The 57,671-nt window shown below is 41.5% G+C and carries 49 protein-coding genes, 1 tRNA gene, 1 other RNA gene and 1 pseudogene (1 of these 52 running past the window's edge); 24 read left to right on the top strand and 28 right to left on the bottom strand.

The features are described from left to right. The 4 genes from A9Z07_RS12325 to A9Z07_RS12310 form a co-directional block, all read left to right on the top strand. Positions 1-1,226 carry the 3' portion of a peptide MFS transporter gene (locus A9Z07_RS12325; RefSeq protein ID WP_069578965.1) on the top strand. Its footprint begins 316 nt before the window's first position, so the window shows 1,226 of its 1,542 coding nt (coding positions 317-1,542); its start codon lies off the left edge, out of view; it ends in the stop codon at positions 1,224-1,226. After that, the gene (locus tag A9Z07_RS12320; RefSeq protein ID WP_069578963.1) at positions 1,223-3,025 is read left to right on the top strand and encodes an aminopeptidase P family protein; all 1,803 of its coding nucleotides are present in this window, start codon (positions 1,223-1,225) and stop codon (positions 3,023-3,025) included. The genes A9Z07_RS12325 and A9Z07_RS12320 overlap by 4 nt, the downstream gene beginning before the upstream one ends. A 298-nt stretch (positions 3,026-3,323) precedes the next feature. Then, positions 3,324-3,908: an anthranilate synthase component II gene (locus tag A9Z07_RS12315; RefSeq protein WP_004773708.1), complete on the top strand. Its 585-nt coding sequence runs from the start codon at positions 3,324-3,326 to the stop codon at positions 3,906-3,908. A 356-nt stretch (positions 3,909-4,264) separates the two neighbouring features. After that, the gene (locus tag A9Z07_RS12310) at positions 4,265-5,629 is read left to right on the top strand and encodes an L-cystine transporter (RefSeq protein WP_069578962.1); all 1,365 of its coding nucleotides are present in this window, start codon (positions 4,265-4,267) and stop codon (positions 5,627-5,629) included. 57 nt (positions 5,630-5,686) lie between these two features. Here the strand turns inward: A9Z07_RS12310 and A9Z07_RS12305 are convergent. Both A9Z07_RS12305 and A9Z07_RS12300 read right to left on the bottom strand, forming a co-directional pair. Further along, positions 5,687-8,459, bottom strand: a pseudogene (locus A9Z07_RS12305) (M1 family metallopeptidase). Between the two features lie 7 nt (positions 8,460-8,466). Next, a complete protein-coding gene (locus A9Z07_RS12300) occupies positions 8,467-11,199 on the bottom strand; it encodes a TonB-dependent receptor (RefSeq protein WP_069578960.1) in 2,733 nt (910 codons plus the stop codon). A 355-nt stretch (positions 11,200-11,554) separates the two neighbouring features. Here A9Z07_RS12300 and trpD point away from each other — a divergent pair, with 355 nt between their 5' ends. The 6 genes from trpD to A9Z07_RS12270 all read left to right on the top strand — a co-directional run bounded on the left by trpD (position 11,555) and on the right by A9Z07_RS12270 (position 15,784). Next, positions 11,555-12,604 (top strand): anthranilate phosphoribosyltransferase, encoded by a 1,050-nt coding sequence (gene trpD, locus A9Z07_RS12295; RefSeq protein ID WP_069578973.1) that lies wholly within the window; start codon positions 11,555-11,557, stop codon positions 12,602-12,604. 9 nt (positions 12,605-12,613) lie between these two features. Beyond that, positions 12,614-13,420, top strand: a complete 807-nt coding sequence (gene trpC / locus A9Z07_RS12290) for an indole-3-glycerol phosphate synthase TrpC (RefSeq protein ID WP_069578958.1) — start codon at positions 12,614-12,616, stop codon at positions 13,418-13,420. A gap of 96 nt (positions 13,421-13,516) precedes the next feature. Further along, entirely contained in the window at positions 13,517-13,942 is a 426-nt protein-coding gene (locus A9Z07_RS12285) for a hypothetical protein (RefSeq protein WP_069578957.1), read from the top strand. 138 nt (positions 13,943-14,080) lie between these two features. Continuing rightward, positions 14,081-14,770 (top strand): Smr/MutS family protein, encoded by a 690-nt coding sequence (locus tag A9Z07_RS12280; protein ID WP_005258830.1) that lies wholly within the window; start codon positions 14,081-14,083, stop codon positions 14,768-14,770. A 91-nt stretch (positions 14,771-14,861) separates the two neighbouring features. After that, positions 14,862-15,410, top strand: coding sequence for a GTP cyclohydrolase I FolE (gene folE / locus A9Z07_RS12275; protein ID WP_171062185.1), 549 nt, complete (start codon positions 14,862-14,864; stop codon positions 15,408-15,410). Positions 15,411-15,424: 14 nt separating this feature from the next. Next, positions 15,425-15,784: a cupin domain-containing protein gene (locus A9Z07_RS12270; protein WP_069578955.1), complete on the top strand. Its 360-nt coding sequence runs from the start codon at positions 15,425-15,427 to the stop codon at positions 15,782-15,784. Between the two features lie 36 nt (positions 15,785-15,820). Here the strand turns inward: A9Z07_RS12270 and A9Z07_RS12265 are convergent, their stop codons facing one another. The 4 genes from A9Z07_RS12265 to hemE all read right to left on the bottom strand — a co-directional run bounded on the left by A9Z07_RS12265 (position 15,821) and on the right by hemE (position 20,339). After that, the gene (locus A9Z07_RS12265; RefSeq protein ID WP_069578954.1) at positions 15,821-17,701 is read right to left on the bottom strand and encodes a DUF4105 domain-containing protein; all 1,881 of its coding nucleotides are present in this window, start codon (positions 17,699-17,701) and stop codon (positions 15,821-15,823) included. Positions 17,702-17,783: 82 nt separating this feature from the next. Continuing rightward, positions 17,784-18,254 carry a DUF3015 family protein gene (locus tag A9Z07_RS12260; RefSeq protein WP_004773725.1) on the bottom strand — a complete coding sequence of 157 codons (471 nt, stop codon included), beginning with the start codon at positions 18,252-18,254 and terminating at the stop codon, positions 17,784-17,786. A gap of 172 nt (positions 18,255-18,426) precedes the next feature. Next, positions 18,427-19,221, bottom strand: a complete 795-nt coding sequence (locus A9Z07_RS12255; protein WP_069578952.1) for a DUF817 family protein — start codon at positions 19,219-19,221, stop codon at positions 18,427-18,429. A 44-nt stretch (positions 19,222-19,265) separates the two neighbouring features. Then, positions 19,266-20,339 carry a uroporphyrinogen decarboxylase gene (gene hemE / locus A9Z07_RS12250; protein WP_004773727.1) on the bottom strand — a complete coding sequence of 358 codons (1,074 nt, stop codon included), beginning with the start codon at positions 20,337-20,339 and terminating at the stop codon, positions 19,266-19,268. 199 nt (positions 20,340-20,538) lie between these two features. On the opposite strand from hemE, the gene A9Z07_RS12245 reads away from it, so the two are divergent. Then, positions 20,539-21,768 (top strand): L,D-transpeptidase family protein, encoded by a 1,230-nt coding sequence (locus tag A9Z07_RS12245; RefSeq protein WP_004773728.1) that lies wholly within the window; start codon positions 20,539-20,541, stop codon positions 21,766-21,768. A gap of 60 nt (positions 21,769-21,828) precedes the next feature. Here A9Z07_RS12245 and A9Z07_RS12240 read toward each other — a convergent pair whose 3' ends face one another. Then, positions 21,829-23,100 (bottom strand): GGDEF domain-containing protein, encoded by a 1,272-nt coding sequence (locus A9Z07_RS12240; protein ID WP_069578951.1) that lies wholly within the window; start codon positions 23,098-23,100, stop codon positions 21,829-21,831. Positions 23,101-23,262: 162 nt separating this feature from the next. Here A9Z07_RS12240 and pyrC point away from each other — a divergent pair, with 162 nt between their 5' ends. From pyrC to A9Z07_RS12225, 3 genes are all read left to right on the top strand, one after another. Beyond that, entirely contained in the window at positions 23,263-24,297 is a 1,035-nt protein-coding gene (gene pyrC, locus A9Z07_RS12235) for a dihydroorotase (protein WP_069578949.1), read from the top strand. Beyond that, positions 24,282-24,947: a ribonuclease T gene (gene rnt / locus A9Z07_RS12230; protein ID WP_004773731.1), complete on the top strand. Its 666-nt coding sequence runs from the start codon at positions 24,282-24,284 to the stop codon at positions 24,945-24,947. Before pyrC ends, rnt begins: the two co-directional genes overlap by 16 nt. Positions 24,948-24,966: 19 nt before the next feature. Beyond that, a tRNA-Glu gene (locus tag A9Z07_RS12225) sits at positions 24,967-25,042 on the top strand. An 83-nt stretch (positions 25,043-25,125) separates the two neighbouring features. On the opposite strand, the gene A9Z07_RS12220 is transcribed toward A9Z07_RS12225, so the two are convergent. From A9Z07_RS12220 to A9Z07_RS12195, 6 genes are all read right to left on the bottom strand, one after another. Further along, positions 25,126-26,370 carry an NADH:flavin oxidoreductase/NADH oxidase family protein gene (locus A9Z07_RS12220; RefSeq protein ID WP_069578971.1) on the bottom strand — a complete coding sequence of 415 codons (1,245 nt, stop codon included), beginning with the start codon at positions 26,368-26,370 and terminating at the stop codon, positions 25,126-25,128. Between the two features lie 99 nt (positions 26,371-26,469). Beyond that, the gene (locus A9Z07_RS12215; RefSeq protein WP_069578948.1) at positions 26,470-28,074 is read right to left on the bottom strand and encodes a dipeptide ABC transporter ATP-binding protein; all 1,605 of its coding nucleotides are present in this window, start codon (positions 28,072-28,074) and stop codon (positions 26,470-26,472) included. Then, a complete protein-coding gene (locus A9Z07_RS12210; protein ID WP_069578946.1) occupies positions 28,052-29,062 on the bottom strand; it encodes an ABC transporter permease in 1,011 nt (336 codons plus the stop codon). Before A9Z07_RS12210 ends, A9Z07_RS12215 begins: the two co-directional genes overlap by 23 nt. After that, complete coding sequence (gene yejB, locus A9Z07_RS12205; RefSeq protein WP_069578944.1) at positions 29,062-30,132, bottom strand: microcin C ABC transporter permease YejB; 1,071 nt, start codon at positions 30,130-30,132, stop codon at positions 29,062-29,064. Before yejB ends, A9Z07_RS12210 begins: the two co-directional genes overlap by 1 nt. A gap of 327 nt (positions 30,133-30,459) precedes the next feature. After that, positions 30,460-32,301 carry an extracellular solute-binding protein gene (locus A9Z07_RS12200; RefSeq protein WP_069578943.1) on the bottom strand — a complete coding sequence of 614 codons (1,842 nt, stop codon included), beginning with the start codon at positions 32,299-32,301 and terminating at the stop codon, positions 30,460-30,462. A 6-nt stretch (positions 32,302-32,307) separates the two neighbouring features. Continuing rightward, on the bottom strand, positions 32,308-35,559 hold the full coding sequence (locus tag A9Z07_RS12195; protein WP_069578941.1) for a lytic transglycosylase: 3,252 nt from the start codon (positions 35,557-35,559) through the stop codon (positions 32,308-32,310). 329 nt (positions 35,560-35,888) lie between these two features. On the opposite strand from A9Z07_RS12195, the gene dnaQ reads away from it, so the two are divergent. From dnaQ to nudC, 3 genes are all read left to right on the top strand, one after another. Further along, positions 35,889-37,241 carry a DNA polymerase III subunit epsilon gene (dnaQ, locus tag A9Z07_RS12190; RefSeq protein ID WP_069578939.1) on the top strand — a complete coding sequence of 451 codons (1,353 nt, stop codon included), beginning with the start codon at positions 35,889-35,891 and terminating at the stop codon, positions 37,239-37,241. 126 nt (positions 37,242-37,367) lie between these two features. Next, positions 37,368-39,014 carry a chemotaxis protein gene (locus A9Z07_RS12185; protein ID WP_069578937.1) on the top strand — a complete coding sequence of 549 codons (1,647 nt, stop codon included), beginning with the start codon at positions 37,368-37,370 and terminating at the stop codon, positions 39,012-39,014. Further along, positions 39,014-39,766 (top strand): NAD(+) diphosphatase, encoded by a 753-nt coding sequence (gene nudC / locus A9Z07_RS12180; RefSeq protein WP_062847178.1) that lies wholly within the window; start codon positions 39,014-39,016, stop codon positions 39,764-39,766. Before A9Z07_RS12185 ends, nudC begins: the two co-directional genes overlap by 1 nt. On the opposite strand, the gene A9Z07_RS12175 is transcribed toward nudC, so the two are convergent. Then, the gene (locus tag A9Z07_RS12175) at positions 39,763-40,308 is read right to left on the bottom strand and encodes a hypothetical protein (RefSeq protein WP_069578935.1); all 546 of its coding nucleotides are present in this window, start codon (positions 40,306-40,308) and stop codon (positions 39,763-39,765) included. The two genes, nudC and A9Z07_RS12175, sit on opposite strands and share 4 nt — an antisense overlap. A 211-nt stretch (positions 40,309-40,519) precedes the next feature. On the opposite strand from A9Z07_RS12175, the gene A9Z07_RS12170 reads away from it, so the two are divergent. Further along, positions 40,520-40,768 (top strand): helix-turn-helix domain-containing protein, encoded by a 249-nt coding sequence (locus A9Z07_RS12170; protein ID WP_069578933.1) that lies wholly within the window; start codon positions 40,520-40,522, stop codon positions 40,766-40,768. Positions 40,769-40,840: 72 nt separating this feature from the next. Here the strand turns inward: A9Z07_RS12170 and A9Z07_RS12165 are convergent, their stop codons facing one another. The 4 genes from A9Z07_RS12165 to A9Z07_RS12150 form a co-directional block, all read right to left on the bottom strand. Beyond that, positions 40,841-41,713, bottom strand: coding sequence for an alpha/beta hydrolase (locus A9Z07_RS12165; protein ID WP_004773754.1), 873 nt, complete (start codon positions 41,711-41,713; stop codon positions 40,841-40,843). Between the two features lie 3 nt (positions 41,714-41,716). Next, positions 41,717-42,427: a BON domain-containing protein gene (locus A9Z07_RS12160; RefSeq protein WP_004773756.1), complete on the bottom strand. Its 711-nt coding sequence runs from the start codon at positions 42,425-42,427 to the stop codon at positions 41,717-41,719. A 65-nt stretch (positions 42,428-42,492) separates the two neighbouring features. Next, positions 42,493-42,900 (bottom strand): YraN family protein, encoded by a 408-nt coding sequence (locus A9Z07_RS12155; RefSeq protein WP_005258881.1) that lies wholly within the window; start codon positions 42,898-42,900, stop codon positions 42,493-42,495. Positions 42,901-42,912: 12 nt separating this feature from the next. Beyond that, positions 42,913-43,845 carry a penicillin-binding protein activator gene (locus A9Z07_RS12150; protein WP_069578931.1) on the bottom strand — a complete coding sequence of 311 codons (933 nt, stop codon included), beginning with the start codon at positions 43,843-43,845 and terminating at the stop codon, positions 42,913-42,915. A gap of 16 nt (positions 43,846-43,861) precedes the next feature. Here A9Z07_RS12150 and rsmI point away from each other — a divergent pair, with 16 nt between their 5' ends. After that, the gene (gene rsmI, locus A9Z07_RS12145; protein WP_005258885.1) at positions 43,862-44,704 is read left to right on the top strand and encodes a 16S rRNA (cytidine(1402)-2'-O)-methyltransferase; all 843 of its coding nucleotides are present in this window, start codon (positions 43,862-43,864) and stop codon (positions 44,702-44,704) included. A gap of 62 nt (positions 44,705-44,766) precedes the next feature. On the opposite strand, the gene A9Z07_RS12140 is transcribed toward rsmI, so the two are convergent. Continuing rightward, positions 44,767-45,408 carry a cation transporter gene (locus A9Z07_RS12140; RefSeq protein ID WP_069578930.1) on the bottom strand — a complete coding sequence of 214 codons (642 nt, stop codon included), beginning with the start codon at positions 45,406-45,408 and terminating at the stop codon, positions 44,767-44,769. A 61-nt stretch (positions 45,409-45,469) separates the two neighbouring features. On the opposite strand from A9Z07_RS12140, the gene A9Z07_RS12135 reads away from it, so the two are divergent. Continuing rightward, the gene (locus A9Z07_RS12135) at positions 45,470-45,919 is read left to right on the top strand and encodes a MerR family transcriptional regulator (protein WP_005258889.1); all 450 of its coding nucleotides are present in this window, start codon (positions 45,470-45,472) and stop codon (positions 45,917-45,919) included. A 25-nt stretch (positions 45,920-45,944) separates the two neighbouring features. Here the strand turns inward: A9Z07_RS12135 and A9Z07_RS12130 are convergent, their stop codons facing one another. From A9Z07_RS12130 to A9Z07_RS12110, 5 genes are all read right to left on the bottom strand, one after another. Next, complete coding sequence (locus tag A9Z07_RS12130; protein WP_005258891.1) at positions 45,945-46,193, bottom strand: hypothetical protein; 249 nt, start codon at positions 46,191-46,193, stop codon at positions 45,945-45,947. Between the two features lie 174 nt (positions 46,194-46,367). Continuing rightward, on the bottom strand, positions 46,368-47,600 hold the full coding sequence (locus A9Z07_RS12125; RefSeq protein ID WP_069578928.1) for an FAD-dependent monooxygenase: 1,233 nt from the start codon (positions 47,598-47,600) through the stop codon (positions 46,368-46,370). Next, positions 47,597-48,808 carry a 2-octaprenyl-6-methoxyphenyl hydroxylase gene (gene ubiH, locus A9Z07_RS12120; protein WP_069578926.1) on the bottom strand — a complete coding sequence of 404 codons (1,212 nt, stop codon included), beginning with the start codon at positions 48,806-48,808 and terminating at the stop codon, positions 47,597-47,599. Before ubiH ends, A9Z07_RS12125 begins: the two co-directional genes overlap by 4 nt. A 450-nt stretch (positions 48,809-49,258) precedes the next feature. After that, positions 49,259-50,572 carry an aminopeptidase P N-terminal domain-containing protein gene (locus A9Z07_RS12115; RefSeq protein ID WP_069578924.1) on the bottom strand — a complete coding sequence of 438 codons (1,314 nt, stop codon included), beginning with the start codon at positions 50,570-50,572 and terminating at the stop codon, positions 49,259-49,261. 69 nt (positions 50,573-50,641) lie between these two features. Then, positions 50,642-51,274, bottom strand: a complete 633-nt coding sequence (locus tag A9Z07_RS12110; RefSeq protein ID WP_069578923.1) for a UPF0149 family protein — start codon at positions 51,272-51,274, stop codon at positions 50,642-50,644. A gap of 66 nt (positions 51,275-51,340) precedes the next feature. Between A9Z07_RS12110 and A9Z07_RS12105 the strand changes: the two genes are divergently transcribed. From A9Z07_RS12105 to A9Z07_RS12090, 4 genes are all read left to right on the top strand, one after another. Next, positions 51,341-51,895, top strand: a complete 555-nt coding sequence (locus A9Z07_RS12105) for a hypothetical protein (protein ID WP_004773773.1) — start codon at positions 51,341-51,343, stop codon at positions 51,893-51,895. 2 nt (positions 51,896-51,897) lie between these two features. Further along, on the top strand, positions 51,898-52,185 hold the full coding sequence (locus A9Z07_RS12100) for a cell division protein ZapA (RefSeq protein WP_005258901.1): 288 nt from the start codon (positions 51,898-51,900) through the stop codon (positions 52,183-52,185). Positions 52,186-52,275: 90 nt separating this feature from the next. Next, positions 52,276-52,457: non-coding RNA, 6S RNA (ssrS, locus tag A9Z07_RS12095), on the top strand. Between the two features lie 322 nt (positions 52,458-52,779). Further along, positions 52,780-53,571, top strand: a complete 792-nt coding sequence (locus A9Z07_RS12090) for a GNAT family N-acetyltransferase (protein ID WP_069578920.1) — start codon at positions 52,780-52,782, stop codon at positions 53,569-53,571. Positions 53,572-53,664: 93 nt separating this feature from the next. On the opposite strand, the gene A9Z07_RS12085 is transcribed toward A9Z07_RS12090, so the two are convergent. The 4 genes from A9Z07_RS12085 to A9Z07_RS12070 all read right to left on the bottom strand — a co-directional run. Beyond that, positions 53,665-54,903 (bottom strand): putative solute-binding protein, encoded by a 1,239-nt coding sequence (locus tag A9Z07_RS12085; protein ID WP_004773776.1) that lies wholly within the window; start codon positions 54,901-54,903, stop codon positions 53,665-53,667. Positions 54,904-55,187: 284 nt separating this feature from the next. Next, entirely contained in the window at positions 55,188-55,388 is a 201-nt protein-coding gene (locus A9Z07_RS12080; RefSeq protein WP_004773777.1) for a hypothetical protein, read from the bottom strand. A 354-nt stretch (positions 55,389-55,742) separates the two neighbouring features. Continuing rightward, positions 55,743-56,534: a trimeric autotransporter adhesin/peptidogylcan-associated protein TpgA gene (gene tpgA, locus A9Z07_RS12075; protein WP_069578918.1), complete on the bottom strand. Its 792-nt coding sequence runs from the start codon at positions 56,532-56,534 to the stop codon at positions 55,743-55,745. Positions 56,535-56,591: 57 nt separating this feature from the next. Beyond that, positions 56,592-57,671: YadA-like family protein (locus A9Z07_RS12070; RefSeq protein WP_171258977.1), on the bottom strand; the 1,080-nt coding region annotated here is incomplete at its 5' end.

Here is a 57,671-nt window from a genome sequence, read left to right as displayed (position 1 = left end):
TTGCGCTTACACCTGTTTTTGATCAGTCTTTCTTTTACTTTGGTTTAGTACTTATTGTTTTAGGTTCTGGACTATTTAAAACATGTATTTCGGTGATTGTTGGAACTTTATATAAAGCTCAAGATGCAAGACGTGATGCAGGCTTTTCCATTTTCTATATGGGAATTAATATGGGGTCATTTATTGCCCCGCTTATTACAGGGCTTTTAGTAAGAGATCATGGCTGGCATTTAGGCTTTGGTATTGGTGGCCTTGGGATGCTCATTGCTTTATTAATTTTCCGTTTTATGGCAATTCCCCAACTCGAAAATTTTAACAAGTTACGTCAAGAAACCAACAGCTGTAGCAAACCTGTCGTAGAAAATAAAAATGCACCTAAAATTGTATTTAGCTTCTTATTCGCGGTTACAGTTGTTATTGCATTAACGTTCTTTGGCATCATTCACATCAACCCTGTCGCTGTCGCGACCTACTTAACTGTAGGGATTGGTATAGGAATTATTGCCTATTTTGCGTATTTACTGCTTTTCCTCAATTTAGATCAAAATGACAAATTTAAAATTATCATTTGTTTTGTTCTATTGATCACTTCTGCCCTTTTTTGGTCCGCTTTTGAGCAAAAGCCAACTTCATTTAATTTATTTGCTCAGGATTATACCAACCGCAATGTTTTAGGTTTTGAGATTCCAACCGTATGGTTCCAGTCGATTAATGCCCTCTTTATTATTATTTTTGCTCCAATTGCTGCATGGCTGTGGTCAAGACTAGGCAAATCGAACAAAGACCCTAGTTATATCTCAAAATTTATTATTGCACTTTTACTGGCAGCAAGCGGATTTTTACTGATGTCACTGGCTAGCCATTTTGCCATTAGCGATGGTCTGGTTTCACCATTGTGGTTAGTCGGTGCTTTATTGCTACTCACTTTAGGAGAGCTGTGCCTAAGCCCGATCGGTTTATCGACCATGACCAAACTTGCTCCAGATGTCATTCGTGGACAAATTATGGGACTATGGTTCACGGGTTCAGCTTTAGGCAACCTCATGGCAGGTTTGATTGGTGGACAAGTCGCGGCAGATGCTATCGAAAATTTACCCACCCTATTTATGCGCTGCGTATTGGCCTTAGTTATTGGCGCAATCGTGTTATTTTTATTAAAGAAACCAATGAACAAATTAATGGGCAAAAGCACCAGCAAAGTTCAACCTGATTTGGAAACGATATGAACGACTTAACTGTTCCAGAAAAACTAGTGAAACTTCGTGAACTCATGATCCATCAACACGTTGATGCTCTGGTCGTCATGAGTGCAGATCCACATATGTCAGAGTATTTACCAGACTATTGGAAAGCGAGGCAATGGTTAAGCGGTTTTAGTGGCTCTGTCGGTACCCTAGTTGTAACCCAAAACTTTGCCGGACTCTGGGCTGATGGGCGTTATTGGGTACAAGCCGAACAACAACTCGCTGGAACTGGCTTCCAATTACAAAAATTGACCAGTGATGAATCTTCGACACATCTGGCCTGGATGGAGAAAAATCTAAAATCTGGCTCGGTCATTTCAGTTAATGGACAAACGCTTTCAATCCAGCAGTTTAAGGCATTGGAAAATACGGTAAAACAACACGACTTTAAGCTTGAAACACAGCAAGATTTAATCGGCTTGATCTGGTCTAATCGTCCAGAACTTCCTTCAAAAAATATCCATTTAATGCCTGAAGGCTTAAATGCTCTATCTCGTAAAGAAAAAATTCAGGCAATACGAGAAACTTTAAACAGTAAGGCGATTGAAGGCCATTTCATTTCATCTTTAGATGATATTGCATGGGTGTTAAATGCACGAGGACAAGATGTAGAGTACAACCCTGTATTCCTTTCACACCTATATATCAGTTCTCAACAGACTGTTTTATTTGTTGATCGCAATAAGGTAGACCTCACCACACAAGAAGCGTTCAAAGCTGATGGTATTGAGATTCGTAACTATCAAGATACCGCTAGATTTTTAGCGAATATTTCTGATGCGTCTGTACTGCTAGATCCAGCCAAAGTATCGATTGATCACCAACAAGCTATCGCAAATGATATTCAGGTTGTATACGACATCAACCCAAGTACACTTTTTAAATCACGCAAGCATGAAAGTGAAATTGCACATATCCGTCATGCCATGCTTAAAGATGGAGTTGCCCTTTGTCATTTCTTCCACTGGCTAGAACAAGCACTTCATCATCAAGAGAACATTTCTGAACTAACCATTGATGAGAAAATTACTGCCTTTCGAGCTCAACAAGATGGATTTATAGGCCCAAGTTTTTCAACGATTGCTGGCTTTAATGCCAATGGTGCATTACCCCACTACCGTGCTACTCAAGAACACTATTCATTGATCGAAGGTGATGGTTTATTACTGATTGACTCTGGCGGACAGTACGTAGATGGAACAACGGATATTACTCGTGTTGTTCCCGTTGGGACACCAACACAACAACACAAACGTGACTATACGCTGGTTTTAAAATGTCATATTGCTTTAGCAAAAACCATTTACCCAGAAGGTTTAGCTGCACCTTTACTCGATTCAATTTGTCGTCATACTTTATGGCAACAGGGTTTAGATTACCGTCATGGCACAGGTCACGGCGTAGGTTTTGCGCTTAACGTTCATGAAGGGCCGCAAGTACTTTCTTATTACGCGCCGATACATGCCTATAGCAAATTGCGTGAGGGAATGATTATCTCCAATGAACCGGGGCTATATCATGAAGGTAAATACGGCATTCGCATCGAGAATCTGGTTGCAAACCAGCTGCACGGTGGTTTTGAAAAAACCTACGGTGAATTTCTAGAGTTTGAAACACTCACACTTTGCCCAATTCATTTAGATTGTATCGTTGTTGATATGCTAAGCAATGAAGAGAAAGACTGGTTAAATCACTACCATCAGACCGTTCAAGAAAGGTTGGCTGAATATCTCTCTGGAGAGGTTTTAGACTGGCTGATTTATAACACCCGTAAGATTTAATCTTCTTCCATGACTGAGGCAGAATCGTTTTTTATTTCTAAAGAAAAGCCTATTCTGCCTTGATTGTTTTCATCCCTATTTTCAAAGTACTTGGATACCCATTAAAGCTTTTTCCTGCAAAGTTGTAATGAATGAAATAGTTAAACTGGTCACTTCATTTTTTGTTATATTAGCCGCTTAGATAGCGGCTTTATTTTTGTTCAATAAATTGGGCATTAATTTCAAAATGGGTAACCAAACGGGTATTCAAAACAGCACTATTTAAAAATACATTAAATATCAAGAGGTTTAGCTAAAAATGCTTCTAATGATCGACAATTACGACTCTTTTACCTACAACATCGTCCAGTATTTTGGCGAGTTAAATCAGGAAGTAAAAGTAGTTCGCAATGATCAAGTCTCATTAGAGGATATTGAACGATGGCAGCCAAAATATTTAGTGATTGGACCGGGGCCATGTTCTCCAAGTGAAGCAGGAATTTCTATTCCAGCGATCAATCACTTTGCAGGAAAAATTCCTTTATTGGGCGTGTGCTTAGGTCATCAAGCAATTGGACAGGCATTCGGTGGAAATATTATTCGCGCAAAAACCGTAATGCATGGTCGCTTATCCGATATGCATCACACAGATAAAGGGATTTTTAGCAATCTCCCTTCTCCATTTGCAGCGACACGTTATCATTCACTGGTGATTGAGCAAGAAACATTACCAGAATGTCTAGAACTAACCTGCTGGACCAATCAGGCTGATGGCACGATTGAGGAAATTATGGGTGTTAAACATAAAACCCTTCCAGTTGAAGGTGTTCAGTTTCACCCTGAATCAATTTTGAGTGAGCATGGGCATCAAATTTTTAAAAACTTCCTAGAGCTTTATGCTTAAACCAAAACTGACTTTTTAATTTCAGTATTAATACAGCCTGTTGCCATCCAATAGGCTGTTTTTATTTTGAACATATAAAAACAATATACAACTCATACAAACTGATTATTTTTTAAGCTTTAAAATTAAAAGACGATCTATTACTTTAAAACAAATCATTCTTTTTCAATAATTAATCCACTTTTCACAGAATAGAAAAAGTAAAGGTGCGATAGGATTTCGGATTGAACAGCGTCCTTTTTACTTTTTTAGATTAACTATAGTCATAGGAATGATTAAGTTTCAGGGCTGCTGGATGGTAGAATCTACGCCATTATTTTTAGCACTCCCTGAAATATCAATCAGGACAACCTATAGTGAATATCTTGGTTTTATTGAATATTATTGTTTTTGTCCTGCTCATGGCAGGATTGTTCTTTTCCTACCGAAAAGATTGGAGCCTTTCAAAAAAAGTTCTGATCGGTATGGTGGTGGGTATCATCTACGGTCTGGCACTTAAAACCATATATGGTGATGGTCAGATCATTGAACACTCTGTCGCATGGTTCAACCTTGTAGGTAATGGTTATATCCAGCTATTACAAATGGTGATCATGCCGCTGATTTTCGTTTCAATCGTCAGTGCCGTGGTGAAATTACATCAGACAACATCGCTTGGAAAAATCAGTGTCTTAGTGATTGGTATCCTGTTAGCAACCACGGCGATTGCCGCGCTGGTGGGTGCCACCGTGACTAACCTATTTGGTTTAACCGCCGAAGGTCTGGTACAAGGTACCCAAGAAGCTGCTCGTTTAGCTGCGATTCAAAGTCAATATATTGGGCAAGTCACCGATCTAGATATACCAAAACTTCTGCTTTCTCTACTTCCTCAAAATCCATTTGCTGATTTAACAGGTATTCGTCCTACTGCCATTATCAGTGTGGTGATTTTCGCTGCATTTTTAGGTGTTGCGGCTTTAAAGCTGATGGATAAAGACCCTGTAAATGGCGAAAGAATCAAGCATGGTATTGAAGCATTACAAGCGCTCGTAATTAGTCTGGTTCGTTTGGTAATGCAATTTACACCTTATGGTGTACTGGCCTTAATGGCCAAAATGGTCGCAACAGCCAATCTTGCCGATATCGTAAAATTGGGCGAATTCCTTGTTGCTTCATATCTCGGCCTTGCGATTATGTTCCTGGTCCATGCCTTGATTTTAGTGTTTGTACGCATCAATCCAGTCGACTTTTTCAAGAAAGTCTTCCCAGTCTTGAGCTTTGCTTTTATTAGTCGCTCAAGTGCAGCCAGTATTCCACTGAATATTGAAGCACAAACCAAGCAATTGGGTGTACCTGAAGGAATTGCCAGCTTTTCCGCTTCATTTGGTGCAACGATTGGTCAAAATGGTTGTGCAGGTTTATATCCTGCAATGCTTGCTGTCATGGTTGCCCCAACCGTTGGTATCAACCCGATGGATCCATTATGGATTGCGCAACTGGTTGTCATCGTAACGCTTAGTTCAATCGGTGTTGCTGGTGTAGGTGGTGGTGCGACATTCGCTGCCTTAATCGTGCTCCCTGCGATGGGCTTACCAATTACTTTGGTGGCTTTACTGATTTCAATCGAACCTTTGATTGATATGGGACGTACCGCATTAAATGTAAATGGTTCAATGACCGCTGGCACAGCAACCAGTCAATTATTGGGAGTAAGAGATCCTCAACCCGATAATGATGCTTAAATCGTATTAAAATAAAAAAAGCCAACAACAATGTTGGCTTTTTTTATGACTGGTAAATTACAACTTCAATTGTTGCACGATGGAGCCATTTTGTTTTGCAACTAAAGACTCACACAGTTGGATCCGTTCTTTGGTTTGATTTAAGCCCCGTTCGACCCCGACCAGTTCTTTGGTTCTCGGTGCGAAGAAATTATTCAACTGTGTCGCTTCCTGTTGGGTACATGCAGCGCCACTAAACAATGCAGGGAAACGTCCCGCAGAAGACTTCCCTAAACGATCAAATACTGCATCATGATTTATTTTAAACCATGACCACAATCCACCTTGCTCACCGCTATAGTTATTGATGGCATTGATCACCGTACGTACTTCCCCCACCTTTACACGCGGATCAAGAACGAGCTGGCGAGCCTGCTGACGTGTATCTGCCTGATTGGCTGAGCCTAAAGCCGATAGAATTGCCAGACGTTGTGTCGGTTGAGTAATGCGTTGTAACTCCCCTGCTAAACGATCAAATACAGGCTGTCCTTTTTCTTGAACCCGTACTGCCAGAATCGTAGGTAATAATTCTGGTGTAAGTTGGGCAAAGTTCAGTTGCGTCTGTTCAAATAAAACATCCGATTGCTTTAAGAGTTTTTGACGAACTTCTGGTACCTGAATATCCAGTGCAAGGAACTGCGCCAACTCACTACGCCATAAGCTATCCTCAGCAGATTCACCTGCTTTACTGGTATAGCCCAGCTGATTCAATTTTGGTAAATACAAATTCGCCAAAACCTTTCTCAAGTGTTCACGTTCTGCCTCGGTCTTCAACACATGACGTTGTATGGCGCTAAGCTGCTGAAATAATGCAGTACTGATTTGGCGGCTATTCGAGTGAGCAAACTTCTTCGCAACATCTACCACCGCCAACAAATTAATATCACCATGATTAAATGCTGCCGAAATCGCATAAGCATAGGCCAATTGTTCAGTATTGGAGAGTTTTGCTGTTGCTGCTGTCAGACGAGCAAGTTCCTGTTGGGGTAAACTAAATTGGTAATAGCCTGCTGCATCTGCATTTGGAATATACCAACTCTTGATCGTTGCACCTTTGAGTTCAATTTTGGCTTCGGCTTGATCAATCAGTTCACATTGGACTTTGCTTACCGCATTTGGAACTTCATAGCGTACACATAATGGTACGCCCCAAAGGCTATTGGCATCCCCTTTTGAACCGACTGGTAGATAGCGAGTTTGTTTCACATTTAAAAAGACTTTATTACCTTGTTGCTGCAATGAGGTATTTAGCAAAGGTACGCCCGGTTGATCAATAAAACTTTTTACCGCTTTGCTAAAACGCTCAGCCTGACCAGACTGTTCTGCAAGGGAACTGATTAAATCATTGGCGGTGGCACTACCATATTGATGCTTGTTAATATAATTCCGTACGCCTTGTTTGAATTTTTCCTCACCTAAATAACTTTCAAACATATTTAAAACAGCCGCGCCTTTTTGATAGGTAATACCATCAAAAGCAGTTTGAATATCGGCATTACTTAAAATTGGCTGGCGGATACGGCGTACACTCACCAAGCTATCGCTTTTCATTGCACCTGCTGTATCTACGACTCGCTCTAGATCAGCATTGAATTCAGGGTGCAATTGTTGGGTGATTTTACTTTGCATCCAAGTGGCAAAAGATTCATTCAACCACAAGTCATCCCACCACGGCATCGTTACCACATCGCCAAACCATTGATGCGCCAATTCATGTGCATTGACATTAAAAGAGCCCTGTACAAATGACACAGGTGAATCTTTGTCTAGCAGCATCAAATAATCTCTAAAGGTAATCAATCCGGGATTTTCCATTGCACCCGCAGCAAAGTCTGGTGCAGCAAGTAGGTCTAATTTGTCGAAGGGATAGCCAAAAGCGAAATAATCTTCTAGTGTTTTTAAAATTGCAGGGGTTTCCGATAAAGCATGCTGCATTTTTGCAGCCTTACCATCTGGTGCAATCCCGCGCAGTTGAATGGCATCTTTGCGCCATTGTGTTGCAGCAATATCTGGCCCTTTCTGTAATTGCCAAGGCCCAACTGCCAGCGCAAGCAAATAAGTTGGTAATGGTTTAGTCTGTGCAAAACTTAAAGTCTTCCAACCTGACTGGTCGGTCTGCTCCGATGTCTGATTGGTATTGGCAAAACCTGAATATTTCTCCGGAATGGTCAGACGAATATTAAACGGCGTTTTAAAACGTGGTTCATCGAAAGATGGAAATGATTGACGGGCACTAATGGCTTCCATTTGAGTCATGACATAAGGTTTACCTTCAAACTCAATTTTATAAATACCATCAAGTTGCTGATCATAATCTGCATTAAAATCCAGTACTAAACGATATTGCCCAGCAGCTAAGGTCTTGGCAAATTTAATCACACTCACACCATCAACTTCTGAAGCCTGTTCATATTTGGCTTTGGTTTTCTGTCCATTTACGGAGCTAATACTCGCCTCTTTTACCGACAAGGATTTGCCATGAATCCACAGATGGTCGGTCGCTTGGGTGAGTTTTAAATGAATGGTGGTTTTGCCCGTATACCCTTTTTGAGCAGGATCAATTTTAAAGTCTAAATCATAAGATTCAGGCACAACCCATTCAGGTAATTTTCCAATTGGAATTTGTTCTTTGCTATTTGATGCAAAAATCTGTGTTGCGGATAAAGAAATTAATGTCGTAAGTAGCAATCGTTTTTTTAATGAAGGTTTGACCAACATAGGAGATCTGTCCTCTGTAGTTTTTAAAATAAAAAGACGCAGCAAATGGTGTACCACTTCGCTGCATCCACACATCATTGTTAGAATTTATAATTAAACTCCAGCCAGCCCTGACGGCCGAATGGTGAATATGATCCTACTGGATAATATGGCCATCCGCCTGTGTCATCACGTTTTACTTTGTCAAACAGGTTATTCACAATAATTGATGCAGAGGCTTTTGGCGAAATTTGATAGGTTCCGCTCCAATTGACCAAATAGGTCGGGCTTAAGTAAGCCGTTTGATTCCCGTTTGGAATCTTGCCATAGCGATTCACCAGAACTGTCGATGCCCAATCACCTCGATTCCAACTGAGGCTGGTATTGAAACGGTCTCTCCAATCTGGAATGGTTAAGTCTTTAAGATAATTATCTTTCTCGCCGTCTTTAGATTGTTGATATTCACGTTCAAGCACGCGGCTATAATTCACCGTCCACAGGAAATTACCCAGATTTTCTGTTTTCCAGCGCCATTTGCTGGTGAAATCAATCCCGCGAGTATGATCTGAAGCGGCATTGATCGGCACAATATTAATATTCTTAATCACATTTGGATCAACCACTGCATTTGCAGGATTCCGTTCTACACGCGCTAAAGCATCAATACATTGTGCCGAGTTGATATCTTGTGCACCCAAACGACAAGCAGCTTCTTGACGTAAAATTTTATCTTCACTTAAATTGGTTACCAGATTATCAATTTTGATATCCCAATAATCGACGGAAATATCAAACTTATTACTTGGTGACCAAACAAAACCTGCACCATAAGATTTACCCTCTTCTGGCTTTAAATCCTTGTTGCCCGTTAAGGTGTAGTTTGCCCCTGGTGAATAATCTTTAAAACTACATTTATCTAAAGCTTGTCCAGTCTGACTGCAACGTAAATAATCGGTGGTACTTGGGAAATAACCTTTTTGTTTATTTAAAAACAGATAATTCATATCTGGTGCGCGGAAACTAGTCGCGTAGTTACCTCGAACCAATAAGGTTGGATGTGGCCTAAACTCAAGTCCTGAACCAAACGTGAATTTATCAATACTGTTATCTGACAAAGCATAGCGGTCATAACGTCCAGACAGCGTTAAATTTAATGGCTTTGCTAACGGTAAGAATAATTCCGTACCCAGTGCTTGGCGTGTACGCGCCCCACCATATTCACCACTAGAAGTCGCATTATAGAAGTCACCATTTTCTACCGCCTTATCTGGTTTGATTTTAAAACCTTGACGCCCAATTTCTGCCACAGCAGCCAGCTTGGCCGTTCCTGCTGGGAGTTCAAACACATCACCATTGGTACTTAAAGTTAAGCTCTGTGCCCAAGACTTGTCTTTTTCTTCTGTCGTACCCGAAATAGCTCTAAATTCACTGGCTGTCAGTGGTCGACTTAAACGATCCAGATTCGGTGAATAAATCGGAATACCATCCTGATCTGTCCCCAATTGCTGGCCTAAGAAATATGCATCAACATTCGAGCGTACCAGACCTTGTTTGCGTAATTGACTGGTATAAATCGAGCCATTATAGGCAGCTTCATAACGCCAGCTGCTGTCTCCAATATCACCACGAATACCAAAATTTAAATTTGTAGAGAGCTCTTTCCATTTTTTATTGGCTTGCTCAACATCCCCTAATTCTTCTGGCGCAAAACGTCGTGTCCAGATTTCATAATTTCCTGTGTCTTGATTAAGAAAATAGCCGCTACTTGCACCTAAGGATGTCCATATCGGGCCACGGGTATTATTTTCAATTTGATTGGCACCAATCAAAACATCTGCGAAAAATTGTGTTTTTTCATCCAACTCATAATCCAAACCGAGATAGCCATTTTGGCTGCGATTCTTGGTTTGAACCGTCCAATAGGTCGGTCGTGCTAATCCACTGGCACAGTTATCTGCACCTGTTTTTCCTATATTCTGGACTGATCCTTTAAATAAGCCATCAAATGCATCACAACCACCGATTGAGAGATATTGTCCTGTCTTGGCATTTTTACGCCCAACGATCGTGTCTGGCTTTTCCCCCAAACGTGTTCGGCTCGTCATAAAGTCACGATCCGCTGCCCAAATCGGTTCACGCCCACTCAGCTCAAGTCCATACACCAGATTTAACTTATCCAGTGTTTTACTGCCACTCAGTTGTAAACGTAGGTTCTCCCCACCTTCTTTGGTTCCACCTGCCTTGATATTAAATTGGGTCCCGTCGGTTTTCTTTTTCAGAATAATATTCACTACACCTGCGATCGCATCTGAACCATAAATCGCGGAAGCACCACCGTTTAATATTTCGATTCGATCAATAATTGCGGTTGGGATATTGGCTAAATTGACAAAATTCACAGAACCATCATATGGCACAGGATAATCAGCCACCCGATGTCCATTGATTAAGGTCAGAGTATGATTCGGTCCTAAACCTCGTAAACTAATTGCATTGGCGGCAGGCGTAAAGGTATTGCCATAGTCAGCTCCTTGCACAAAGCCTGTATTTTGGGTCAGGTTATTTAATGCATCGAAGGCATTGCTAAAGCCCTGCTTTTCGATATCCGCTGCGGTAATCACGGTTACACTGGTTGGACCATCTTTTTGAGCTTTGGAAATACGTGAACCTGTGACTGCTACACGCACCACTTTATCCGATGTTGCCTTGCTTTGTGGCTGTTCTACATGGGTCTCAGCATAACTTTCTAATGGATGAAGGCATGCAATAAAGACAAAAACAAAACAACCTTTATTTTTAGCAGCCCCAAGATATTTCAAGTAATTTAGGTACATATTTATGGATGAATAAAATGAAGACCGACCTAATATATCCACTTTTATTTAGTTGATTTATACTCATTTTTTCTAGGGATATGTATGATTAAGATATACCAAAAGGTTAATTCCTTATCATAAAAACTCAGAATAAATTAAAACCTTTTTCCAGAAATAAATCGAGCTATTCAAAAATACCATATCAGAGAAGCAGCAAAATTTTTAAAACTATGACCGAACAACAAAAAACTTTGTTTATTTTCTGATAACATAGCTCGCAGCTAGTGAATCATGGATCACAAAAAGCCAAACCATCTACTCAGACAACTGACCTCACTCAAAATTTTAATCATTGATGCTGTAACTCATGACTATGAATATCCAACAGGCCCTTAATCACATTACCAAGAACATTCATCTTACCCAGCCTCAAATGGAAGATGTGATGCGCAGCATCATGCAAGGCGAAGCAACGGAAGCGCAGATTGGTGCACTGATGATGGGCTTACGCATGAAAGGTGAAAGTATTGATGAGATCACCGCTGCGGCACGCATTATGCGTGAGTTTGCCATCAAGATTGATGTCAGTGATATTCCGCATCTTGTCGATATCGTGGGTACAGGGGGTGACGGCCAAAATCTGTTTAATGTTTCAACCGCTTCTAGCTTTGTGATTGCCGCTGCGGGTGCAACTATTGCCAAACATGGTAACCGCGGTGTATCCAGTAAATCAGGTTCTTCTGATGTACTTGAGCAAATCGGGATTCAGCTTGACCTGGATATGCAACAAACTGAACGCTGCATCCGTGAAATGGGTGTCGGTTTCCTGTTTGCGCCAAATCATCATAAAGCCATGAAATACGCTATTGGCCCACGTCGTGAATTGGGAATCCGCAGTATTTTCAACTTATTGGGACCATTGACCAACCCTGCTGGCGTGAACCGTTTTGTGATTGGCGTATTCTCAGACGAACTTTGCCGTCCGATTGCTGAAGTATTAAAACAGTTGGGTGCCGAGCATGTACTGGTTGTGCATTCTAAAGATGGTCTGGACGAAATCAGTCTGGCTGCACCTACTGCCGTCGCTGAACTCAAAGATGGTGAAATTACCGAATGGACATTGAATCCAGATGATGTCGGCATTCCATCTCAAACCTTGTCAGGTTTAGTGGTGAATAGTTCAGAAGAAAGCCTAAAACTGATTAAAGATGCACTAGGCCGTAATAAATCCGACATTGGCGAAAAAGCAGCAAATATGATTGCACTGAATGCAGCTGCAGGGATTTATGTAGCAGGCATTACCAAAACCTATAAACAAGCTGTTGAGCTGGCGCAGGATATTCTGTACGGCGGACAAGCGCTCGAAAAAATGAGTATCTTGGCTGAATTTACCAAGACATTGAAACAATATCAGGCAGACTAAGGACTTCTCATGATCGATATTCAAAATACCATTTTAGGTAAAATTGTTGACCGCAAACATGAGGAGCTTGCAGCACGTTTAAAACAACGTAGCTTGCATGATGTTGAACAATGGGCAAAAGAGGCTTCACCTGTACGTGGTTTTGCCAATGCTTTGCAACATAAACGTCCAGCTGTGATTGCTGAAATTAAAAAAGCATCTCCGTCTAAAGGCATTATTCGTGCAGATTTCAATCCAGCAGAAATTGCCCAACAGTATGAACAAGCGGGTGCTGCTTGCCTGTCTGTATTAACGGATGTGGATTTCTTCCAAGGCGCGGATGAAAATATTGCTATCGCACGTAATCACTGTTCCCTGCCAGCTTTACGTAAAGACTTCTTGGTTGATCCTTATAATGTCATTGAAGCACGTGCTTTACATGCAGATTGTATTTTACTAATCGTGGCCTGCCTATCCGATCAACAGCTTGAAGAAATGTCGAAAACGGCATTTGAGCAGCAGTTGGATGTGTTAGTTGAAGTGCATGATGAATATGAATTAGAGCGTGCTTTAAAACTTTCTGAACAATGCATTTTGGGTGTCAACAACCGTAATCTTAAAACCTTTGATGTCGATTTAAATACCTCATTGCGTTTAAAGAAATTATTGCCTGCTTCTCGCGTTTTGGTGACAGAAAGTGGTATCGCCACACCTGCTGATGTAGAAATGATGCAAGCCAATGATATTCATACTTTCTTGGTCGGCGAAAGCTTTATGAAGCAACCTCGCCCAGATCAGGCATTTAATGAATTGTTTGGTCAGCCTGAGCAAATCTAAGCCAGTAAGGTTCAAGCTAAGGTTTTATCTTGAACCTTTAAAATGATACTAGAACTAAAATAAGTTCCGAATAAAGAATAAAATTGATGGAACAATATGAATAATTTTTTATTACTCATCGGGTTAATCTTATTAGTGGGTTTCCCTATTTATAGTCATTTGTTTTTTCACGAAAAAATTCAGAGTTTTAAAGACCCAAGAGTTTTTTACTACTTAACGATCATTCCTGGCTGCATTTTGATTGGCATTGCAATGTATTCATCCCCTGCTCAGACTTTAATGACGTCTCAAGCATGTGGTGTAATCGAACAATATAAAAAAATTCAAAAACGAGGAGGACACTTCGAACGGCTAGCAATTGTCATGGACCAATCTGGTTATATTCGCTATTTTGATTTTGATCACACTTTACCGCGTCTCCAAGCAAATCAGCATATTTGTTTTGAACTATACGATCGCTTTAAAAATAAAGGTTTAAATCAATCTCGAATTATAAAAATTATAAGTGAGTCATCATCTTAAAAATAATGCATTTTTAATTTTCAATCCGCTCTAAAAAACTAATCTCCATAGCCTCCTGAACGTAATACAGTTCAAATCATCACAGATTCAGACTATAATTTCACACCTCTCTCGTATCTTGCCTATTTTTCTAACATTATGAGTAAACACGATTCATCGCTTTCTAAAGATCAGTTTAATTTACTGAAAGCCTTTAAAAAGCAAATCTCTAATCCTCAATCCAGCGCGATTGCAAAACAAGCCGAATCGAAAAAGGCTCAAGCTGCTGCTGAAGAATTGGAAGATACAGAACTTTTTAAAAAAGCCCTACTTGGGGTCAAACCAATCGACAATCAAAATATTGCCGATACCAAAGTGACGCGTAGCAAAAAAGTTGATGCCCAAACCTTGGCAAAACGTGCAGCGGCAGAAGGTGGAGCTGAGCAAGAGCTTACAGAGATTTCAGATACCCAAGCGATCTTAAATCCTGTGGCTAGTCAAGCGGCATTAAGCTACCGCATCGCGACCTTACAGCACAAAGTCTTTGAAGACTTAAAAGCCGGTAAAATTCGCTGGTTCGAGGCTGTGGATCTACATGGTTGTACCGTTGAGCAAGCACGTGCAGCGGTTCTGCAAATCATTCAAATGGCAAAAGAAGAAAACCAGAATGTCATCAAGATCGTGCATGGCAAAGGCCCAGAAGCGATTTTAAAAACCTATGTCAATGGCTGGCTGAGACAGCATCGTGATGTACTTGCTTTTGTCAGCGCGCCTGAAAATCAGGGCGGCACAGGCGCTGTTTTAGTCCTGCTTAAACGTGCTGAAAAGAACCCTAAATTCAAACAGTAATCGGCATTTATATCAAAATTAAGATTTTTAATCGTTTTCTGATACAATTGCCGTTTTTGTTCAACCCACCTAAGTGAACATTGTTATGTCTATGCAGCAATCGTACGCAAATATCTTAACTGCCGTTGGCGAAGACCTAAATCGCCCCGGCTTGCAAGATACGCCGATGCGTGCGGCGAAAGCTTTTTCTTTTTTAACTTCTGGTTATAGCAAAACGCTTGAAGAAGTTACGAATAGCGCACTCTTCCCTTCCGATAACCATGAAATGGTATTGGTTAAAAACATCGAGTTTTATTCGCTTTGCGAACACCATTTATTGCCATTTTATGGCCGCGTGCATATCGCTTATTTACCTGAGGGTCAGGTACTAGGCCTATCAAAATTTGCTCGTATTACTGAAATGTTTGCGCGTCGACTTCAAGTTCAAGAGAACCTGACACAGCAGATTGCTGAAGCAGTTGCTCAGGTAACTCAGGCTCGTGGTGTTGCAGTTGTGATTGACTCTGCACATATGTGCATGATGATGCGTGGTGTGGGTAAGCAAGAATCAACCACTCGTACGGTTTCTTTTATCGGTGACTTTAAAACAGATAAAGATACGCGTCGCGAGTTCTTGAGCGCTGTGCCAGAAAGCTATTAATACGAGTACTGCATATGTCATCCATTCAGTTAGCAGGTTTCGGTCATTTAAAAAATGAAGCCAGCGTTGATTACCCTCGACCAGATCGTCTGGTTCAGGGTAATCCTGAACGGCTCACTTATAGCTTGTATGAACATCCGCAGATGGACTGTGGCATCTGGCAGTGTGAAGTCGGTGCATGGAATATTCAATTTGCTGATAACAAGCAAGAATTCTTTCAGATCATTGAAGGCATTGTCCGCATCCATGATGCAAAAACCAATTCCTTTATTGAAGTGACTGCTGGGCAAGCAGGCATTATCCCACCTGCATTTGTGGGAACATTTGAAGTGGTGGAAACCGTCAAAAAATATTACGTGATTATAGAAATCTGATCACTGTGAATTGTACTGATCAAAGCTTTGGCCTCTCTAAAAAAACCGTACATATCCTAAGCCGAATTTATTCCAGTCTTTATGATCTTGCTGTTCGAAATCCCAATTCAAACGCACAGCATCATTTACACTTAAACTATATTGTAGTTGTGTGCCCACTCTTAGATTCCACTGGTTTAAATCTTGCCAATACGGCAATTCTATCTGTACAACGCTGTTGATATTATCTGACCATACATTCATGCACCCCACTGTAGGCCCAGCGCCAACACGCCAACCTTTATCCAAGTCCTTTCCACCTTGAATATGACTTTGTAATTGGGCATAGCACAAATGTCGACGATCATAATCCGCCAGACTATAGCCCACTTGCATATTCAGATTCATCACGCCATGTTGTTGGTCTTCGCTAAACTGGCCTTTCTCAATGGCTTCCTGTTTCCAGCCGAGATTAAAACCCCAAGTTAACGGCGATTTAAAAGGTTGAATCGGGTTATATGAATTGACAGATAAGAGATCTAAATGCTCGAGTTTAAGCTTGTCATCACGATATTGCAGGCTGCCATCCAGAAACAGTAATTGTGTGCCGGTACGATAGCCGCCTTGGGGATCGATCAGATCATGATAAGCCTGACGGTGACCCAACTCAATAAACTTCTGCCCTTGTACTTCACCCACATTTACCGACAAGTTACGCGCATGATGCCCTTCTACAGGCTGCTTTTTCGGTCGGGCTGGTTCCTGACGCTGTTTAGGCACTTCTATCTGGCTACGTTGAGCCAGTAATTGGCGTAATTGTGGCTGAGCAAAATCTGCATCGACCTGATGGCTAATATATTGCAGATATAAATCGTCGTAGGCCATTTCAAGAATTTTGGCCTGCTCAGACGGACTATAATTTTTTAAAACAGGTTCAGCTTGATTAATCTCAGTAAACGCAACTTGATGTGCAACTTTAGCTAAAGGCGTGCCATGCTGCTTGGCTTGAGCAAGTAATTGGGTTTCCAGTGCAGGACGGTAAACCACTTCTTTAACCAGATTTTGTTGGTCAACAGCCTTCAAGGTTTCAATTGGAATGGCAGCATAATTAAACTGCTGTTTTAAGTTTAAATTCGGACGTACCAGATCAATCAGGCCGAGCAAGCGGTAAGCACAGTTATCGCTGACGAAATAATAAGGAAAACTCACATGCTGCATTTCCCAGATATGCTCAACCAGAAAGCGGGTTTCTTCTGGAGTTAAATTCAGCTCATATTCCCATAGATCACGGCTTTCAAAATCGCCATATTCTTTGACCTTACGGTAGTACGGCATCAATGAATATTCACCAGGATACTGTCCAGTTAAGCCTTTCCATGCATAAGACCAGTTATCATCCCCTTTCACCGTTGCAGCGTAATTGACTGCATACGAGACCAAATTAAGCTGTTTCTGATCTTTAGGGTCTAGACGCAATAAAGTATGTCCAAACATGGAACTTGGATTGCCCATAAAGTCAGTGGCATAAATCAGGGTAGCTTTATACGGCTTGATCTGGTTAATCCATTCCTCAAACTCAGTACAATTGACTGGAGGAAGTTGTGTCGACTCAATATTCAACTGCTGCATCAACCAACGGCTTCGTGCAGGAAATTTACACCGTATCGATTGATTATCGGTAGCTTCCAGAAATAAGGCTTTAATATCTGCTTGTAATTCGCTTTTTAAATTCGTTTTGCCATCTTTGGCATAAAAGTAACCTGCATAGCTGACTTCACTATTTTGTTTTTGGTCGGCATACATCAAGCGTTGCCATGTGATTTGCTGGTCTAATTGTTTTTGTTGAGCAAGGTCTAAATATTGCTGTAAATCAGATTCAACCGAGGCATGTGCAAAATGGCACATCAAAGATGCTATCGCAAAAGTAATTAATTTCATTCAGCAGCAAATATTTTTAAGTATAAGGAAAATAGCGATAAGAAAACCCTGCCATTAAGACAGGGTTTTATCATGCAGCAAATTAAACATATGCTTTAAGCACCGCATCTTTTGCCATCACGCCTTGTAAAGCATCTAGAACTTGAAGTGAATTTGTATTTTTGCTTGAGTAAATTTCTGCAAAATTGGCTTTAGATACAGCAAAGAAACGTGCTTTATCATTGGCTTTAATTTGCATTAATTCAGCAAGAACATTTAAGCTTTCGCCTTGACCAACAGCCATATCACGCGCTAAAGCTTCAGCATTTTCATTGGTAAATGTCACCACTTGAGCTGTGACTGTTCCACCCTGACGGCAGCCTAAAGTACCGAAGGTAATACCGAGTAACTGGTTGGTAAAGATACCATTGGTTGTTGCAGCAAGAATTTTAGGTGCAACACCTTTTTTACCCGCCCAAACTTGTGTACCCACACCACACCCCACATCATTATCAGCCATTGCTACAGTTGAACCAGCGGCTAACAATGCAGCTAATGCAATTTTCTTTAACATAGGAACGATCTCCAGTATCAATTATTTTTAACTATTTGTTATCACTATTGTGTTGTGTAATTCTTCTTACACAGGAATTAAAATAACCAGCTTGACTTGTTTTAGCAAATAAATTTTTAAATATATCTGAAATATTTATATCAGGGGCAAAAGCCCCATTCTCTCGACAACTTTAATTTAAGCGCCATATCCCATGTTTATCTCGTGTACCAAGAATCTTTAATACCAAAACCAGACTCAGTAATAATAATAAATACCAAGAGCCTAATTTACCCCAACCCACCATATGCCATGCATCTACCTGACTTGGATAGAGCCAGATTTGATAGAAAGTACTAATGTTTTCAGCAATCCAGATCAGGAAAGCCAACAACAGTAAAATCGGTAACATCGGCACTTTAAAGCGATATTTTTGCAACTGAAAATAAAGTTTGGTCTTCCAGAAAATCACAACACTCCATATAAATAAAGCCACCCGAATATCTGGAATAAAAAACTTAGTCATAAAATTTAAATAAGATAAAACCGCCAGACACAGCATATTGCCAAATTGCGGTAAATATTCAAAAGAGACCTGATAAAGCCGTAATGACCGAGCGAAAAAACTGCCCACGGCTGAATACATAAATCCAGCAAAGAGTGGCACAGTCCATAATTTAAAAATAGCTGGTTGCGGATATTGCCAAGATGCAATCGCAGGATGGGTCAGGAATATCTCCATGCCCATTGCCATGATATGAAATAAGGCAATAACCTTCGCTTCTGCCCATGATTCTAACTTTAAATAAACCAGACAAACCTGAATGATGAGGGCATAAAACAGCAAATAATCATAACGAAAGAAGCCCCAGTACTCATAACTTCCCATGGGTGCAGTGACTGCAAATGCGATCAGCAACAATAACCCAAATAAGGCAGCCGAAGCTGCCTTAGTAATAAAACTGAGTGGTAATACAATAAACTGCACGAAACTGATCCTAGCCTGTTTAACGTTGAAGTGTCTGTTAAATATCAGCCTAAATATTTCGCGCTGTATTCATGTACTGTATCCACAAAAATTTTCGGTTGAGCCGGATCGACCCACTGGGTAATACCATGACCCAAGTTGGCGATATAACCTGTTTTCTCACCATTGGCATAGGCATCATCCAACATGGCTTTGACCGATTTCTCAATCGAAGCAGCTGAACCATAAAGTACGGCTGGATCTAGATTACCCTGTAAGGCAGCACGTCCTGCAATAACATCTCGTGCGGTATAAAGCGGTGTAGTCCAGTCTAAACCAAATGCATCTGCACCCGTAGTCAGCATATTCTCTAACCACTGTCCGCCACCTTTGGTAAAGACAATAATCGGAATACGGCGACCATCTTTTTCTCTTTGCAATCCAGCAATGATTTTGGTCATATAATTCAATGAGAACTCAACATATTCTCTATGCGCCAGCGCACCGCCCCAGCTATCAAAAATCTGGATCGCCTGAGCACCTGCATCAATCTGAGCATTGAGATAGTCAATCACTGAATCTGCAAGATGATCCAATAACGCATGCAACACTTCTGGCTGTGCATACATCATATTTTTGGTGAAACGAAACTCTTTACTTGAGCCACCTTCAATCATATAAGTGGCTAAAGTCCAAGGGCTGCCAGAAAAACCGATTAATGGCACTTGCCCATTTAAAGCTGAACGAATGGTCGATACCGCATTCATCACATAAGCTAAATCTGACTTGGCATTTAATTTCGGCAGATTTGCGACATCTTGTTCGGTACGTACTGTTTTATGAAACTTTGGGCCTTCACCAGTTTCAAAATACAGACCTAAACCTAAAGCATCAGGAACAGTTAAAATATCTGAGAATAAAATTGCTGCATCTAACTCATAACGACGTAGTGGCTGCAAAGTCACTTCACAAGCAAATTCGGTATTTTTGCATAAAGAGAGGAAATCACCTGCTTGTGCACGCGTTTCCCGATATTCTGGTAAATAACGCCCTGCTTGACGCATCATCCATACAGGTGTGGTGTCTACAGGTTCACGTAATAAAGCTCGTAAAAAACGATCATTTTTCAACGTTGTCATTACCAATCTCTAAATTTTTTCATATAAAGCGCATGATAACAAAGTTAGCTGGGAATTTATAAGTCGAATTCCATACAAAATTCATGACTTAAAATAAATTTTCGCTTTGACACAAAACTGCTACTGCAAGCGCGCTCATTTTCTGTAATACTTGCAATATCTTATATCTCAATATGAATAATTCATAAGGTTGAATTACATGTTTGTTCGCTCATTACTCGCTATGAGTTTAAGTTGTATTCTTGCTAATGTTGCTTTCGCTGCTCCAACAACTGAGCAACCATTAAATCCAAAAAAAATCGCTGGTTCAGTACAAGATCCGATTGATCCTCTGGCTATCGAACGTCCAGCTTCAAGTGTTACTGCCCAGCCTGCCTCAAGTGTTGCAGCTCAACCCGCTTCGAGTGTGGTCGCTCAAGCGGCATCTGAGCCTCAAGTGAATACTGGCGCTGCTTCGGTTGTATCGCAAAAATTAGAAAATACATCTGACTCAACGACCTCAAAGACTGCTGCTCCTACAGCTAAAGTTTCATGGACGCTGGACAGCATGAATAATGCTGAATGGCCTGAAGGTTTACCGAAAGGACAACTTCCAGCTTATGCACGTGCACATGTGATGTTAAACAATGCACATGCTTCACCTGGTGCTATTGATGGTTCAAATGGTAAAAATACCTTAAAAGCGATTGCGTCATTCCAGCAAATGAACGGTATTACCCCAACGGGTCAGTTGACTAAAGAAACATGGGATGCCCTCGTTGCCAAGCAAACTAAGCCAGCTTATGTAGAATACACGCTGACTGATGCTGACTTTAAAGGCCCTTATGCGGATTCAATCCCATCAGACTATGCTTTACAAGCAAAAATGAAAGGTTTGTACTACACCCGTGTTACAGAAATGCTGGGTGAAAAATTCCATATGGATGAGGCTTTCTTAAAGAAACTGAATCCTACGGCAACATTCAAAAAACCTGGTGAAAAAATTATTGTAGCCAATGTGCGCAATGATCTACCTGAAGATATTCATTTGATCGTGGCACATAAAGGCGCACGTCAACTGTATTTATTCAACAGCAATAACCAGATGATTGCCTCATTTCCTGCAACAATTGGCAGTACTGATACGCCTTCTCCGACAGGTACCTATAAAGTAGTGGGTGTAGCGAAAAACCCTTGGTATAGCTACTCTCCATCAAACTTTGTGCAAGGTAAAAACCTTAAACCCCTTTCTTTACCACCAGGTCCAAATGCACCAGTAGGTAATATCTGGATCGGTTTAAGCAAAAAATCATTTGGTATTCATGGTACGCCAAATCCGTCTTTAATCTCTAAAACAGCATCACACGGTTGTATCCGTTTGACTAACTGGGATGCTAACGACTTGGGCGCGAAAGTACGTTCAGGCGTGACTGTAAAATTCTTGGAATAATTTAAAATTGTTCTAAACAAAAAACCGAATATCGATTCTGATATTCGGTTTTTTTATTGCTTAAATATTTTCTTCTAAGGTCGGTAATGGCTGATAGTAAATCTGGTTACGTCCCAGTTGCTTAGCACGATATAAAGCTTTATCGGCCGTATGAATCAGCATTTCCTGACTGATTTTTGCATTGCCATTAAACACGGTAATGCCCAGACTAATGGTCACATAATGAGAAACTGTCGATTTGTGATGCGGGATCATTAAGCGGTCAATCGCGCGGTAGATATTGGTTGCCACCGCATAAGCGCCTTGAGCCGACGTTTCAGGAAGTAGAACCACAAATTCTTCCCCCCCATAACGCGCCACAAAATCCATATGTCGAATTGAGCTTTTTATGGTTTTTGCAATTTCAGCAATGACCTGATCCCCCATTTGGTGACCATAGAAATCATTATAGTTTTTAAAATAATCAATATCGATAAACAGCACAGACAAAGGCTTATGTTCTTTACATGCTTGCTGATAATGATAGGTACACATTTCTTCAAAAGTACGGCGGTTTGACACATTGGTCAGTTCATCATGCTGACTTAAATGTAATAGTTCGGAAGCCTGAAGACGGAGAATCTGCTCATCAATTTCCGATATTTTTGACTTGATGAATATTTTTCTTTCTTTGGAGGTCAGCATGACACTAATTGAAAAACCTAATAATAAACTTCCAATCAATGTCCGCCCGATCATGAGAAAATCACAGGGAATATGAAATAGAAATAAAAATCCAAGAATCGATATCGCTGCGAAAGAACCAATCCACAACATATGTACGGGTCGAATGCCACTCAGGATAAAACCCAGCATATATAGAAATGCTACCAGTACCATAGCCTGATTTTGTAAGACGACATTCGACACACTCATCATGAGTAATGAGGTCAATACAATTGTAAAAAACACAATCACACAGACGGCTGGATAAAATAAGGAATTGACTTGTTTAAAACGCGATACTGCCCAAAACAGGAAAAGTGCAGCACCCACCACAATCAGGCTCAGGATGCTATAAATAAAATCCAGAACAAAATTTTCGCTGTTTCGAATCACAATAAAATTAGAAGGTAAAATCAACAGCACAAAAATAGTATAGGTAATGACGCCTTGTCCGAAAAACTGAATCGCATTAATTCGCGTTCGGTCGACATTAAACTTCCAGAATTCATTTTCCAGTGCTTGAGGTAAGGTTTGATGGGCATTTTTGGACTGGATATGCTGGGCAACAAGCTGCTCTAGATCTTCTTTTGACCTCCGTAATTGATCAAGATCATATTGGTTATCCATCCCGAATACTCTTTTTATAATGCACTATTCTTGTGCCGCATAAAAATAACACAATTTCTCATTTTGTCATGTGCTTTGCTTAACCACTTATCCGTAATTGTAGTTACCATTTTCACGGTTTATGCATTATTATTTGTATTATTTTTAAGTTTGAAGTAGACCTTGAATACTCTTACACTCTTGCAACCCGATGATTGGCACGCACACCTGCGTGATGGTTTAGCTTTAAAACGCACTGTCCCTGATTTAGCCAAACAATTTGCCCGCGCAATTTGTATGCCGAATCTTGTTCCACCTGTTAAAACTGTCGAAGAAGCGTTAGCTTATCGCGAGCGTATTCTGGCGCATGTTCCTGAAGGTCTGAATTTTGATCCGCGCATGGTGCTTTATTTTACTGACCATACCTCTCCAGATGAAGTTCGTAAAATTAAAGAATCTGAGTTCGTTAATGCAATTAAGCTTTATCCTGCTGGTGCAACCACCAACTCGGATAATGGCGTAAGTGATATCCGTAAGGTATATGGCGTTATTGAACAACTTGAGGAACATCAGGTTCCTTTATTGCTTCATGGCGAAGTGACTCATAATCACGTCGATATTTTTGATCGTGAAAAAAGATTCCTGGATGAAATCCTGTCACCGCTCCTCAAGCAATTCCCTCAATTAAAAGTCGTGCTAGAACATATTACAACAAGCGACGCGGCTAATTTTGTGCTTGAGCAGGATCGTAATGTTGCTGCAACAATTACCCCTCAACATTTACTGTTTAACCGTAATGACATGTTGGTTGGTGGTGTTAAGCCTCACTTCTACTGTTTGCCGATTTTAAAACGTCAAACCCATCAAACGACGTTATTAGAAGTAGCGACCAGCGGCAATCCAAAATTCTTCCTTGGCACAGACAGCGCACCACATGCGCAAAATGCCAAAGAGAATGCATGTGGATGTGCAGGCTGCTATAGCGCACCAAATGCCATTGAGCTTTATGCACAAGCATTTGACCAAGTCGGTAAGCTAGAACGTCTGGAAGGTTTTGCCAGCATATTTGGTGCTGACTTCTATGGTTTACCACGTAATACTTCAACAATCACCTTAGTGAAAGAAGAAAATACGGTTGCCGAGTCTTTTGATTATCTTGAAGATCAAAAAATTATTCCACTTCATGCAGGCAAAACACTGCAATGGAGAAAAGTGTGACACAAGAAGAAAACAAAGCTCCTGTAATTGGTCAGCGTTTTCGTGGATTTTTACCTGTTGTCGTCGATGTCGAAACAGCAGGTTTTAACTCACAAACCGATGCACTGCTTGAAATCGCGTGTATTCCAATTGTTTATGATGAAAACGGTCAATTTGTACCAGGCCCATCATTCCAAGCGCATATCAATCCATTCGAAGGTGCCAATCTGGATCGACGTTCGCTCGATTTTATTGGTATTGATCCTTCTAACCCAATGCGTATTGCCATGGCTGAAGATGAACGTACTGCTTTACGCCGTATTTTCAAATCTTTAAATGAAGTCCGAAAAGCCCAACAATGTACCCATGCGGTCTTGGTGGGACACAATGCGCACTTTGATTTAGGTTTCCTTCAAGCTGCGATTGCACGCTCTGGAACAAAGAACCAGAACCCGTTCCATAGCTTTTCAGTCTTTGATACGGTGACGTTGAGTGCGGTGATGTTCGGACAAACGGTGTTGGCGCGTGCCTGTATTCAGGCTGGAATCGAGTTTGATGGCAAAGAAGCACACTCTGCGTTGTACGATACACAGAAGACTGCTGAACTGTTTTGCTATATTTTGAACAAACTGTCTCCTCACCTTCTTGACACTTTGGTGACAGACCCCTAATATACACCCACCTCAAGAAGTCCCTATCGTCTAGAGGCCTAGGACATCGCCCTTTCACGGCGGTAACCGGGGTTCGAATCCCCGTAGGGACGCCAAATTCAAAAAAGCCACTGCATTATTTAGACAGTGGCTTTTTTATTGCCCGAATAAAAAGGACTCCGAAGAGTCCTAGAAAATATTACGCTGACTTACGTGAATTGACTCGGCCTTTCACCACAGCCTTGATATTTCCTTTTGCATAATTCAAGAAGACCAATAGCGGCGATAGTTTTGGATTTGGTTTTTTACCTTGCCCAATCGCCTTGAATTGCGCTGCATACCAAATGATTTCCATGATTGCCATTTTATCAACAAATGGAATCCCTGTTTTAATCTGATTTACCGCATAACGGACATCATGCCCTGCAATTAAACGCTCTGGCAAATCTGGTTCTACCGCTAAAGGACGCGCAATTCCAATGAAATCACATGCACCGCTGACCAAAGCTGCATTCATTCCTTCGACTGTACGGAAACCACCTGTTACCATCAATTTACATGACACATGCTGACGAATCTTTTCGGCAAATTCCAAGAAATAAGCTTCACGGGCAATGGTACTGGCTTTACGCTTTTCTGCTTTTGCACCCGCCATCGCAGGTGCTTCATAAGTACCACCTGAAATTTCAATAATATCGATACCTGCTGCATCAATCGCTTTAAATACAGTAATGACATCTTCTTCAGTAATGCCACCACGCTGGAAATCAGCCGAGTTTAATTTAACCGAAATGATGAAATTTTCAGAGGTCGCCGCACGTACTGCTTTATAAATTTCCAGCAAGAAACGCATACGGTTCTCGATTGAACCGCCCCACTGATCAGTACGTTTATTGGTTAATGGTGATAAAAACTGGCTGATTAAATAACCATGTGCACCATGAAATTGTACCCCTTCAAAACCCGCCTTTTCACAAACAGCAGCAGCGGTCGCAAAACGCTGGATAATATCTAGAATTTCCTCATGCGTCAGCTCACGTGGCGTTCCAAACATGGTTGCCAGTACAGGACTAAAAGGTACAGCCGAAGGTGCAACCGTTTCTTTATTTAAACCCTTGGGACATTGGCGACCTGGATGTGACAACTGGATCAATTGCACCATACCGTGTTTTTTACCGACAGCAGCCCATTGCTTTAATTTTTCCAGATCACGCTCAGTTTCAATTGCCACCACACCTGGTTCATTTTTGGCGCCAATATTCACCATTACATTACCTGTAACGGCGCACCCTAAACCACCTTTCGCCCAAGCTTCATATAAACCAATCAGCAAATCATTCGGTTGCCCTGCATCATTGGCAAGTGCTTCACTCATTGCCCCTTTAATGATGCGATTTTTAAATGTGGTATTACGTATCTGAATACTGTCTGCAATCTGACTCATGGCCATCCTCTGCTGCAATTAGAGTGTTTGCTCTAATTTAATCCGATTATTAGTGGTGTCAATAGCTGTTCCGACAAATTGACAATATCACATGTCAGTTTATTTACAATGAGGATATTCACTGGCAGCAATCAGCTGACGGGTATATTCCGTCTGGGGCTGGGCAAATAAAGTCTCGGTTACCTGATATTCCAAGGCTTTCCCTTCATGCATCACCAGCACTTTTTGACACAGGGCTTTAATGACTTGCAAGTCATGACTAATGAACAGATAACTGATTTGTTCTTGCTGTTGCAAACGTCGTAACAATTGAATGATTGCAAGCTGAGTAGATCGATCCAGCGCAGAGGTAGGCTCATCCAGAATAATCAGTTTCGGCTGCACCACCAAAGCTCGTGCGAGTGCAACCCGTTGCCGTTGCCCGCCTGAAAGCTGATGCGGATATTTGTCTTTATCCCCAGGAGATAGCTCAACCTTGAGCAAGGCTTCATCAATTTTTGCAGCGTATTGTTGCGGGGAAATCGCTTGGCGTTTAAGTCCTTCGGCAATACTCTGCTCAACGGTCATTCGTGGATTTAAACTGCTAAAAGGATCCTGAAATACAATTTGAAGTTCGCTACGAATCGGCCGAAGTTGTTTCTGGTTAAGCTGATTTAGATCTCGTGTCTGAAAGCTGATTTCCCCCTCACTCGCAATCAAACGGGCAATTGCCAAGGCAATTGAGGACTTGCCTGAACCACTTTCTCCAACAATCCCCAAAGCCTCACCTTGCATTAGAGTAAAACTAATTGATTCAGCAGCAATCTTATAGGCTTGGATCCGAGGAAATAGACCTCTTTTGACGGGATATTTTACCGTGACATTTTTAAGTTCAAGCAATCGTTCTGAGGGTTGTAGCAGCAAAGCTTGCCCAAAATCGTGATTCAATAAATTTTGCGTATAAACGCTCTGAGGACACCTAAAAAGTTCAGCGCTGCTTGCCTGCTCTTCTAGCCGCCCCTGATTCAGTACCACCACATGATCTGCATATTGCTGAACAAGATTGAGATCATGGCTAATTAAAATCATCGCCATCTGTCGTTGTTGCTGTAGTTTTTTCAGTAGCATCAAGACCTGTGCCTGTAACACCACATCTAACGCTGTCGTCGGCTCATCAGCAATTAAAATATCTGGCTCTAAAGCCAAGGTCATAGCAATCATAACGCGCTGACGTTGACCGCCTGACAATTCATGTGGATAACGCTTTAAAAGATATTCCGCTTCAGGCAAGCCTACATCTTCTAACAAACGCAAGGTGTTTTGTCGTACCACAGCTTTTGCGGAACCTTGTAAAAGCAGGCTTTCCCCAAGCATTCTTTCTACAGTATGCAAAGGATTCAATGCTGTCATGGGTTCCTGAAAAATCATGGCAATTTTCTTACCACGTATTTGCTGCAACTGCGGTTGGCTGAGTCTCAGTACATCCTGATCTTGAAATTGAACTGCACCTGTCACCTTTAATGTCTGAGCTAATAACCCCAACAATGCCAACGCAGTAATGGATTTACCTGAACCACTTTCTCCCACAATGGCAACGGTTTGGGCAGGATAAATCTCAAAACTGACATCCTCAAGCAACTTCTCAGCGCTATTACAAATACTGAGCTGCTGTACTTTGAGTAAAGGTTGATTTAGAGACAACTTATCGTCTTGGGTCAAATGCATCACGTGCCGCCTCCCCAATATAAATCAATAAAGACAAAACGATTGCCAAGCTAAAAAAGCCCGACAACACCAGCCACGGCGCATCCAGATTATTTTTCCCTTGTAATAATAGTTCTCCGAGTGAAGCTGAATCAGGTGGCAAGCCATAGCCCAGAAAATCAAGTGCAGTTAAAGCAATAATATTTGCCGTCAGCATAAAAGGAATCTGCGACAGGCTAGAACTCATCGCATTGGGTAAAATATGCTTAAAGATAATCTTATGCTGACTGACACCCAATGCTTGCGCCGCACGAACATAATCAAAATTACGGGCACGGAGAAATTCAGCACGTACTAGGCCGACCAGCTCTGTCCAGCCAAAAAGCAACATGATCACAAATAACCAATACACGTTTGGGCTAAACATACTGACCAGAATCATCACAATGAAAAGCATCGGTAAGCCACCCCACACTTCCAGAATGCGCTGCCCAATCAAGTCAACCCAGCCACCATAATAGCCTTGTATCGCCCCGACCATAATCCCGACCACAGCAGAACAGAATGTGAGTGCAAATCCAAATAAGAGTGAAATCCGCAGACCGTACAGGATTCGGGCAAATACGTCACGCCCCTGATCATCCGTGCCGAGCCAGTTCTGTGCGCTCGGTGCAGAAGGAACAGGTACAGCCAAAGACAGATTCGGCGATTGATAAGAAAAAGCTACCAGAGGCGAAATCATCCAGCCATGCGTCTGTATCAACTGCTTTACCACTGGATCTTGATAATCCGTTGCCGTTTCAAATTCACCACCAAATGTGGTTTCTGGATAATCTTTCAGAATGGGAAAATAAAAAGACTGCTCATAACGCACCAGCAAGGGTTTATCATTGGCAATCAGTTCCGCCAGCAAAGACAACACGAAAATAATCAAAAATAGGATTAAACAGCGAAAGCCCAGCTTATTTTGCCGAAAACGATCAAATCGCGCTTGCATTAAAGGTGACATCATTGTCCACCTCTTGATTCAAAATCAATCCGCGGATCAATGAGGTGATAAAGCAAATCACCCAGTAAACGTAAAATCATTCCGAACAAGGTAAATAAAAACAAGGTGCCAAAGATAACAGGATAATCACGCTGGGTAATCGCCTCGAAACCCAATAATCCAATCCCATCCAGATTAAAAATGATCTCGATAAATAAATTACCGACAAAGAAAATCCCCACCAACGTTTCTGGCAAAGCAGCAACCACAATCAAAATCGCGTTACGAAAGACATGCCCATATAGCACCTGATTTTCACTTAATCCTTTCGCTCGGGCTGTTAATACATAAGGCTTGTTCAGCTCTTCTACAAATGCATATTTTGTCAGGTAAGTACGTGCGGCAAAGCTACCGAGCAGCATACTCAAAATCGGCAAACACATGTGCCACAGATAATCTTTGATTTTTGCCAAGAAGCTTAACTGGGAGAAATTTTCAGACACTAGCCCTTGCAATGGAAACCATTGCAGATAACTGCCACCCGCAAAAAAGACGATCAATAAAATGGCAAAAACAAACGATGGAATGGCATAACTGACTGCCAATAATAACGATGTGGATTGATCAAACAGCAAGCCATTATTTTTTGCTTTTTTAATGCCGAGAGGAATAGCAATCAGATAGATTAGAAAAGTACTCCACAACCCCAAAGACAAGGTCACAGGCAGTTTTTCATATAAGAGTTGCGTGACAGGCTTATCTTTAAAAAAACTGGTACCAAAATCCAGATGCATATACCCTATCAGCATCAGCCAGAAACGTTCTGTTGCAGGCCGATCAAAACCATACTGAGCTTTGATTTTTTCAATCATTTCGGGGCTTAAACCACGTGCACCCTGATATTGTGCCAGATTCGCCAGATTAGACTGCCCGCTTGCTCCTGCGCCTAAACCTTGTGCATTTTGAATTTGCTGAATCGCCTGTTCAACTGGCCCGCCAGGAGCAATTTGCACAATCAAGAAATTAATCAATAAAATGAAAAATAATGTCGGGATCATCAACAACATTCTTTTTAGAATATAGTGAACCATTGAAATCGAACCCTTATTAATTTATTTACTAAGTTTTTATGAAATCTAACTTGAGAGAAAATACACGGAAACGTCATCCACAACCTGCGTGTTTTAAACAAGATCATGTTTTTGCGAAATAATAAAAGAGGTCCAATAAGTAAACAGGTTTTGAGATGAGCTGCGATATAGCAGCGCAAGAAGCCTTTCTTCCGCAGCGTAGCTTCTTACTAGGCGAAACCAAAGTCACTCCAGCTGAAAAACTTATCCTGAAATTAAGATGGGAACTCGATGACTCCGTAATATTAATCTAACAACTTCATCAAACGCTAGTCAAAACCATTCTAATTAATGCTTTTGTATAGACTGCTCCTGCTTCTTCGCCTTATCTGTATCCACCCACCAATATTCCCATCCCACAGAAAGCTTTGGCTTCACTGCTGGCTGCTGATAAATATCCCAATAGGCAAACCAGCGTTCAGGTTTTCCATAGGTCAGAATCTGGTAATAACCCGCACGTAACAGACGATCAAGCACACGAGTATAGAGCACAACTTCTTCACGTGTTTTAGCCATAACAATGTTTTCGATCATTTGATCAATTACAGGATTTTTAATACCTGAATAATTATAGTTACCCGATTCATCTGCTGCTGCACTTCCCCAAAACTGAGCCTGTTCTTTACCAGGTGTTAAGGTCTGTGGCAATTTCAACACCATCATATCAAAATCCTGACGGCGAATGCGTTCCATGTACTGAGGAACATCGACTTGTCTAAGATTAACCTGAATGCCCAATCTTTTCAGGTTCCGCACAAAAGGCATCAGCTCACGTTGCGGATTTTCCTGCTGCATCAATAATTCAATTTGAATGGCTTTACCTGTACGATCATATAATTTGCCATCACGAATCACATAACCTGCATCTTTTAAAATCTTTTGCGCAATCAATAGATTGTTTCGATTAAAGCCACTGCCGTCGGAAACTGGATAGCGCCAATCAGTCAATACGCCTTGTCGCATCAGCGGATTCAATTGTGCCAAATAAGGTTTGAGTATGTTTAACTCAGCAGCACTCGGGCGACCTTTAGCAGCCAGATCGGTATTATCAAAATAACTTTGTAAGCGCTGATTTTGATTAAAAAATAAAGCTTTATTCTGCCATTCAAAATCATAGGCATAGGTCAATGCCTGACGTAAGCGAATGTCATTTAATGGAGCGCGACGGATATTAAATACCAGACTTTGAATATCAAGCGGTGTGGCTAACCGTGCTTTGTATTTTTTGACCAAGCCTGATTTCACAGCTGGAAAATTATAGGAGGTGACCCAATTCCGAATATTTTTTTCTTCGTATAAATTAAATTGCCGTGATTTAAAACCTTCAAAACTAACATCTAAATTTCGGTAATACACGTATTTCAGCCGATCAAAATTATAACGGCCCTTATTAACAGGCAAATCTTTGGCCCAATAATTCGGACTGCGTTTATAGGTGATACTGCGTCCGGCATCAATACGCTCTACCATATAAGGCCCAGAGCCCACAATCGGTTGCAACGTGACACGGCTAAAATCTTTATTTTTCCAGTCCAGTTTTGAATAGATCGGTAGGCTCGCCACGATCAGGGGCATCTCGACATTATTTTTGTATTTAAAAATGAATTTAACCTGATATCTAGACAGCACTTCCGTTCTTGCCAAATCCGATAAATACATTTGAAAGCCGAGATTGGCTTTGGTTTGATAGGTATCAAAGGTAAATTTGACGTCTTCTGCTGTTAAAGGCTGACCATTATTAAAACGGGCTTTGGGATTTAAATGAAAGGTCACAGTTTGCAAATGGTCAGGATCATAACTGACCTTCTCAGCCAGTAAAGGGTACATCACCCGCGGTTCATCCAGTGAACGATCCATCAGGCTATCAAACAGATAGTTCACCCCCTCAGTCGAACTGCCCTTGCCATTCATGCTATTTAAATTATCGAAGGTCCCCAGACTAGATTGACTCAACATCCCACCTTTGGGTGCATTGGGATTGACATAAGGCATTGCTTTAAGCTGGGCATATTTAGGCTGCACATGCATGGCTAAATAGGGTGTGGTTTGCATGGCTGCAAATGAAAGCGGAGCAAAAAGGCTTAGTCCATACAATAGACTAAGCCTTTTTGTGCAAAGCAATGAGTTCATGCTGAATTACAGGCTAGGAACTTTAATCACATCACCAATGCGTAATTGAGTACTTGGGGTTAAGTCATTCATTTCTGCCAATGCGTTGGTTTCCATGCCATAACGACTTGCTAAACCAATCAGCGTATCGCCACGTTTAACTTTATACTCGGCAATGGTTTTTGGAACCAAGATATTTTGTCCACGTTGCAAACTGGCATTGGCTTTCAGATTATTTAAATCTGCCAACTCACGACCCGACATACCAAAACGATTGGCAATACTATTCAGAGACTCGCCTGCTTTTACGCTATAGCGCTCGGTATTACGGCTTGGTGCTGCGGCCTTAGGCGCTGTATCGACACTTGCTGTTTCAGCTTTAGGTGCATCGCCTGTCAATTTCAAACGCTGACCGATACGCACGTTACTGGTACGGGTTAAGCCATTTAAGCCTGCCACATAATCCAGCTGTAAATTATAGCGGTTTGCAATGTTGCCTAAAGTATCACCTGACTTCACAGTATAGACTTCTGGTGTGCTGTCTTCTCTCGATTTTGTATTGCTGCTGGTCGCCGTTTTTGCAGGAACATCGCCTGTTAATTTCAAACGCTGACCTACACGTACACCCGCAGTTCGTTCCAGACCATTCAGGTCAGCAACATAGCTCAATTGCAGATTGTACTTGGCAGCAATCGCATTCAGGCTATCACCCGACTGAACCACATACTGATCAGGGACTGTTGAACCTGCTGGAATCTTTAAGCTTTGACCTAAACGAACACCGCTATTTGTCTTCAAATTATTGAGTTCAGCCAACTCGCTCAAGCTGATCTTTGACTTGGTCGCAATACTGGATAAAGTATCGCCACGTTGCACAGTATAATTTTCAGTTTTATAACTGGTCGATGCAGTTACATTTTCGTATTTAACGGTATTTTTAGCAGGCTCAGCAGCTTCTTCTGTTTGAGAAACTTCATGCAATGGAACATTGATTTTCTGTCCCACAAATAGACTACTGCCCGCAGTTAAGCCCGCAGTTAAAGAAGCCAGTTCCTGATTCGACAACGCATAGCGATCAGCAATCAGTTTCAAGTATTCGCCACGTTTAACTGTATAAGATTTTGTTGCCACCTTAGATGTTGCGGCCGCTTTTGTCTCATTATTACGGGTACTTTGCTGTGTGGTACGTGAATTATTTTTAGGCTCAATCAGCGTAAGTCGTTGCCCAACAAATAAACCATCGGTCACAGACAGATTATTATAATCAGCGAGCTGCTTCAGGCTTAAATCAAAACGTGAAGCCAGATTGGTTAAGCTATCACCTGATTGCACCACGTAGCTCTCAGGTTTCTCAGCTGCTTTTGGAGCTTCTGCTTGTGGTTTGGCATTGTATAAATACAAACTTGCGCCAACAAATAAAGTTCCATTTGGATCAATCTGGTTCCACTGGGCGATATCGCGCCAGTTCACGCCATTTTTCTGAGCAATAACCGCTAAGGTATCTCCCGGTTGTACCACGTAGGTACTACGTTTGCCCTTCGGCGCGGTCACGACAACATCGGTATCTGTCTTGATATAAGGCTTGCCTTGGTTACGTTTAGCGTCATCACTATTTGCTGTGGCACTATCTTCAACCAGATTTTTTGGATAAGCAAAGCCCTTGCTGACTTCCTGACCTTTCTCATCGGCCACGGACTGGCTGGTTTGAATCGCAGTCAGTTTAATCTTGCCATCAAATGGATCGACAATCTCGGTGCCTTTCGGTGCAATTGCCTTAATTTCTGCAACGACCTGATCACGCTCAGCTTGAGTTGCTTGTGGCTCTAAAGCTTGAGCAACAGTTTCCTTTTTGCCTTCTTCCTTGATTGCAGCCGTGATTTTCTCACGCTCTTGCGCAGAAATAGGTGGCTCTGTTTTCACAGGTTTAATATTGGTAGCAGGTGTAATTGCCACTGGAATACGTGGTGCACTTGGAACGTCTGCCGCTGCTGCAAATGAAGCCAGCGCATCAGATCCTCTAGGCGTATTCACTTTAGTCTTTGGGATCGTTGGTGTCGTGGTACGCGTTGTATTACTTGCTGTTAAATTCGGCGGTGTCTTGGTCGATGGACTCACCGTTTGCGCTGTATTTGTTGTGGTACGAATGGTGGTTGATGTACTCGACGAATTGTTTGCCATTGGCGGTGGCGTTTTGTTGCTTGCCCAGAAACCACCTGAACTTGATTTGCCAGAACGTAATTTAGCATCAATTGATGGACTTAAATCCGCTGGAATTAAAATTCGCATCGGGCTGAGTGGATCAACCATTTCACCACGATAGCCTGGGTTCAATGCATACAGCTCAGCACGGCTCAAACCAGTAATCGAAGCAATCTGATTTAACTCAAGTGGTGTCGATAAACTTACTTCACGGAAGTGAGGACGGTTGGCAATCGGCGGTAAACTCACGCCATAAGCACCCGGATTTTTAATAATTTGGGCAACCGCCAAGAAACGCGGCACATAGTTCATGGTTTCTTGTGGAAGTTTTAATGACCAGTAATCAGTTGGTAGACCTGCAGCACGATTACGGTTAATCGCCTGCTGAATACGACCTGGGCCTGCATTATAGGCAGCAAGCGCGAGTTCCCATGAACCAAACTGATTATACAAGCTTCCAAAAAACTCATAAGCCGCACGCGTTGACTCTACGACATCACGGCGACCATCATACAGGCTGGTTTGTTGCAAACCATAAATACGTCCCGTACTTGGAATAAACTGCCATAAACCTGCTGCTGCTGCACTACTGGTCGCTGCAGGATCGTAAGAACTTTCAATAATCGGAAGTAAAGCCAGCTCAGTCGGCATACCGCGACGTTCTGCTTCTTTTACAGTGTGATATAAATAACGACTGGCACGGGCGCTCAAACGGTCTAAATAAGGTTGACGTGAAATAAACCAGCTACGTTGCGCTTCAATACGGGAATCCCAATGATTCAAGTCCATCTTGAAACCGACCGTCATGCGTTTCCACACATCACCATGTTTGAGCACCAGTAACCGGTCTCCTTCCACAGCACGCATATCGGTAGCAGAAAGTAAGTCTTCCAGTGAGTCTAAACTGCTTGCGTCCAGATAACCCGAACCCGCCTGTTTAGAAGATGATGTTTTTCCTGATTGAGGTGTTGAAGAACAACCCGTGGTAATTCCCAACGCGGCTAGAGCAGAAGTGAGTACAGTGATTTTGAATAATGATGTTGCAGATGTTTGCCACACCAATTTGCCAGATTTATACATAAAAACTTCCAGTCAACTCACGCTAGTTTTACTTTAGATTTGCCATTGTATTAAAGCATGTCACTTAGACAAGGTAATAATTTAACGTGATTTGCATGGAAATGTTACAAGAAATTAAAAAAGATGAGTTTTGTAACGTTCAAAAACAGAATTTGGCTTTACAATACCCCTTGGCGCACGGGGATGCTAACATTCTCAAATGACCTGAACTCAAGCAAAAATCTTGGTTCTGGTTGATTTGCTTAATTCGTAATTGAAGATTAGCCTTCTTTTTCGGATTCTTAATACTCAAATTTTCACGCTGTTTATTTTATTGTTCAGGTTCAGATATGTCACAAACAATCACGCTTTACGTTGATGGCGCATGCAAAGGAAACCCAGGTCTCGGTGGTTGGGGTGCCTATGTCATTACCGAACAAGGTGAGCACAAACTTTGTGGCGGCGAACCTCAAACAACCAATAACCGTATGGAACTGCAAGCAGCAATCGAAGGGGTTTCCTTTTGTCCTATAGATGCCCATCTCATTATCTGGACAGATTCCAACTATGTAAAACAAGGCATCACCGAATGGATTCATGGCTGGAAAAAGAAAAACTGGAAAGATGTTAAAAATCCAGATTTATGGCAAAAACTGGATGCTGTCTGCGCCAACCGAAACATTGAATGGAACTGGATTAAAGGTCATGCTGGTCATGAAGGCAATGAAATGGCTGACCAACTGGCAAATTTAGGTGCAGAACAAACGGCTCAACAATTAAAAAATACAACACAGGCTAACGCTGATACAAAAAAGCCTGAAGCTGATTGGCTCTTAAATGATCCTTTTGGCTTAGATATGGATGCAGATGTGGATGATGTTGAGATGATCGAAGAAACTGAAAATAATGTTGCTGATGAAATCGAGACTACAGAAGAAATGTCTCCAGCACCCGTTGTTTCTAGTCAACATCCGCACATTGTTGTGACTGAAGCAAAATTAAAGCTGCAAGGCCCACGTCAGCTCATTCTGGATACAGAGACCACAGGTTTTTACTTTCAGGATGGCGATCGTATTATTGAGGTCGGTGCGATTGAGATGATCAACCGTAAACTTACGGGCAGCTCGATTCATATTTATATCAATCCAGAAAAACCAGTTGGCGACTCTGAAAATGTCCATGGTATTAGCGATGACTTTTTAAAGGACAAACCGAAATACGCCGAGATTGCCGATACTTTATTTGCCTATTTAAAAGGCGCTGAAATTATCGCGCATAACGCAACCTTCGATATGAACTTCCTTGATACCGAGTTCAAACGGGTTGGCCTACCGCCACTCTCAGACGTGTGTGAAGTGACCGATACGCTAGCACTTGCCAAGAACAAGCACCCGGGACAGAAGAACTCATTGGATGCGCTGGTTCGCCGTTATGAAATTCCGGCACGAGATCGTACCTTCCACGGTGCATTACTCGATGCCGAGATTCTAGCTGATGTCTATCTAGCCATGACGGGTGGGCAAGTGTCTTTTGATATGGATGCCCTCTCTCAAACCGAAAAAAATCAGAATAAAACAACGCGTCAACGTGTGCAGGTTGATTTACCCATCATCGAACCTTCGGAACATGAATTAAATGAACATGAGACTTGGGTCAAACAATACGAGCAAAAACATGGAGAGCCTTGCCTTTTCGCAAAATAAATTTACTGCTCAATGTAATTTTTTGTATTTCAAGTTTTAAAACTTACGTTATATTAACTATTAAAGATTTAGGCCTTCTCAACAGAAGGCCCATGGATATAACAACTCAGGAAAGGTGTAGGTCATATGTCTTACCAAACCTCGATTCACTTCGACCCAACGGCATTATTAATAATAAAAAATGAGATCGATAACTCGATTAAATTGGTAGAAACAGCAGTCAATACCCTTGCCGAAGAACAAGCCTTACCATTCGGGATTGATGATGCGCTCAACCAGTTTGAACAATGTACGCAAGTACTTGCTCTGATTGATATGCCTCACTTATCACAAATTACTCAATACTCTGCTGAGTTGATGCGTAAAATCATGGCTCAACCTCAACAGGTTCAGACCAGTGATGTGGTTGCTCTAAGCGAAGGCACAACCATGCTGAAGCGTTATATTGAGTTTATCTGCTTACGCGAAGTAAAAGTGCCGCAATTCTTGCTAGATACACTTAACCGTTTAGAAAAAGCATTAGGCCGCCCACTAACCAAAGAAGGCCAGACGGTTCAACCATTACTTGAGTTTATTACGCCAAGTTTTAATTTGCCTCAGGCACCGAATCTGGAACAATCGCAATATATTCATCAGCTATATAAGCTTTGTCTAAACAAACTGATTAAACAATCAGAAACAGCGCTTGACCTGCAAGGCATTAAATTAGTAGGTGTTTATCTTGCTGGTTTAGCGGCAGGCCAACCAAGTCAGCAGTACTGGCAACTGGTCAACGTTGGCTTAGGTCACATTGATGAACTTTCGATTACCGAAGCACGTTTACGTACTTTGATTCAAATTGAAACCAATATCGGTAAATTTCTGGCACAGCCAACTATTTTCAAGAATAGCATTGCTGATCTGGCAGACATTTTATGCATCTGTATCAGTCAGGAAGATGAAGTGTCTGAACATATTCGTGAACAGTTAAATATTGGTGATGAATTACTTAGCGACACTCAGCTTCAAGTTCTGAGCCGTCATTTATATGGCCCTGACTATGAAACAGTGCACACCATTAGCCAGTTAATGACCAATGAGATGGTTCAGATTCGTAATGAAATTGAATATAACCATCAAAATATGTCACCTGAAAAGACACAGGAAATTCAGCAAAAACTGACTCAACTTTGCAATGTTTTCAAGGTATTGAATCTCAATCAAGCTGCACGAGAGTTAACTCAGCAAGCTGAAAAACTGAGTTTGCCAAATACCTTAACTGATGCAACTTCGGTGCAGCAGCTCATGAACAGTATTTTGGCGTCAATGAACTCTATTGGCATTCTAGAACGTAATTACACTTCGAGCCGTTTACAGTTACGCGTCAATAATATGCAGATCTCGCTGGATCGTTTAGATGAAGCGCATCAGGCTTTATTGACTGAAACAAAAACGCTGGTGGAAACCTTAACCCAGACTTTAAGTCTTTACGTGCAAGATCCTAGCGCACATAGTCTAGAAGCTTTGCCAGGCTATTTGAAAGAGCTTGCTGGTGCAGCCCTGTTCCTCGGTAGCTCAGCACAACAAAATGCGTTGGTCGGTGCAGCACAATTCGCTCAGCATCGTCTGGCACAAAATCAGGCATTCTCTGCGGAAGAAATTAATTGTGTCTTAAATGTTGTGGCAGGCTTGGATTTACTGGTTGATAACTTGAAGAACAAGCAACCAGTCTTGCAATCTATGTTTGATGTGGCATTATCAAACAGTCAGCAATTACAATCTAAAGCCGCATAATGACTCAACTATCACTTGCTTATATTTTTCAACACCAAAAACTTTTAGTAGACGAAAACTTTCAACTGCCAAAGGTTGAAAAGTTAGCAAGTGACCTCCCCATCCATCAGAATGATCACGTCATCGCACGTGATCTTCTTGAAGATGAAGCCATTCCTGAAGGCTACCAACTCATTCCGATTCGGGAGCTGATTCAAAGCTGGTCAAGCAGTGATTTCTTGCAAGCCAGCCGTGCAGTTCAATTGCTGGAATGGCGACGCAATCACAAATTCTGTAGTCACTGCGGTCATGCAACCGAAGTACACCCTAAAGAATATGCAATGATTTGCCCTGCTTGTGCTTATCATCAATATCCACGTGTTCAACCGTGCATCATTACCATTATCACCAAAGGCAATGATGAAGTCTTGCTGGCCAAGTCAGCGCACAATAAAACCAATATGTATGGACTGATCGCAGGTTTTGTTGAAGTCGGCGAAACCTTGGAAGAAGCCGTGCAACGTGAAGCATTTGAAGAAGTCGGACTGAAACTGAAAAATATCCGCTATATGTCGAGCCAGCCTTGGCCATTTCCAAGTAACTTAATGATTGCCTTTCATGCTGAATATGACTCTGGTGAAATCCAGCTCCAGCTTGAAGAAATCAGTGATGCACAATTCTTTAAATTCGATCAGCTGCCAGAAATTCCTTTTAAAGGCAGTATTGCGCATAACATGATTATGCAAATGATCGAAAACAAAAAGGTGGCCTAAATCCTTTCATTGGATTGATGTTTATCAGTATTGTCTGATCCACGAATGCCTTTGAGCCCTGCAATAATCGCCTGCATCTGTGCTGAATCAATATTCAATGCTTGAGATAATTGGTTCAGTACCTCATATACCTGCTCATCTGACCATTGGCGATAGAACATTACGCTCAATGCTTGTTGAATTAACCACTCATGCGTCTGCTGATCCAGTAGCTGTGAAATACTGACCAGTTGTGAAGCAATAGGTTTTAACATCATTCCAGATCTGGACTGAAGTATACGTTGAACCAGCTTTTGCTGGACATCGGGATAATGGCTAAATAAAGATTGAATGACTGGCGCAAGTGTTGTCTCACACTGTCCATCTTCACTACGGATCAGAAAATGAAATAGATTTGCCAAGGTTGCAGGCACCACTTCTGAAGGAAATATTTCCGGTTCAAGTGGTTGTGGCGGTAAAGACAAGACATTCGGGATCGGATCCTCTCTTATCAATGCTTGTGCCCAATGTTTTATATCGCTGTTGCAATTCATATCCTCCATTCAATTGCACCTGCTTTCACATTCCTATTTAGCGATAAGAAAACTCGCCTTAATTGCGATTTTTTGTACCTGCTGCACAACATTGAATCACCCTCAAAGTATTTAATTTTTTATTGATCTATCACACATATTCAGATTTTTTCATGCATTACCCAACACTAGATTTGTACCTATTTTGGGTAATTAAGTCAATTTACCATAAATAGGTACAATGACAAGTAGCATTCATACCGATGAAATGAACATTTTGTGCCATTGGCTTAAGCAGCAGCGCAAAATGCAACAATTGACTATGCGCGAATTAGCATCGCGCATGGCTAAGCCACACTCGTATGTACAAAAAGTAGAGCAAGGTGAACGGCGACTGGATGTGGTGGAATATGTCTGGTATTGCACAGCTTTGAACATTGATCCGCAAACAGGGATTCATCTCATTGTTGATGCCATGCAATCCAACTAAAAAAGGCAGATTACTGATCTCTCAGCAATCTGCCCTCACGATCCGAACGGATCAATCAGATCAAGATGTGTATTAAGGCTCTAACGCCTCATCCAGAAAATGCAGAATTGTACGTTTGGTTTTGAAATAATGGCTCATTAAACTTGCCAGTGTCGCCACAATCGTAATGTGCCCTGTCTTTGGAATCACGGCAATATGACTATGATTGCCCTTTTCTCTTAATGCTTTATCTAGATCAAAACTATTTTCTTTACCAACCAGCTGATCCTGTTCAGCCATCAATAAATAATGCTTAATCTGGTTCGGCTCAATAAAGTAATAAGGCATGACTTGCTGATACGACACTTTCTGATCAAAGGCATGCTCTGCCAGCGGGTCACCCTTATAATCGAAATGATAAGGGCCAGCCATGCCAACAATTGCACGGATCTTGTCTTTATATTTAAAACTTTGTGAATAAGCTGAATAAACTACAGACATCACATTAAAAGCACCCGCTGAGTGGCCCATCAATATGATGTTATCTGTCGAAATATTGAGTTTGTCCTGATTCTGACTCAGATAATGAATCGCTTGCGCAATATCATCAATAAAGGTGGGAAAGATATGCGCTGGTGCAAGATGATAGTTAATCACCGCAACATCATAGCCTTCTCTGGCAAAGCTTTCTCCAACAAATAAATAATCACGCTTATTGCCATGCTGCCAAGAACCGCCATGTACAAATACAATCAGCGGTCTTTGCTTTTTCGGATTTTTAGTCCGATACAAATCCAGACGCTGTCTTGCTTTGAGCCCATAGGCTAGATGCTCTTCTTTTTCAAAAGTATCTTTAGGTGTTAAATAGTTAATTGAATAACTGGCAAAATCATAAAGGCGAAACTCCTGATATAACGTTTTCGCCTTGATGACATTTTCTTGTACTTGTTGGATGAGTTGCTTCATAAATTAAGGATTAGTTGGAGTAATGGTCGCAGGGTCCGCCTGATCTGGGTCAATTGCAACAGGTGTCTCAACTAAAGGCTGTGTCGTCGCAGTACCCACCATTGGGGCTGCTGCTGTTGAACTCGCTACAGTACCTGAAGGCTGGTCCACATTGTCAATGAGCGTCACAATTTTAGTCACATTTCCAACTTTTTGTAAGACATCATCCAAATCTCGTGATTCAGCTGTATTTAAACGTCCCATCACATACAGCACACCATTTTCTGTATGTACCAGTACTTTACTGTCCGATACCACTGGTGCTTTCATTAACAAGCCGCGAGTATTTGCAGTCACCGTCGCATCTTGCATGATGGTGTTGTAGCCAACTTTGTCGCCTACCGTAATATAGTTGTGTACTGCTTTAACATCCGTCATTGAGCGCAAGTTGTCTTCAGCCAGCTGTTTCAAATATGGATCAGGCACTTGTCCTGTCAATAAAACATTGCTGTGAAAACTTTCAATGTTGATACGTGACTGTTTAAAACGGTGGTCTAATTTATACAAATTGATATTTGCAGTACGCTTGATTGAAGAATCAATAAAAATCTGCCCTAGACTACGTTCACCACTATTTGTTCCAACTGGCGACGTTCCCGTACCACCAGAAATAAAACTCGCACATCCCGATAAACTTGCAGCGCAAAGCAACGTAATCGTTAAACGTTTTAACACTTGGCAAGACTCCCTAACTACAAACAAATTTGTTCAATTTCAATATTTAGCTTTAGACCGTACATTCACCCATCTAAAGTAAATGCATGTTCAATCCATTGCTGATCATACTGCAATTTTGAAAAATCTGGTTGTACTGTTTTTGCAATTTTCTGTGGAAAATCAAAACAAATCACATCAAAACGGCAATCAAAGTCATAATATTTAGGATATTTCTGTAAAAATAGCTGTGCAGTTTTAATAATTTTTCGCTGTTGAGTTGGGGAAATGACCTCACATGCTTCGGCATAACTTCCAGCCGATCTGGCTTTGACTTCAACAAAAACCAGCTCCTGCTGTCGCTGGACAATAAGATCAATTTCGCCATAACGTGAATGATAATTTTGCGTTACACATTCATAATCATGTGATTGTAAAAAGGCAAGCGCTGTCTGTTCAGCCCATTGCCCTAAATCCTGAAATGTCTGTTGCATAGATCGGTCAACTTATTTCAACACCTGAATGCCATTTTTCTGCTGTTGATAACAATACGGTTGTCGGTAAATTTTACCGTCCTTCACCTCAATTGCCCCAGTACGACCTTCAAAATTAAACTTGCGGTCAGGACTGCTGAGAAATTGCTGACTGATGGTCCAGGCATCTCCACCGAAAGCCAATAAACGCTGGAAAGCCATATTTTCAGGTTGCTCTTTATAAGCTTTGACAACATCAGCCCAATGCCCATTATATAAAGCAGGCGTATCACAGAAGCTTAATCCTGTAGGAATCGGTTTATCCTGCTCAATACTCAGTGCTGTCGCATAAATATTCTTTTCTGGCAGTGTTCCCAATTGTTCTAGCCATTGATGATCACCGAGCAATAACAGCCCTTCTCGACGTGACAGTTTTTTAGGGACTTCATTGACCACATGAATATCTGAACCAAACTCAGCCATCAATGCCATCATAAATAGCTCTGTTGCTGACTCTGTGCCCGCCTGACGCACCACCAGCAGCTTTTTAATTTTGTCTTTTTTCAATAATTGATTCAGCGCCACTGCATCATGCTGCTTGGCCAGACTGAACTGCCAGACATTGGTGGCTTGGGAATTCATATCATTCAATGCCAATACTGGGATCGCTGGATTACGCTGCATCACATTTTCAATATCAGGCCGAGCCAATGGGCCAACAATCAAACGAGTTTTGTTATTGACCCGCTTTTTGAAGATCGTATCGATGTTATTTTTTGCGGAATCTACAAAAATGATTTTTTCTTTACTACCAGATGCTGTATAAGCACTCAAGAAACCGCGTTTGATGCTCTGACCAGCTCGCGCCATCGCACCAGATTCAGGTAGAATCACCAGTACGTCCGCATAAACTGGACTCACAATTGCTGCCAAACTGAGTAGCAGCCAATATTTTTTGTAATACATTAGGGAGTTACCTTTTATGAGTGCTCAATTATTTGTTGTAGCAACCCCGATTGGGCACTTAGATGACATGACCTTTCGTGCAATTGATATATTAAAATCCGTTTCGGTGGTTGCCGCAGAAGACACTCGTCAATCTGCTCAATTATTCAAACACTATAATATCTCAACTCCGCTAACAGCGTGTCATGATCACAACGAAAGTAACAAAATTGATCAACTTCTCCAAAAAATGCTAAATGGTGAGAGTGTTGCCTTAATTAGTGATGCTGGAACGCCCCTGATTAGCGATCCCGGTTTTAAACTGGTTCGTGCTGCCCAAGAACACGGCATTCGCGTGATTCCTGTGCCTGGTGCCTGTGCTGCAATTGCTGCATTAAGTGCGGTGGGTTTACCAAGTGACCGTTTTAGCTTTGAAGGCTTCTTGCCATCCAAGGCATCACAACGAATTGGCCAGCTTGAAAAGCTCAAAGATGAAACCCAAACCCTGATTTTCTATGAAGCGCCCCACCGTATTCTGGCGTGTATTCAAGATATGGTTCAGGTCTTTGGTGAAGATCGTCCTGTTGGCTTTGCACGTGAAATCACCAAGACATTTGAAACCATCAAGAAAATGACCTTAAAAGAACTGGTCACTTTTATTGAAAATGATCATAACCAAGAAAAAGGTGAAATCGTGGTCGTGGTCGGCGGTGCATCCGCAGAAAAAGACATGGAACAGGATAAACTGGATGAGTTGTTAAAACGCTTATTACAAGATTTATCAGTCAAAGCGGCGTCGCAACTGGCTGCGGATTTGACTGGTATTAAAAAGAAAGTCGCTTACCAGCGCGCTTTGGAACTCACCCAAAATAATGAATAAAACATAAGGGGAGATTATAAAAATCTCCCCTTATCATTTAAATATGCAATAAGAACAATATATTAAGCCTTGGTCATGATATTAGCTTGATCCATTTTTCTTTCCGCCCTCGCCTGCTTAATTACGCTCAGCCCCGAAGACACACCAAGATAAACAATCACAAAAGCGACCAGTAAATCTGGAAACATGGTTCCAGTTCCAAAAACGCCGACAGCTGCAATAATAATCGCGATATTGGCAATTGCATCATTACGGCTGCACAACCACACTGAACGCATATTGGCATCACCATCACGGAATGCATAAAGCAGGAGTGCAGAAACCACATTCACCGCCAGTGCAAGTACACCAATCGCCCCCATGAGCATTGGTTCAGGTGTAACACCCAGCCACCATGACCAAAACACTTTAACAATCACAAAAATACCAAATGCCGCCATAGTAATTCCTTTAACTAAAGCTGCGGTCGCGCGCCAATACAAAGTCATAGATAGCACTGCCAATGAAATGGCATAGTTAGCCGCATCACCTGCAAAATCTAGCGCATCGGCCCATAACGATACAGAGCGTGCATGTGAACCACCAATAATTTCCACAAAGAACATCAGCGCATTTAGAACGAGCGCGATCCACAAAGCTCTACGAAACTTAGGACTAATCTTCTGTGTTGGTGAACATGTTGTGTTGCATCCACATCCTGCCATGACTTTTCTCACTTAATCTTTTATAGTGATTTAAAACCCTAGAGTAACTCCAGAGTCAAGCATGATAAATTTTACAATTGGGCAATTGGCAAAAAAGTCTGGCGTATCTGTGGATACGATTCGTTATTATGAAAAAATTGGACTGCTTGAGAAAGCCAAACGCACGGCGGGCAATTATCGACATTATTCTGAACAGATGCTGTCAGAACTTCTCTTTCTAAAGCATTGTCGTGAACTGGGCATTACCTTGCAGGATATTCAAAAGCTCAAGGATATGTCAGAGAACCCGAATCAAACCTGCATGGAGGTCGATCATCTGATTGATCAATATCTTGCCGAGGTTTCTCAGAAGATCCGAAACCTAGAACATCTCAAGCAGGATCTAACGCATTTAAAACAACAATGCTCTCAACACCGTACCATTGAACAATGTGGAATTTTAAAAGAACTACATCAGCCACTCGAATGTGAACATGAATCACATCAACACAAAAAAGCACCACAATCGTGATGCTTTTCTGATGTCTTTATTCGACTTAATCTTGATGTTCATCTGGCGGAACTTCGGTAATGCGTCCACCACGTGCAAGAAACGCAGCCACTTCATCTTCTAAAGCCTGACGTTGTTTCTGCTTTGCAGTCACCGTTAACGTTTCTGCTTCGGCAAGATCGGCATCATTGGCGCTCGACTCTTCGCTATCTGCACCAGTTTCTGCGGCTTTCGCCTCTTCGTCGTCTACAGCAGAATCTTCTGTGTTTTCGTCGTAATCATTCATTTCCGTCATATTAATCTCCCCACAATGACTAAATTTCTCATCATCGCTATTTGGTCATCAGAACTTGGTGAAATTTAGCAAGCTCTCGTCAATTCGCAAAGTACAATCTTGATTAAATCGTATTTTTTACGACCAAATTCACTCTGATTTATAAATGATTGTTTAAAAAATATCTACTATTTTTTAGCACGCATATTGTGTGTCTTTCAACGCACCTAATCCGTTCGCCTGCTGCATAAAACGATCTTTGAACCAGTCAAACTGTTCCACCTGTTTAAGACCAAAATTTCGCGCCCACACAAACGGGAATAGCTCTGAACTTTCCAGCCAGCCAATCGCAGACATGCTATGCATCATCGCATCATTCTGGCCTTTACGCTGGTGCTCGTAACGCAGCAAGGTTTGCTCATTGGCCCATACACCACGCTTTAAATCATGCAGTAAGACATCACAAAGTACGGCAGCATCCAGACAACCAATATTCACGCCTTGTCCTGCTAGAGGATGGATCACATGTGCTGCATCACCAATCAATGCCAGCCCCGATTTAATATAACGTTGCGCTGCGCGTGCTTTCAGTGGGAATTGTGCTCTGGAACGTACTTCAACCACCTCACCCAGCATCTGTAAACTTTCCTGAGTCAGCAATTGCATAAATTCCTGATCAGTAAGCGCTGAATATTCATCCGCATAATCATCGGGCAATGTCCAGACAATCGACTGCCAGTAACCATTTTCCTGCGCATCCAGACTTGCCATCGGTAAATAAGCCAATGGGCCTGTCGGCAAGAAAATCTGGCGAGCCACATATTGATTAGGCTGTGTGGTTTTAATCGTACAACTGATGGCAGCCTGTTTGTAATCCAAGACGTCTAAATCGATATAGGCTTGCTCTCGGACAAAAGAGTTTGCACCATCTGCACCAATGAGCAACTTCGTTTTTAATGTTGTGCCATCCGCCAGTTGAATCGACCAGCCTTGTGGAATCTGTTCAATCCGAATCACCTTGACTTGAGTACGGTAATCTTTAAGTTGCTGCAAAATTTTCTGTTGAATAGCAACATTCAAGACACTCGGTTCGACCATTGAACCCAATGCTTGATCTGAATGGGGTGGCTGCTCAGAAACCTGCCCAAAATTGATTTCGCCATAGCCATTTTTATTCCAGACCTGCATGCCTGAATAAGGCATTTGGCGCGCTAAATCATTCCAGACATCAACCGTTTTGAGTAAGTGAATCGTCGCCTGACTGAGTGCCAATACACGAGGATTCATGACTGCCAGTGTTTTATCCTGATCAAGCACAGGTGCAGCATCCAATACCGTCGCTTGCACACCCCCTTGTGCCAACAATAAAGCGGTTAAACCACCAACCAGACCACCACCGACAATGACAACATCTAACATTTCACTCATGCTTTTAGTCCCATCGCATAATTGGCAACCAAAGGCTTAACGCCCGGAATCACATCAAATGCAATCAGTCCCGTATTGCGTAGTAATTTAAGAATTGGATTCTGATTACTAAAACCACGCACCACCGAATCACAGAACTTGATCACACGTTGCTGATCCTTTAAACGGGATTGCTCATAGGCCAATAAATTTTCAGGTGCGCCAATATCATCTGACTTCGCCAATTGCTCCATCAGGAAACGAACCAGTACATCCGCATCACGCAAGCACAGGTTAAAACCTTGTCCGGCGACTGGATGAATCGTATGTGCTGCATTACCCATGAGCACCACACGCCCAACGGCCTGCTTATGCGCCAACACTTGTGCCAGTGGATAGCTAAAACGCTTACCCGTTTTTTCAAATTTCCCAGCACGGTCACCATAAGTTTCCTGTAAAGCATCAAGGAAGTGCTGGTCGTTTTCTTCACCTAACCATTCTGCTTCAGTGCCCTTCTTCACAGGCCATACCACTGAGCGACGATATTCACCCGGTAAAGGTAAGAGTGCCAATGGCCCTAATGCGCTAAAACGCTCAAAACCAACGTGCTGATGAGGTTTAGAGGTTTGTACGGTAGTCACAATCGCGACTTGGTCATAATCATGCTCATCCACACCTACGCCAATCGCTTGTCGGCAGAATGAATCACGACCATCGGCAGCAATCACCAACTTGGATTTTAAGGAATGGATATATTCACCATTGCGCATCGCTTCGATGTGCACCTCATCCTCATTTTGCGTGAGTGAGGTCACTTGGACACCATCAATCAATTCAATCAACGGCTGTTGACGCACTTGGGTTAGCAATACACGGCCTAACCATGCGTTCTCAATCACTTGTCCAAAGCTTTCTACTTTTTCTTGTTCAGCGACGAGGCGTGCCTTACCAAAACTCCCTTGCTCAGTAATATGTACTTGCAGAATTGGTGTCGCATGTTGCTGTAATGCATCCCACAAGCCTAATTTTTGGTAAATCTGTACACTACGACGTGACAAGGCGGTATTACGCGCATCAAAACTGGAATGATAAGGGGCAACATTTTCGTCATCATAATTCGGATATTTCACAGCTTCTAATAGCTTTACTGCGATATTAGCTTTCGCCAACATTAGAGCAAGGCTGAGTCCAACCATACCTCCACCGACAATGATGACTTGTTGCTGCATAATATTATTCCTTATCAGTTTTTCATGACTTGATGTTAAGGGTCTGTTGATATTTCATCTATGGTTGCGTTGTAGGCTAAAACAACTTGAACGAGGCATGAAACGTAGGCAATGGCGAACTCCCTTGTCAAGTTTCATAACAAAGTTTAAGGAAGTTTTAGCCACAACCCTGTGGGACAGGGACATTTTTTGACGCTACGGCGTTATGGCTTATTTATTTAGAATGACTAAATTACATAAGCCATGCCTTGTATCACCTAAAAAATGTCCACTGTCGCAAGCATTTGTGAAATATCAACAGACCCTAGCCTATCTTACTCTAACTCAAATCAGGAAGGGAATTTGTACTTTGTTTGGTCTATGTTTTTAAAATATATTCAAAAGTTGTTTTGAACATCAAAGCAAATAAAAAAGGCCTATCAATCGATAGACCTTTTTCTCAACTTCAACTTAATTCGTTGCCATCAAACTTTCAATTTCTTCAACGGTTTTCACGACATTCTTGGTTAGAACCAATGGGCCATTTTCAGTGACCACAATATTGTCCTCGATACGAATGCCGATACCACGCCATTTTGCATCGACCGTTTCATCATCAGGTGCCACATATAAACCTGGCTCAACGGTCACAACCATACCAGCTTCATAAACACGCCAGTCTTCGCCATTCTTATAAGTGCCGACATCATGCACATCCATACCAAGCCAATGCCCTGTACCATGCATAAAGAATTGACGGAATGCTTCGCTTTCAACCAGCTCATCCACATTGCCACTCATTAAACCAAGATCAACCAGACCTTGAGTTAAAATCTTCACAGCCACTTCATGCGGATATTTATAAGGATTGCCGATACGGGTTGCATCAATCGCAGCCAGCTGAGCATCAAGAACCACGTTGTATAATGCTTTTTGTTCAGGGCTGAATTTACCATTTACAGGGAATGTACGGGTAATGTCCGATGCATAGAACTCATATTCACATGCTGCATCAATCAGCACTAAATCACCATCTTTTAACGGCTGGTTATTTTCAACATAGTGCAAAATACAGGCATTTTCACCGCCGCCTACAATACTGTTATAGGCTGGCACGCAGCCGTTTTTACCAAAGATATAATTGAGTTCCGCTTCAAGCGCGTATTCCATCATCTCAGGTTTAACCATTTGCATGGCACGGGTATGCGCTTCAGCACTGATATTCGATGCAATCTGCATCAGCTCAATTTCTTGTGCCGATTTTTTCAAACGCATTTCATCAACAATACGATCTAGTTGCACTACTTCTGCTGGCGCAGTACCCCCACGATGTGCATCCGCCTTCTGAATCCACTGGCTGACACGCGCATCAAATTCAGCATTCTGCCCAATACGATAGTAAAGACGTTGTTTATTCAATAATTTGTCGATGATTTCTTCATCAAGTAGATCAATTGCATAAGCTTCATCTGCATCATAAATTTCAATCGCACCATCAATACCTGCACGATAGCCATTCCAGATTTCCATTTCACGATTACGTCCGCGGCAGAATAAGCTATAGCTATATTCCTCCCCTTCTTCAAAGGTTTCGATCACGGCAACTGCTTCTGGCTCTGCAAATCCAGTCAGATAATAAAAACTACTGTCGGCACGATATTTATAATCCGCATCGCGGTTACGATACATTTCTGCCCGCGTCGCAATAATTGCAATGCTATTGCTGCCTATCTGTTGAGCGAGAAGATCACGTCGTAGTTTAAAATCGGCCTGACTTAATTTCATATTGTCCTTCTGATGAAGATGAATAATTGTAAGTATCTTTATTTATAAAAGTTTAAGGCACCGCCCGAGTTAACTCGGACGATGTGGGGTAAACATTTCTACCACGGTTTGCGGATCAGCTGGGTTATCCGAGTTTCTGCTTTTAGCATGAAAGTTTTGTAACAAAGAACTTTCAGCAACAGGAATCTTGATACGGCCAATCGACAGGCTCACCGGAATCAAGCGTACAAACTCATACAATTCCTGATAGCTTTCTTCGCCTTCTTCATCATTGTCCGAGTCTTCAAACTCAACCGCTGCAACATCTTGTAAATGTTCAATCAGCTCTTGCTCCTCGCCACGAATATGACCTGAAGCCAAACCAAAACCAAGTACAACCCCTGCACACCAGTCAGCCAATGCCTGAACACGATCGACCAGCAAATGATTGTCATCTGGGAGCATTGGTAAATAGTCTAATTCATCATCAGATAAAGCATGCGCCACATCTTCTGCTTCATCTGTCAAACTTTCCAGTGCTTCTGGCTGTAAAGCAGGTACATTAAGGGTGTTTAAGATTTGTGACCATTCATCTGCGGTTGGCGCTTGTGTCACACAAACTATACCAGTGAGTAAACCGTGTAACTCACTTGGACTTGAAATTTCTTCAATCCCATCAAAATGGGCATTCCATTCCGTCCAACCTGAAATATCGTCTTGCATTCGTTTATCCAATCTCTATACTGCTGTATATATTACCTTTGATTGCAACTCTGTGCGACCTTCGTTATGTTAGAACAATTACAGCGTCTACAAGCGCATATTGGTGTTTTAAAAACACGCCTACATCACTTTGAGCGAGAAAATACATCGCTCACTGAAGCTAAACAATTAGCTGAAACTGACCATCATGCACAAGTTGTGCAAAAAAATAGCATCATCACGCAAAAGCAGGAAGAAGTTGATAACTTAACTGAACAACTGACTCAGTTACAAGATCAATTTAAACAACTGAATCAAGATGCAACAACTTTAGCGGAACGTTATAGCCGTTTAGAGAAAAGCACCACTGATTTAAAAAATCGCTTTCAGGAAATCTTGGCTGAGCGTAATGACTTACGTGTGAACAAAGAAAAATTACAAGCACAGCAGCGTCATAGCCAACAAGAAATTCAGGATTTACAACAGGATCGTGATCGTTTGTTGCAAAAAAATGAACTTGCAAAATCTAAAGTGGAAGCCATTATCCAGCGTCTTTCTATTTTAGGTACGGCCCAAGATCAACATGCACAAGAAATTCAGCAGCTCGCCCATCCAAATGCTGAAACACACGAGGAGACCTGATCATGAGTGAATCAATCGTTGTCGAACTTCGCTTAATTGAACAGACTTTTCGTTTAAACACGACTGAAGATAAACGTGAAGAGCTGGAACGCGCCGCTGAATTATTGAATCAGAAGTTTCATGACATGCGTCGCAACGCACCGCGTGTAGAACATAACAAGCTTGTGATTATGGTGGCGCTACAAATGGCGCAGGAAGTGTTTAGCCTGAATAAGTCTTTACAGGAATATGCCCACTGTGAACATCTACTCCAAACCATTTTGGAAGACGTCGAACAAATTGTTGAGTAAAATTGCACAAAGCCCCATCAATTAGTAAGTATCTTTACAGATAACTGCCTTGCAAGGATTGTCATCGTGTAAAGATCAGTTATACTAAAACTGTCTCTAGGGTGTTCGCCAGTACGTCTATTCCCCTGCCGATACTTAAATTTATGGATGTGTTCTGTGTATTTTGAGTGTATGCCTGCCTCGAGTAGGAAACCCATTAAGTACGCGTCACCTCCACCTTGAACTCATCGGGTTCAGGGTAACGACCATGCAGCGGCACCTCTGGAGCATTATTTTTTAATATAAAAACAACAACTTAAAACAAACCATCTTTTTCTAAAACCTTTCTTTTTCTACTCAATTTATAAAAAATAGACATATAGTAGGCACCAAAAATATTGTGTTATATTGCCGTATATCGTTTCCCGCCCTCTAAATCGCCCCAAACCTAAGCTCCCCTGTAATAACTTAAATTCTATCATTCATTTGCTTAAGCTAAATGACTTAAAAAGCATACAGCTATAGTTTGTATTTAAAATAAAAATTGACCCTAAAGTAAAAATAAAAGTAGATTCTTAATATTTAAAAACTCAATCTTTCATAAGGCAAATCAACATGGTAAATAAAAAAGAACTCCATGAAGCAATCAACGGTTACACGGCAGCATGGAAATCTCTTTTTAATAGTAATACTCCCGCAGATCAGCATGAAGAAACTGGCATTGCAATGCGTTGGGAAGACTCATTATTCCCTTTTTCAAATGCTGCATTTCTAACAGATGAAATCAATGATTCTCTCACCTTAAAACAACACTTAAATACTGTTGCAGCACGCATGAGATCTAGACAACATGGCGGTTTACTTAATATCTGTAATGACTTAATAACAGGTGAAGCAAAGCTTAAATTTGATCAAACTCTGAAAGATGCTGGATTAGAATTTGTGATGACACTCGATAGTATGGCTGGCGATATCCTTCCACTTGAGCTCAATCCTATTCCTGAACTACAAGTCAAACGTGTTCGCTCTGCGAAAGAGCTAAGAGCATTTTCAGATATGAACTGTCTAGCTTATGGATTCGATGTTGAATGGGGTCGTAATGCGCTAGGAAATGTATGGATAGATCATGCATATTCTTTTGTAGGCTATGTTGATGATCAGCCTGTTTGCGCAGCATCAGCCGCTCCTGTCGGTGATGTCCTTTATTTGGCCTTGGTCGCGACCCGACCAGAAGCACAACGCAAAGGCTACAGCGAAACGATTGTGCGTCACGCTTTACTAGAGGGTTATAAGGCTACAGGCTTAACGCGAACGCTATTGCATGCAACACCTGCTGGAGCGCCCGTATATGAACGCATTGGATATTATAAATCTGCCAATATCAGTGCTTATCAATTAATTGGCTAGGTTTTAAAATCAAGAAGTAAACTTGAAAATTATTTTAAGTTTACTTCCCAAATCTTTTTCTTAGCAATTTCCATTTAGATCACATTAAATCTATCACTCATCTTTCAAAGCACATTCATAATTGCTTGGCTCTTGTGAACAACGTACCTGTTTTAATAACTTCATCATATCCTTGTCATAAAAGCCTTCTTTGGTCATTTGAATCCGCGCTTCACGCATCAAGCGCACATAGCCAGGCTTATCACTTTCATTCAGTTTTAACCAAAACTTGTCAGGGATATTGGCTTCAATCTTGTCTACAAACTCAAAGGCTGGATTCAGCTGTTTGGAAATCACTTCACGTGCAATAGAGCCCATCCCTGCTGGAAATTTATTACGATGCATAATCAGAGTACCTGTGACCTGTATCACAGGGAATTTAATGATGCCTCCAACGGCTTTACCTGATTTATCAGTCATGCCCTTTTGTAATTCCAATGGCTCAAATAAAATCGCTGGCCCAGCCATAATATCGACTTCTTTATTATTAAACTTTCCACCTACCGTCACCAAATCCACAGATACAGGTTGTGCTCCGACATTCTGCACCAGTTTCTTTTGCGTTTCATCGAACTGAAATACCGCTACTTTCTTACCAGCAGCTTTTGCCAAAGTATTAATATTACGATCAGTCACCATGATATAAGCCGCACCCAACGGCACGATACCAACAACCTCATAATCTTTATTCACCATCTTTTCATCGAATTTTGGATTAGCCAAAACCTGAATCACAGAACTGAGCTGCTTATAGGTTTGTAATGCACCAATCGCATCGATACTGCCTACAAATTTATTAAACTGTTTGGCTCGAAGGTTACTAATCCCCGCCCCATCGCAACGCTTACTCCGAAAATCTTCCGTAAGCACCGCCTCGTTGGTATAGACCTTTAGATTAACCAAAGTCGAGGCTTCTTTTTTTAATTTGGGATAATCAAAATCCAGTTTGAATTGCAAATGCGAAGGTCGGGTCACATTCATATTGACACCGAATTGCTTCGCGACACGAACCATACGGGGGATTTCAGTGATATAACTGGTGGCCTGTTCAAAAGCCTCGCTATGTTCACCATTGGGTGAAAACACACATAAAGTGACTTGCTTGGGAATCTGCTGCCATGTTTTTGGATCATTCAACAGTTGTTTGATCTTATTCTGTGAATGTGTCGACAGTGTTAAATCCAGCTTTCCTTCTGGCGCTGCATAAGTGGTATTCATCAGCAATATCGAGCTTGCCAGAACGCAGTGAGTCAAAAAGGATTTTGTGAATTTGATAAATTTATTATTGTGCATAGACCGATCCATTTTTAGCTATTTCCCAACAGTTTTATTCAAGTTAAGGAGAAAAGATAAAAATAGAATTGACTGTATTTGGTCGGTGCGTGTCAATTGAGCCAAAATAAACAAGCTGCCCCATTTTAGCCATAAAAGATGCTGAGCAGGTAAAGGATGTGGTGTTAGAAAAGGCGCAATACGTTTATCGGATATTTTTATTGGAAAGCCGAATCAACTGAAATATGCCGAATAAGCTGCTTTCTATGACGTGGAAACAAGCAGCTTATACAAAGTATTTCAGATTAAATAAATGACCAAACCACATTTTCATCCTGAGGTTTCAATAAAAAGCTGGTCTGAGCATCATCTTCTACCACGATATGCTGGTTAGAAATCATTTTGACCTTGAGAAGCGTATCATTCTCATAGACTAAATCACGTTTACCTTCTTTTTTTAAGACAAGCATTTGATCCAGAACAATTAGATTTTTTGATTCAAACATCGTTTTCTCTCTAAAAAGTCATCGCAATGTGAAGTATTTTCTAAAGTCGCTAAACTTCTATCCCCGCAAATGGTCAATCTAAGCAGACCATTCCTGCTAAAAAATACTGATTTAATGGTTGAGATACATATAATTGACATCTAAAGCTGTTATCTCACGCGCTGCATTCTAGATCATTTATTAAGCAAAATTACACATTTTGTCTAACAGTTCACAAAAAATTAGATTTTCGCAAAATTCATACAAAATATTTTTTTACTTCATGCATCGGTTTAACTGTCTTTCAGATGCATCATTTCATAAAGGCATAAAAAATGGCCACTTTAAAGCAGCCATTTTTTAAGATGAACTGGCTTACCAGCTTACGTTAACGCGTCGGTTTGGTGCCAAACAACCAACAAGTTTATAGTTGGCTTTATTACCCGTACATTGCTGATATAAGTCAGTCTGGCTATTTGCTTGAATTTGAATACGGTTTGCATCAACACCTTCATTTACCAGCAACTTCGCGACTGTATTGGCACGTTGCGCTGATAATTGATGGTTATAAGCAAATTTACCTAATGGATCCGCAAAGCCAGCGACAAGGATTGGGCCTGTTGCATTGCTTTGTTTAATACGTTGTGCAATCGCTGATACCGAAGCCGAACCTTGTTCAATTGCATTGGCATTAAAACGATCAAAGGCAAAGAATACGCTGCCAGAACGTGCAGTATTTACGTTTGCATCGTTAGGCACCTGATTATTTGCACCCCAAGCCATTAAGCCTTCACATGCTTCACCTTTCCATGACAATCTTTCTGACAAATATTTTTTGTCAAAATCGACGCGGAGTTGGCAACGTAAATAGTCTTGGCTATTCGGCTGGCGAATATCTAAAACGTAGTTCCAGGTCTTAACAAAGAATACGCCTTCGCTAAATTGAGGATTTCCCAATAAATGACGAATCTGGTCTTTGGTTAAGCCTGTATCTAAACGGGCAACATCGTCATATTCATAACGTTTTACCTGTTTTAAATAACTCTTTTCAACCGCAGGAAACTTGATTTCTTCTTGCTGAACTGGAGTTGTATCTTCATCTGCATAAGTCGCTACTGAGAAACCAGCAAGAGCTGCTACTGTTAAGCATTGAATCGTTTTTTTCATTTCATTACTCTCTTCATATGTTGAGTAAGGAGAGCCTGCGCTCTCCCCGCCAGTTTCTTAGTTGATTACACCGCTGATACCGATACGTACGCTTGGATCACCTTGAGATGCTGCTGCAACACCACCAGTAATTGACCAGCGACCATTATCAGAAGTTTTACGTAAAGTTACGCCGACCGCGTTTTCACCGCCATGGTAAGCAGCACCCGCAGCATAGGTATATTTACCTGCAACAAATGGAGCAGCCTCTAATGCCATCGCAGCTGCAACACCAGCATTGGCTTTTTTCTCTACGCTATCAATACGTTGGTTGGTATCGTAGAAAGCTTGTTGTAACTGATCACCAAGGTTAGTAATACGGTTACCCAATTCCTGATTTGACTGGTTCAATGTACCAATCGCATCATGAATCGTGTCTTTACCTGTACCACCAATATTGTTGGTTTTGATCGTACCGTCTTTATCGATTGAAGTATTTCCACCAATAATATTCTTGATGCTGTCAGAGATATTATGGATCTGACCACCATTCACAGCCTCTTTAGAGTCTTTTGCAATGGTTCCATCTGCGACACCTTTAACAACACGGTCGCCATCTTTACCTGCCATATTGACACTTGTACCACCAGTGTCTTTACCAACAGTAATTTCACCGTTTGGTTTCTGTTGCTGAACAAGACCTGACTTACCATTGTTGATGTTGTTGATATTATTCTGGATGTTCTGAATATCATTTGTGTTCTTGTCAACATTCTGTTTGACATCCCACAACTGACCACCATTCACCGCATCTTTAGAATCTTTCTCAACCTTACCATCAGCAACATTCTTCAAGTTAGTGCCCTTATCGCCACCACCTAAAGTCACTGAGTTCTTATCAACATTGCCATCTTTGTCTTTGTCATATTGAACCGCATTATCTGAAAGATTACCGATATCTTTACCGATCTGGTCTTTCAATTTATTTAACTGGTCAACATTGACTGCATCTTTACCATTTACGCCATCAGCAACATTGGTAATCGTTTTATTACCCGCATTGATGCCATCTTTGGTAATGCTTGGACCATTTTTAATGACCAAACCGTTGTTGTTCAATACAGTATCACCCGTGGTAATGCTGTCGAACTTCGCATC

Source organism: Acinetobacter sp. YK3, from assembly GCF_001729365.1.
GTDB lineage: Bacteria > Pseudomonadota > Gammaproteobacteria > Pseudomonadales > Moraxellaceae > Acinetobacter > Acinetobacter vivianii.
This window is presented reverse-complemented; position numbering and strand designations above follow the sequence as displayed.

What these genes read in the sequence shown, in the direction of transcription:
- A9Z07_RS12200 (WP_069578943.1), bottom strand. Translation starts at nt 32,301, where the DNA reads ATGAACTCATTGCTTTGCACAAAAAGGCTTAGTCTATTGTATGGACTA.
- A9Z07_RS12165 (WP_004773754.1), bottom strand. Translation starts at nt 41,713, where the DNA reads ATGAAGCAACTCATCCAACAAGTACAAGAAAATGTCATCAAGGCGAAA.
- trpD (WP_069578973.1), top strand. Translation starts at nt 11,555, where the DNA reads ATGAATATCCAACAGGCCCTTAATCACATTACCAAGAACATTCATCTT.
- A9Z07_RS12260 (WP_004773725.1), bottom strand. Translation starts at nt 18,254, where the DNA reads ATGTTAAAGAAAATTGCATTAGCTGCATTGTTAGCCGCTGGTTCAACT.
- A9Z07_RS12150 (WP_069578931.1), bottom strand. Translation starts at nt 43,845, where the DNA reads ATGTATTACAAAAAATATTGGCTGCTACTCAGTTTGGCAGCAATTGTG.
- A9Z07_RS12105 (WP_004773773.1), top strand. Translation starts at nt 51,341, where the DNA reads ATGTTAGAACAATTACAGCGTCTACAAGCGCATATTGGTGTTTTAAAA.
- tpgA (WP_069578918.1), bottom strand. Translation starts at nt 56,534, where the DNA reads ATGAAAAAAACGATTCAATGCTTAACAGTAGCAGCTCTTGCTGGTTTC.
- A9Z07_RS12080 (WP_004773777.1), bottom strand. Translation starts at nt 55,388, where the DNA reads ATGTTTGAATCAAAAAATCTAATTGTTCTGGATCAAATGCTTGTCTTA.
- A9Z07_RS12130 (WP_005258891.1), bottom strand. Translation starts at nt 46,193, where the DNA reads ATGACGGAAATGAATGATTACGACGAAAACACAGAAGATTCTGCTGTA.
- A9Z07_RS12155 (WP_005258881.1), bottom strand. Translation starts at nt 42,900, where the DNA reads ATGCAACAGACATTTCAGGATTTAGGGCAATGGGCTGAACAGACAGCG.
- A9Z07_RS12215 (WP_069578948.1), bottom strand. Translation starts at nt 28,074, where the DNA reads ATGCATTTGACCCAAGACGATAAGTTGTCTCTAAATCAACCTTTACTC.
- dnaQ (WP_069578939.1), top strand. Translation starts at nt 35,889, where the DNA reads ATGTCACAAACAATCACGCTTTACGTTGATGGCGCATGCAAAGGAAAC.
- trpC (WP_069578958.1), top strand. Translation starts at nt 12,614, where the DNA reads ATGATCGATATTCAAAATACCATTTTAGGTAAAATTGTTGACCGCAAA.
- A9Z07_RS12090 (WP_069578920.1), top strand. Translation starts at nt 52,780, where the DNA reads ATGGTAAATAAAAAAGAACTCCATGAAGCAATCAACGGTTACACGGCA.
- A9Z07_RS12085 (WP_004773776.1), bottom strand. Translation starts at nt 54,903, where the DNA reads ATGCACAATAATAAATTTATCAAATTCACAAAATCCTTTTTGACTCAC.
- A9Z07_RS12220 (WP_069578971.1), bottom strand. Translation starts at nt 26,370, where the DNA reads ATGAGTCAGATTGCAGACAGTATTCAGATACGTAATACCACATTTAAA.
- A9Z07_RS12270 (WP_069578955.1), top strand. Translation starts at nt 15,425, where the DNA reads ATGTCATCCATTCAGTTAGCAGGTTTCGGTCATTTAAAAAATGAAGCC.
- A9Z07_RS12100 (WP_005258901.1), top strand. Translation starts at nt 51,898, where the DNA reads ATGAGTGAATCAATCGTTGTCGAACTTCGCTTAATTGAACAGACTTTT.
- A9Z07_RS12175 (WP_069578935.1), bottom strand. Translation starts at nt 40,308, where the DNA reads ATGGAGGATATGAATTGCAACAGCGATATAAAACATTGGGCACAAGCA.
- A9Z07_RS12240 (WP_069578951.1), bottom strand. Translation starts at nt 23,100, where the DNA reads ATGGATAACCAATATGATCTTGATCAATTACGGAGGTCAAAAGAAGAT.
- nudC (WP_062847178.1), top strand. Translation starts at nt 39,014, where the DNA reads ATGACTCAACTATCACTTGCTTATATTTTTCAACACCAAAAACTTTTA.
- A9Z07_RS12185 (WP_069578937.1), top strand. Translation starts at nt 37,368, where the DNA reads ATGTCTTACCAAACCTCGATTCACTTCGACCCAACGGCATTATTAATA.
- A9Z07_RS12300 (WP_069578960.1), bottom strand. Translation starts at nt 11,199, where the DNA reads ATGTACCTAAATTACTTGAAATATCTTGGGGCTGCTAAAAATAAAGGT.
- folE (WP_171062185.1), top strand. Translation starts at nt 14,862, where the DNA reads ATGCAGCAATCGTACGCAAATATCTTAACTGCCGTTGGCGAAGACCTA.
- hemE (WP_004773727.1), bottom strand. Translation starts at nt 20,339, where the DNA reads ATGACAACGTTGAAAAATGATCGTTTTTTACGAGCTTTATTACGTGAA.
- rnt (WP_004773731.1), top strand. Translation starts at nt 24,282, where the DNA reads ATGGAGAAAAGTGTGACACAAGAAGAAAACAAAGCTCCTGTAATTGGT.
- A9Z07_RS12210 (WP_069578946.1), bottom strand. Translation starts at nt 29,062, where the DNA reads ATGTCACCTTTAATGCAAGCGCGATTTGATCGTTTTCGGCAAAATAAG.
- A9Z07_RS12125 (WP_069578928.1), bottom strand. Translation starts at nt 47,600, where the DNA reads ATGAGTGAAATGTTAGATGTTGTCATTGTCGGTGGTGGTCTGGTTGGT.
- A9Z07_RS12115 (WP_069578924.1), bottom strand. Translation starts at nt 50,572, where the DNA reads ATGAAATTAAGTCAGGCCGATTTTAAACTACGACGTGATCTTCTCGCT.
- A9Z07_RS12135 (WP_005258889.1), top strand. Translation starts at nt 45,470, where the DNA reads ATGATAAATTTTACAATTGGGCAATTGGCAAAAAAGTCTGGCGTATCT.
- A9Z07_RS12110 (WP_069578923.1), bottom strand. Translation starts at nt 51,274, where the DNA reads ATGCAAGACGATATTTCAGGTTGGACGGAATGGAATGCCCATTTTGAT.
- A9Z07_RS12140 (WP_069578930.1), bottom strand. Translation starts at nt 45,408, where the DNA reads ATGGCAGGATGTGGATGCAACACAACATGTTCACCAACACAGAAGATT.
- A9Z07_RS12170 (WP_069578933.1), top strand. Translation starts at nt 40,520, where the DNA reads ATGACAAGTAGCATTCATACCGATGAAATGAACATTTTGTGCCATTGG.
- A9Z07_RS12315 (WP_004773708.1), top strand. Translation starts at nt 3,324, where the DNA reads ATGCTTCTAATGATCGACAATTACGACTCTTTTACCTACAACATCGTC.
- yejB (WP_069578944.1), bottom strand. Translation starts at nt 30,132, where the DNA reads ATGGTTCACTATATTCTAAAAAGAATGTTGTTGATGATCCCGACATTA.
- A9Z07_RS12280 (WP_005258830.1), top strand. Translation starts at nt 14,081, where the DNA reads ATGAGTAAACACGATTCATCGCTTTCTAAAGATCAGTTTAATTTACTG.
- A9Z07_RS12320 (WP_069578963.1), top strand. Translation starts at nt 1,223, where the DNA reads ATGAACGACTTAACTGTTCCAGAAAAACTAGTGAAACTTCGTGAACTC.
- rsmI (WP_005258885.1), top strand. Translation starts at nt 43,862, where the DNA reads ATGAGTGCTCAATTATTTGTTGTAGCAACCCCGATTGGGCACTTAGAT.
- A9Z07_RS12265 (WP_069578954.1), bottom strand. Translation starts at nt 17,701, where the DNA reads ATGAAATTAATTACTTTTGCGATAGCATCTTTGATGTGCCATTTTGCA.
- A9Z07_RS12195 (WP_069578941.1), bottom strand. Translation starts at nt 35,559, where the DNA reads ATGTATAAATCTGGCAAATTGGTGTGGCAAACATCTGCAACATCATTA.
- A9Z07_RS12245 (WP_004773728.1), top strand. Translation starts at nt 20,539, where the DNA reads ATGTTTGTTCGCTCATTACTCGCTATGAGTTTAAGTTGTATTCTTGCT.
- A9Z07_RS12285 (WP_069578957.1), top strand. Translation starts at nt 13,517, where the DNA reads ATGAATAATTTTTTATTACTCATCGGGTTAATCTTATTAGTGGGTTTC.
- ubiH (WP_069578926.1), bottom strand. Translation starts at nt 48,808, where the DNA reads ATGCAGCAACAAGTCATCATTGTCGGTGGAGGTATGGTTGGACTCAGC.